Here is a 57,671-nt window from a genome sequence, read left to right as displayed (position 1 = left end):
TATGAAAGCATCAAAAATCGCTAATACAATGAAATGCTGAAACTCTCCATTTATTTCAATGTCTTAGCTAAGTTCGTTCAAACTAATACAACTTCATTAGGTGAAATATTCCAACTCAACAGTTAGGATAGTCTGTCACTTTCGCTTGTAGGGAAAAACAAGGACAAGGCGATGAGTTCTAAAATCAGTTTTTTAAGCATTGGTATTCTAATTATCATGGCAGTTGCATACGTCTCTCTCAAAAACTCGCAGTACGATCCAAATGTTGTGATACAGCCCGATACAGACGATAAGTCATATCGATTTGTCGAGCTTCCCAACAAGCTCAAGGTTCTGCTTATTTCAGATGCAGACGCGGATAAAGCGGCAGCTGCGCTCGATGTACATGTTGGCAGCCTACAAGATCCGGAGTATCGCCAAGGACTTGCGCACTTCCTTGAACACATGCTGTTCCTCGGCACTAAAGATTACCCTGAAGCCGGCGAATACCAGTCATTTATTAGCAAGCATGGCGGCAGCCATAACGCCTTCACTGCCAGCGAGCACACCAATTATTTCTTCGAAGTTGAGCACAGTGCGCTGGAACCGGCTCTGGATCGTTTCTCTGCCTTCTTCAAGACACCTTTGTTTACCGAAAAGTATGTTGATCGTGAAAAAAATGCGGTTCATTCAGAATATCAGGCCAAGCTAAAAGACGATGTTCGCCGTAACTACGAAGTCATCCGCGAAGTCATTAACCCGAATCATCCTGCCTCCAAGTTTTCTGTAGGCTCGTTGGATACCTTATCCGACAATGACCAAAGCCCGATTCAAGATGATCTCAAAGCCTTCTACCAAAAGTATTATTCAGCTAACTTGATGACTTTGGTGGTTCTAGGAAAAGAAGATCTGGACACATTAAATGAATGGGTCGTCCAAAAGTTTTCACCGATTCCAAATCATGGAACCAAGCTCGATACAATAGAAGAGCCTTTGTTCAATGCGGATAGCCTGCCTGCCCAAGTGTTTATTAATCCGATTAAAAACACCCGAACGCTGTCTCTTGTTTTCCCGATTGATTCTTTGGCTGCCTATTACCGAGAAAAGCCGGTTCAGTACCTATCTAATCTGATCGGTCATGAAGGCGAAGGAAGTTTGTTGTCTTCTTTGAAAGAAAAGGGCTTAGCGGACAGCCTGAGCGCGGGTTCCGGCTTTAATAATTTGGAATACGCAACCTTCAACGTCACCATCAAGCTCACCCAGGAAGGCTTGGCGTCTTATCAAGACATTGTGAAAGAAGTGTTCGCCTATATTCAGCTGTTAAAAAATGAAGGGCCTAAGCAGTGGTTGTTTGATGAACAATCAAGTTTGAACAACACCGCTTTCCGTTTCCAAGAGCAACACGCGGCGCGTCAAATTGTTTCGCACCTTGCCGGCAACCTTCAGAAGTACACGGCACGCGAAGTCATTCGAGGCCCGTATCTAATGTCTCGTTACGACAACAAGCTTATTACACATTACCTTGATCAATTAACACCTGACAATGTACTGGTCACGGTAGCAGAACAGAATTTGCCAACAGACAAAACCAGTAAGTGGTATCAAACGCCATATTCTGTGACTAAACTCGATGACGAATTAATCGCTGATTGGAAATCTGCAACTCCGAATGGGCATTTAAGCCTTCCTGAGAAAAACCAATTTATTCCAGATCACCTCACTCTGCTGAGCAATGATGAAGCTAACAACCAATCAAGTAATAAACCCACACAATTGATTGCCAAAGAAGGCTTTACACTGTGGCATAGAACCAATGTTGAGTTTAATAGCCCGAAAGCGGATATTTTCATCAACATTCGCAGCCCGCAAGCGAACAACACACCTGCAAATAGCGTTGCCGGTAATCTATTTACCAAGCTGATCAATGACAGCCTTAACGAATATTCGTACCCTGCCTATTTAGCAGGCTTGGATTACACCCTTTATCGTAATTCTCGTGGCGTTACCATCAAGGTATCAGGCTACAGCGAAAAATTAGAAACATTGCTAAACACCGTTATGAACAGTGTTCTTAATGCACCTCTGGAAGAAGCTCGCTTTGATATTTATAAAGATGAAATCATCCGTGCTTATAACAACGAAGCCAAAGACAAGCCTTATAGTCTGGCGTATAAAAATCTAGTCACGTTATTAATGAGTTCGTCCTGGACGGTTGAAGAGCGATTAGAAGCCGCCCAAGCGATCACACTAGAAGACATCAAGCAATATCGAAAAACCCTCTTCGAAGCAATCGAAGTGGTTATGCTGACCCATGGCAACCTAACGAACGACGAGTCCAAAGCGATTGCTTCCAATGTAGAAACGACGCTGTTTAACAACAGTAAGATTACTCAAGTACCTGCCAATACCGTGAGTAAGCTGACCGAAGGTGAAATCACCGGTTTCAATCTGCAAACCCAGCACAACGACTCCGTTCTGTTAACCTATTATCAGGGTAAAGAAATTTCAGACCAGGAACGCGCTTACGCGGGTTTAATTAGCCAAGTGATTTCTACGCCGTTTTACAGCGAGATTCGTACCGAAAAACAACGTGGCTACATAGTCTTTGCAACACCGATTCCACTGGCTCAAGTACCCGGTTTTACATTGATTACTCAGTCTCATGCCGTTGGCCCTAAAACCTTATCGAATGACTATCAGGCATTCTTACTGCAATTCAGGGATACCTTAACAACCATGCCTGAGGACGAGTTCACTCAGCATAAAGCCAGTCTGACCGCCAAACTGAATGAAAAACCACAACGTTTAGGCCAATTGTCCGACCGCTACTGGCAAGAAATTGATCAACAACAAACAAGCTTTGATACTCGTGAACGCTTAACTTCAGCAATTAATGCAATCACCAAAGAAGAGTTACTCGCCTTCTATGACCGTTTTTTCTTTGGCCCAGAAAGCAGAGAACTGTTAATTCAATATCAAGGCCAAAGTTTGGCCGATCAACAGCCTGAATTAATTGATGTTAAAAACCAGATTGAAGACCTAAGACGCTTTAAGCAAGAACGCCCAAGTTTCTAGGTTTTAACGGGCATTCCCAAGAAATAGAGGCCATTCAACGTTCAGTTGAATGGCCTCTATTTCTATTAATAACCTAAAGACACACTTCGTCTATTTATATGCAAATTAAGTCTAACTAAATCGGTTCTTATAATCGGTCATTTTTTGGTATAGTTCTCCTCAAATTTAAAATAGCCACATTTCCAGGACGTACGAGACTCAATCATGTCGGAATACAACCTTACTCACCTTAAAGAGCTGGAAGCTGAGAGTATTCACATTATTCGTGAAGTTGCAGCCGAGTTCGAAAACCCAGTAATGCTTTACTCGATCGGTAAAGATTCAGCAGTAATGCTGCATCTTGCGATGAAAGCCTTCTACCCTGCTAAACCACCATTTCCATTAATGCACGTTGATACGACGTGGAAATTCAAGGAAATGATTACTTTCCGTGATGAGCTGGTGAAAAAGCTCGGTCTAGACTTGATCGTTCACACCAACCAAGAAGGTGTAGAGCAAGGCATCGGTCCTTTCACTCATGGCAGTGCCAAGCATACCGACGTGATGAAAACCGCGGCATTGAAGCAGGCCTTGGATAAGCATGGGTTTGACGCAGCCTTCGGTGGCGCGCGTCGTGACGAAGAAAAGTCTCGTGCAAAAGAACGTGTGTATTCTTTCCGTGATAAAAACCACCGTTGGGACCCCAAGAGCCAACGTCCTGAGTTATGGAATGTCTACAACGGTAAAGTAGACAAAGGTGAAAGCATCCGAGTTTTCCCTCTGTCTAACTGGACTGAATTGGACATCTGGCAATACATCTACTTGGAAGAGATTCCTATTGTTCCTCTGTACTTCTCAGCCAAACGCCCAGTCGTTGAGCGCGATGGGGTGATGATCATGGTTGATGATGATCGTATGCCACTAGAGCCAGGTGAAGTACCTGAAATGAAGAGTGTGCGTTTCCGCACATTGGGCTGCTATCCACTTACTGGAGCAGTTGAATCTGAAGCCGCAACGCTACCTGACATCATTCAGGAAATGTTGCTGACCACCACTTCTGAACGTCAAGGCCGTGTGATTGATCACGACAGCGCAGCGTCGATGGAGAAGAAGAAACAAGAAGGTTATTTCTAAGGCTTAAGGTAGGAAACGAATATGTCACACCAATCTGATTTGATCGCAGAAGACATTCTGGCGTATCTCAAAGAACACGAAAACAAAGAGCTACTGCGCTTCCTAACCTGTGGTAGCGTAGATGACGGTAAAAGTACCCTGATCGGTCGTCTACTTCATGATTCCAAAATGATTTATGAAGATCAGTTGGCCTCCATTCAATCCGACAGTGCCAAAATGGGTACTACCGGTGAGAAGCTGGATCTTGCGTTATTGGTTGATGGTCTGGCCGCTGAGCGCGAGCAAGGTATCACCATTGACGTTGCTTACCGCTATTTCTCCACCAACAAGCGTAAATTCATCATTGCCGACACCCCAGGGCATGAGCAATACACGCGTAACATGGCCACTGGTGCATCAACCTGTGACCTAGCGATCATCTTGGTGGATGCTCGTGAAGGCGTGAAAACTCAAACCAAACGTCACAGTTACATTGCATCGCTACTTGGTATTCGTCACGTTGTGGTTGCAGTGAACAAGATGGACCTAATCAACTTCGACGAAGCGAAATATGAAGCCATCAAAGCGGACTACCTTGAGTTTGCAAAAGAATTAAACATCAAAGACATTCAGTTCGTACCTATGTCAGCACTGGATGGCGACAACGTTGTAAACCGCAGTGAAAAATCTCCGTGGTACGACGGTAAAACTTTGATGGAAATCCTTGAGACGGTTGAGATTGCAGACGACCAGAACTTCGATGATTTCCGTATGCCTGTACAGATGGTATGCCGCCCTAACCTGGATTTCCGTGGTTTCCAAGGCACCATCGCATCCGGCATCATCAATGTCGGCGATGAAATTACAGTGCTTCCTTCTGGTAAGAGCAGCAAGATCAAAGAAATCGTGACCTACGATGGTAATCTTGATCAAGCGTTCGCACCAATGGCAGTGACCTTAACTTTTGAAGATGAGATCGACTGTAGCCGTGGTGATGTCATTGTTAAATCTGACAACCTTCCGCAAAGTGCTGAGAAAATCGACGCACACATTGTATGGATGGCAGAAGACGCTCTGACACCTGGTAAGGAATACATCATCAAGCACAACACCAACAGCACCACGGGCCGTGTTTCTACGCTTCGTCACCGTGTTGATGTAAATACGCTTGAGCACAAGCACGCCGCGCAATTGGCATTGAATGAAATTGGTCTATGTGAACTCACATTGAGCAAGCCAATCAGCTTTGATGATTACCAAAAGAACAAAGGCACAGGCGCCTTCATCATCATTGATCGCCTAACCAACATCACGGTTGGTGCTGGTATGATCCATGTATCTGAGAAGGTAGAGAGCATTGATCTTGATGCACTGACACCAGTAACTCAAGAAGAGCGCGAAGCACGTTTCGGTCAAACAGGGTCAGTGATTCTATTGTCAGATGAACAAGCAAACCTAGCATCTGCGCTAGAACGCCTACTGTTCAATCAAGGTCGAGCGGTCGCTGTCATTGATGAAGATTCTTGCGGATCAGACGCTGCGCACAATGCCGCTGTTGCTGCTCAGTTTGCTAAAGCTGGCCTGATTGCTATCTGTGCTCTAGAAGCAGGTTTTGATAAGGAACTGATTGATTCGGCCTTTGAAGGAACCAGCATCGTAGATGTAACAGCTAAAGGTTCTCCTGAAGAAACATTGAAGGCTCTATTGAACTCTTTATAAACAGAATAAAGAATTCATTGTCTTTCTAAAAAAGCCTCATCCTCGGATGGGGCTTTTTTATATTCAAATAACAATGATGTTCATTCATTACTGAGAAGTTGATCCATTAGCTGAATGAACCGCTTTCTCAACACTGCTCGCTCTTTGGATAACAACCCGGAATACTTTTCTGGAAACAAAAACAGAAACGCCAACTCAGATTCATTGCTGAGACGATCAACTAAAGGTTTTAATTTCTTAGCATTCTCTTGGAACTGTTTGATTAATGAATAGCAAATCACAATGCTCTTGGCTTGAGGGCTCCACCAAGCGTCCGGACCTGAACATTGAGTTTCAAAATAGATGGTCACGGGCTCAGGAAGTTTTAAGATTTGATTGGTACGTTCAATGAGAAAACGCAATCGCTGTGATTCCATCAGCCAGTTATATATTGGCTCATAAGCCATATTGGTAGGACGAATGAACTCAACGTTCACCAGTTTTTTTGGTGTCGATGGAAGTTCTTTTTGGAATAACTGCCAATGTTCATCAAAACTGACATGGCTGTAGTTATTCGCTAACCACAATAACGCCTGACGATTTTTAGTGTACTCCTTATCGCATTCCCAAGCGCGCTCTATGGGTAACCAAGTTTCTTTTCTGATCGCCTCCAATTTATCAGGGGCCGCGCCATAAACAAGGCAAGTCACATCATAAAAACGCTGAATAGCCAGAGGATGAACATCCCAAAACGCAAGCGAGTGCTGATTAATTTCATCACGCCACTCAATCATCCATTCCCCGGAAATGGACAACATGCGATCAAATAAAAACTCATCAAAACCGTGACTGGTCATAATCATCAACATAATGGCTATTTGATCGGCAGCACGTTCATTGCCTCCCAGAACAGGAACGTCGTTCATTTCAATGACCGCATGAGAGAGCTCATGTAATAAGGTGAACTCTAAATTGCTCTCAACGAAGAAATCGGTTTTATAAGCCGAACTTGGACGAAACGAAGAGATTTCATTTTGCTTGGTGATTTGTTCAGTAATCTGATCGACGATTTGCTCTTTGTTGTCCATAGCCAAAGAGCTCTCAATGAAGAGAGAAAAAATACACGCCAATAACCAGTGAGTATTAAACACTTTGATACCCATTCCACTTCCTCAAAGTATTTATCAAATTTGCTATTGGTTAACTATAAACAAAAAAAGCACCCGTTTGGGTGCTTTCTTAAACAAGTAGAAGATAAAAATTAATCAACTCGAACCCATACGAAACGACGCATGCCTTTTCGAATCACTAACATTGGCAGGTTACGCCCGGAAGGTAACTCAGCAATAATTTGATCGAAGTCTGCTTTACTGCCAATCCACTGATGATTAAGCATAGCGATGATGTCCCCCGGACGAACGCCTTTTCTGGCGACAATACTGTCTGGAGCCACTTGTTCAACGATCACACCTTTATTGATATCTGCACTACGGCGTTGCTCGTCCGTCATATCAACCACAGAAATGCCCAGAGGGTTATTCAACTTCGGCGCTTGGTTCTGGTTATTGGCATACACTTGCTCCGAGCTTGGAAGCTCACCTACAGTGACCGTGATAGTTTGTTCTTTTCCTTGACGATTAATCACCAAGGTTGCCTTTTCGCCAGGCGTAACCTGACCAACCACATGAGGCAAGTCAGACGACAAAATAATTGGCTTATCATTAAACTCTGTGATTACGTCACCTGCCATGATCCCAGCCTCGGCAGCTGGTTCACCATCGTACGCTTGAACTACTAACGCACCTGCAGGCTTATCCAAACCAAAGGCTTCCGCGAGCTCTTTATTCACTTCTTGAATGCGAACGCCTAAGTAACCTCGACTGACATACCCCTTTTGCTTAAGTTGGTCAGCAACCTTCATTGCAACATTGATAGGAATAGCGAATGACACACCCATAAAACCGCCGGAACGCGTATAGATTTGGCTATTGATACCAATCACTTCGCCGTCCATATCAAACAGAGGCCCACCAGAGTTACCAGGGTTAATGGCTACATCCGTTTGAATAAAAGGCACATAGTTTTCATTTGGAAGGCTTCTGCCCTTGGCACTAACAATGCCTTTGGTGACGGTATGATCAAAGCCGAATGGAGAGCCAATGGCTAACACCCACTCACCCACTTCCAGCTCATCTGAATCACCCAGCTTGACCGCAGGTAGTCCAGACTCTTTCACTTTCAGCAAGGCAATATCAGAACTTTTATCTGCGCCAATAAGTTGAGCTTCAAGCTCACTGCGATCACTTAAGCGCACGATAATTTCATCAGCACCTTCAATAACGTGATTGTTTGTAAGGATGTAACCATCATCAGAAATAATGAACCCCGAACCTAATGACTGAGCATCACGTTGACGGGGCTCTCCACCACGAGGACCAAACTGGAAGAAGTGGCGAAAGATCTCAGGCATTTGCTCATAACCAGGAGGCAATCCCCCCATGGACTTTGAATGAGTGACAGTACTGATATTAACAACGGCGGGCGATTGATCCTGAACCAACTCGGTAAAGTCCGGCAGGCTCCTTGCGGATACTTGGATTGAAACACTCATTAAGAGTACAAAAAGAATCGAAAATGATTTCTTAAATGCTTGCATTCTAATCCTCTCAGATGCGTTTTTAGTTATTTTTTGTTGACCTGGATTTTAATCAAAAGTTTCAGCTATCGAAGCTTGGATTCACCCTTAAGAGCTGAGGACCGCCCCCAAGTCGTTCAGAATTTCCAAGATAGCGAACTAAGAAAAAACCTAGACCGAGACCTAACAACCCACTCAAAATACTAGGGAGTTCCCCCCATAGCAGCTTAGCTGTACCAGAAAACAGGAGTAATAACACTATAGGTAATAAATAGCCGATGAGTGAGGCTTTCAAAATAGAATCTTCAGGAATACCAATCAAGGCCGTATCACCAACCTTTGCGGCAATACCATTGCGCTGAACATCAAGCCTGAATCTTTGACCTGAAGTCGCTTTATTAATCAGGCCATGACCACAGCCTTTTTGAGCTTTACAAGAATCGCAAGCACTCGAACGGATGGTTTCCACCCAAACTCTGTCGTCTTCGACCGCCACAATTAAGCCGGATTCTTCAACCAAACTGATTACCTCTAACGATATTCCAATCAGTTGAGCATACTAACAGAACTTGCTACCCGTTTTGCAGTTTCCACAGGGATTTCGCCGACTAACGTAATCCCCCATTTCTCGCCCTTTTCCGTCTCAATGACTCGCGATACAGCAACGGTTGCACCACCGCCTCGTCCTTCCATCTCAACAAACTGGGCACTTGGCTGTTCGCGGAAAATAGAGAAAGATGACAAGCCGTCACTGTAGGTATAGGCTTCGACGAAATTCTTATCCTCACCTGAAGTAACCCCTGTTAAATGAAAGCCAGACGGTAACCAATCAGGTTTCCAATTGACAGAAGTTGTAGCGGACTTATTCCAATGCCGACGATCAAACTTAGTCACCTTACCTTTTAGTGTCGGCGCTAATTCTTCTTTCAAATTGCTTGGGTTAATCTTGATCTGGGTAAACTGAGCCAACTCTAAAGAACGTCCCTCAGAATTTAAAATTTCAGTTTTAAGCAGTAACCCTGTTTCAGCATCAATACCATATCGACGAATAAAACGATCCTGTTCAATGCTTTGCGCTTCAATAAGAATCGCTTCTCGTCCGGCAATCCAAGAATGAGATAAAATCGTAAATTTGAGCCACTTTTGAATTTCTTTCCAGTCTACATTTTCACCAGGAACCAGTGGGCTTAAAGGCGGGATCTGATCCCAACGAGAACCTACGTCTTCAGGAAGAATGCAAGTAACGCTTTCACCATCTCTTAGGATCTCTCTGGGAGCACCATCCAGGCTCTTAAGGCGTTCGTATTGAACACCATCCTGAATGCCGTGAACGATGTGATAGCTATTCACACTATCACCTCGTCTATGAATAAATGTACCAATAAAAGAGTTTTCCTTTCGGGCTTCGTCTAGCATTGATAGCAACTCGATCGGCGTCATCGCTCGAACCGAGGCGGAAATAGCCATCAAAATGAGAGGACAAAGAAAGGCAAAACACAAAACTCTAATTACATTAGATTTTGTTACCTGAGAAGCAACAACACCTTTATCCATACGATCTAAAAACCCTAAGTCACTCTTTTAAGTACGAATTAAAAAGACACGCTTATCAAGAATTGGCGAATGATTTATTTGTCTTTTTCTTCAACTTCGAAGCTAACCACTCTTGCATATGGCATCACATCACCAACACGGTCTTCTGTTGAATTTTCAGCATGATGTTGCATGTAAGAACGTAGTTTGTCTTGCAGCGCTTTATACTGTTCAGGTGACATATCAGATGCGGCTAGACGAGTTACACCTGTCTCCGTTTCTTTCGGCTTTTCAGAGGTTTCAACTTTTGGTTGCTCAGACTGAGCAAACTGGCCTTCTTGACCTGAGAACTGCTCATTTTGCATACCAATTCCAACCACCGCCATCGCTACTGCAGCTGCGACACCAAAACCACCTAACCAATTTTTTACACCTGAACGGCTGGTCTGAACCACAACCTGCTCATCAGCGATGCCTTCTCTAATGCCATCCAGTAAATTAACAGAAGCGAATCTCATATCCTCTTTGTGTAGGCCATTTTTTACAGCACAAAGACGGCGCCAAGTTTCAAGATCCTCATCAGTCATGTGCTTCGTTAAACGACGCACATCCAACTCGGTTGCTTCATCATCTAGTAGAGCTGACAAACTTTCCGCAATTTTATCGCTCATAAATTCCTCTCTAACAATTAACTTTCAATGAAATTCTGTACTGTTTTAACTGTTACTCGTTACAAAAGTACGTAATCCAAATACTCTTACCACACAAGATCTATTAATAGTTGACAGCTGTTTCCAGTATAGGTTCAAGCTGCTTATCAATTGCCTCTCGTGCTCTAAAAATTCGGGAACGAACTGTACCAACAGGGCAATCCATGACTTGAGCAATATCTTCGTAACTCAAACCATCAAATTCTCTCAGCATTAAAGCGGTTCTTAAATCATCAGGCAGATCTTTTAACGCCTTCTGCAACGTCGTCTCTACCTGCTCCTTATGCAAACTCGCTTCAGGGCTATCAATATGCTTAAGCTCGCTAAGACCACCGTCAGAATGCACTTCGTCAACATCGATGTCGGTACCAGGCGGGCGTCGACCACGGCTGATAAGGTGATTCTTCGCGGTATTCACTGCAATACGGTACAACCAAGTGTAAAAAGCACTGTCACCTCGAAAATTCGCCAATGCCTTATACGCTTTAATAAAGGTCTCTTGCGCTACGTCCATAGATTCATGAACGTCCGACACGTAACGACTGATCAAACTCAATACTTTACTTTGATATTTAATGACCAACAGATCAAAAGCACGTTTATCTCCTTTCTGGACGCGCTCTACCAACAACTGATCTGATTCCACTGATGCTGTCATTCTTTCTCCATAGAGGTTACAAAGTTATGGAAACTAGCATTCCAAGATCTACGACAGTGTAAAATAGCATTTTGTTCCCGCTTTGTATGACATTTCTGTTATTCTTCCTCAGATATTTTTGGCGTCACTTCATTTCACTCCGAAATGAATACAAATAAAGCACTTATCTCATGTCAAATACGAATACACCTTCTCATCAATTCGATGTAGTTATTGTGGGTTCTGGTGCAGCAGGCTTAACCACAGCGCTCCAGCTTCCTAGTCACTTTAATATTGCGGTCATTTGCAAACAATCTTTAAGTAGCGGTTCAACCCCTTGGGCACAAGGCGGCGTTGCAGCAGTATTGGATGAAAAAGACAGTGTAGAAAGCCATTGCCAGGACACTATGACCGCGGGTTCCCATTTGAACAATCAGGAGATGGTGAACTTTATCGTAGAGAACAGTACAGAAAGTATTCATTGGTTAATTGATCAAGGGGTTCCCTTCACTAAAGACAGTGTCCTTGATGGCGCACCGCCTGAGACTGAAAGTCATGATCCTTCACGCGGTTTTCATTTAACCAAGGAAGGTGGGCACAGTTTCCGTCGTATTATCCATGCAGCCGATGCTACTGGTGCAGCCATCACCAAAACCCTGATTGATCGAACCCTAGAACGAGATAACATTGAGATTTTCGAGAACCGCATTGCGGTGGATTTAATCATATCGAGAGACAATCAAGGCCAATCAAACTGCGTTGGTCTTTATGTACTGAATCTACAAACGGAACGTGTTGAAGCCTTTCAGGCAGGGAATACCGTACTTGCTACAGGCGGAGCTAGTAAAGCTTACCTTTACACCAGCAATCCTGATGGGGCCAGTGGTGACGGTATTGCTATGGCTTGGCGTGCAGGTTGTCGCGTCGCCAATATGGAATTTAACCAATTCCACCCAACCTGTTTATATCATCCTCATGCAAAATCGTTTTTAGTCAGTGAAGCGTTAAGAGGTGAAGGTGCGCACCTAACCCTGCCTAACGGCAAACGCTTTATGCACAAATTTGATGAACGAGGCGAATTAGCACCACGTGATATTGTCGCTCGTGCAATTGACCATGAAATGAAGCGCCTTGGATGTGATCATGTCTATTTAGATATCAGCCATAAACCAGCTGATTTTGTAAAAAGCCACTTCCCAACCATCTATGAACGCTGCCTGAAATTTAATATCGACATCACTAAAGAACCCATTCCTGTTGTACCTGCAGCACACTACACTTGTGGCGGTGTAGTTATTGATCAATATGGTCGCACCGATGTTCGCAACCTTTATGCGATTGGTGAAGTCGCACACTCCGGCTTGCATGGTGCAAATCGACTGGCAAGCAACTCTTTGCTGGAATGCATTGTTTTAGGCAGATCCGCAGCGATCGATATCCAGAATCGTCATTCCCAACTTCCGAGCACACACAACGTCACAATTCCGCCATGGGATGAATCTCAAGTAACGGACTCAGACGAAGACGTTATTCTTTCCCACAACTGGGATGAACTCAGACGTTTCATGTGGGATTACGTAGGCATTGTACGTACGACGAAGCGGTTAGAGCGTGCCAAACACAGGGTTGATTTACTGTTACGTGAAATTCACGAATACTACAGTAATTACAAAGTGACTCGCGATTTAGTGGAATTAAGAAACTTAGTGATCGTCGCAGATCTTATCATTCGATCCGCCCTACTCAGAAAAGAGAGTCGCGGGCTACATTTCACGCTTGATTACCCGGATCTTTTACCTAAAGCGAAAGACACCCTTCTGACCCCACCACCTAAACAACCTAGCTGGCGATGAACAGAGAACGGGCGTCATAACAAGAAAATATAGAGAAATATAAGCTGAGACTAACGTCCAAAAGAAAGACGAATCATACGAATCAAAGTATGAAATTCTTCACGCCGGCACTGATCAGGGAAGATCATCAACTGCCTGCTCAGTTTGAAGCGACGCCAAAGCGAAGGAGTGTAATCAACTCCTTCTTCTTTCAATTCCAATAGTATATAGCTCGGTAGTAAGACCGAAGAAGGCAACACTCGATACGCCTTATCGTTAAGAGACAACGCAGGTAATTCTTCTAGTTTTGAATACTCAGGACTCACTGGCATTTCGAGCAGTTCAGTACGCCTGATATAAGAGACAACCTGAACCACATAAAATACAGTGACGACACCCAACGCCATCATAGTCGACCACGAAAAGGTAAACAGCGAATTAATCAGATGTAAAAAAATCAAGTAAATAGCGGTATAGAGTACCACTAAGTACTTCGAGGGTTTTAATTCAATTCTAAGCAGGCTGAACGCGTTCAAGGATATAATCCACTATCGCTTTGATTTCTTGGTCTTGCGGCTCTGTCTTTCTCATAAACCACTGGAACATGTCTTGATCTTCACAGTCTAGCAACTTCAAGTAGCGCTGCTGATTAACAGGATCCAAGGATGGAAACACGTCTTTCGCAAAAGGCATTAACAACACATCTAACTCTAACATACCACGACGACTGTGCCAGTATATTCTGTTCAAATCTTGATCATTAAATTCCACTTAACACCTTGCCTTATCTCTTACACTCGATTTAGAGCGCATACATGAGTGCGCTCAATGCTGCGAGCATTATACACGGGAAGTGACTGGATCAGAATGTCTTCTCATCCCTCATTGATTTCCGACAATAATCCCATCGTATGAAACCAGCGAGTGAATCATAATACTAATGACGAAAAACCAAGTGTTTTGATATGATTTAGCTTTTCCAGTTCACACATTTCAGAGTGCCTTATGTCCACCATTGCTGAGACAATCACCAGTACATTTTCTAACACCCAAATTCAACCGGACTTCGACGGTGCGCCCAAGTTTGAATCATTAACGAACGATTCCATGTCATCAGGAACGAATGGAAGCTGCAGCACCTTTTGCACATCCAAAGGCATACTAACCATTACAGGCGAACAACGTCTCAAGTTTTTACAAGGACAAACCACCTGTGATACGAGCAAGATCTCAAAAGAAAAAGCAAGCTATGGCGCTTTTTGTAATCTCAAAGGCAGAAGCATTGCTAACTTTTTAGCCTATGACGATGGCACAAGTTGCCACCTAATTATGCACCAAGGTCTCATTACCCCACTGATCGATCATCTGACAAAATTTGCGGTCTTTTTCAGAGTCACATTAACCAACAATGATCAGCTTCTTATTTCCGGGCAACTCAACATTCCATCATTAGAGCTGTCTCCTCTGCTTGTAGAAAGTAAAGACAATCAAACACACATCCAGATTTCACCAACACGCACTCTTACAGTAAGTTCCCTGGATCATTTTACTGCAACGTTGATTACATCGCCTTTATGCAGTGAAGCCGTATGGAACGAGAAAGATCTTGAAGAAGGTATCGCCTGGATAACGCCTTCCACCAGCGAAGCATTTTTACCCCAGCTACTGGGGCTTGAAGAAATCGATGGTTTGAGCTTTTCAAAAGGCTGCTACACCGGGCAAGAAATCATTGCTCGCATGAAATACCGAGGTCAACTAAAGCGCCATCTACAATTAGCACAACTTACGCCTAAAGAAGGGTTAGAGGTTAATCTACCGCCTGGTGCTAAACTTAACTCTCAGGAGAAAAGCAACATTGGCCAAGTCATAAACCTAGAAAACAGATCACAGGGTTTCTTAGCACTACTATCTTTAGAAGATGACTTCACTGCAATCAATGAGTGCTTAATTGAACAAAAGCCCTTTGAAATCAATATAATGGATATAAAAAGAGCTTAATTAAGTCATTGCGACTATTCCACTGTTATCAGTACTTTACAGAACACCAATAGCTCGCTTTAATGTAACTTATTCATATCTAAAGATGCCTCAAGGACGTCCATAATGTCTTCTGTATTTGAAACTGTTTTTGCAGACATAAAACAGCGTATTAAAAATGATACGCTTACCCTGCCCACCTTACCTGAAGTAGCTTTTCAGATTCGGGAAACAGCAGAAAACGAAGACAGCACAATGAATGATATTGTCCGCGTTCTGCAAAAAGATCCCGCCGTATGTGCAGAATTAGTGCGTTGTGCAAACAGTGCGCTGATGAGAACAGTCAACCAGTGTCGAGATGTGAGTGGCGCCGTTAACAGAATGGGCGTCAATACCACGGTCAACATTGCAACCACTCAAGCCATGAAACAGATGTTCCAGGCAACCTCTGATACCATCGATAGTCGAATGAGAGATTCATGGAACAAGGCCGTAGAAGTTGCCGCTATGTGTTTTGTTCTCGCTCAAACCCGAAGAAAACTGGGTTTAAAACCGGATCAGGCAGCACTTGCAGGCTTAATGCATAACATCGGCACTCTTCCTGTGCTGTTGTACGCAGAAGAAAACTCTGATCTCATCAACGACAGTTTCGCTTTGGATAAGACGATTGAAAAGTTACATCCTGTCTTAGGTAAATATCTACTCCAAAAATGGAACTTCACCTTAGACCTAATTGCCGTTCCTTATCAGTATTTGCAGTTTGACCGTGAAGGAAACTTTGCCGATTATGTGGATCTCGTTCAAGTGGCCTATTTACACACGTTAAGCGGTACCAGCCACCCACATGCCAACATGGACCTGAGCAAAGTGGGCGCGTTTGAACGACTTGATATTGATCCTAACACTTTCATTAAACAACAAGATCAAGAGTTAGACGAACAGGTTCAGCACGCGAAAGACATGCTAGGTTAGTTCTTAGTCCCTAGCAGTATTAATAAATAAACACCCAATAAAAAGGCCAAGCGATAAAGCTTGGCCTTTTTGGTTTTAACAGGAAAGAAACTTAGTCTTCACTACTGCTTTTCAGCGGTCTCATGTGCGGGAAAAGAATCACATCTTTAATGGTTGGACTGTCAGTGAATAGCATCACCAAACGGTCAATACCAATCCCCTCACCCGCTGTTGGCGGCATACCGTATTCAAGCGCCTGAATGTAATCCGCATCATAATGCATCGCTTCATCATCGCCCGCATCTTTTTCTTCCACTTGCTTACGGAAACGCTCTGCCTGATCTTCTGCATCGTTAAGCTCAGAGAAACCGTTCGCTAACTCACGACCACCCACAAAGAACTCAAAACGATCAGTGATGAATGGGTTTTCATCGTTACGGCGAGCCAAAGGAGACACTTCCCATGGATACTCAGTGATGAACGTTGGCTGATCCAGTTTCTCTTCGGCTGTCGCTTCAAAGATTTCACACAACCACTTACCGGCACCCCATGCAGACTGCTTATCTTCTTCACGAATACCAACCTGACGGCCATATTCGATCAACTTCTCAAGATGATTTTCCGCATCATTAATGACAGCTGGATCAAAATCTGAATTGTATTTCAATACCGCTTCAGCCATCGACATACGAGTAAATGGCTGAGCAAAATCATACACAGTTTCAGAAACAATATTGCCCTCAGCATCTTTCTGAGTGCTCTTAATGTCTGTCGTACCAAGTACATCCAACGCGATAGTACGTAACATGTCTTCCGTGGTATCCATCAGATCATGATAGGTTGCGTACGCCTGATAGAATTCAATCATGGTGAACTCAGGGTTGTGGCGTGTTGATAAACCTTCATTTCGGAAGTTACGGTTAATTTCGAAGACACGTTCAAAACCACCGACAATCAAACGCTTCAAGTATAGCTCTGGCGCGATACGCAGATACATGTCGATATCCAACGCATTGTGATAGGTTTCAAATGGCTTCGCCGTCGCACCACCCGGGATGGTTTGCAGCATTGGCGTTTCGACTTCCATAAAATTACGATCACTCAAATACTTACGCATCGCCTCAATGATCTTTGAGCGTACCATGAACAAATCACGGGTATCACGATTGATGATCAAATCGACATAACGTTGACGGTATTTGGTTTCCTGATCCGCCAAGCCATGGAACTTATCTGGAAGCGGACGCAGCGACTTAGTCAGCATGATCAAGTCATCAGCCGTCGCGACGTTGACATACAACTCGCCTTTACCCGACTTGTGCAACGCACCTTTAACACCAACGATGTCACCTAAATCAAACTTTGACTTATAGTTGATTTCTTTTTGAACATCTTTAGGAACATAGAACTGAATAGCACCAGACGCATCAGAGATTTTTGTGAAAGGGCCACGTTGAAACATGATGCGACCAGCAACAGCCACTTGGTTGTCCTGTGCTTCTAGCTCTTCCTTAGAAAACTCACCAAATTTTGCCTGAAGATCTGCCGAAAGGTCCTTTCGTTCAAAATCATTTCTATGGCCATTGGCGTTACAGTTTTCACGCAAAGCTTGTAGCTTAGCACGACGCTCGACAATCAATTTATTTTCATCACGTGGCTGTTCAGACATGTTTTAACCTATATTCCTCATGGAATGTATTTACTTTAAATTCGTTTCGAAACTGCAATCCTAATTGGGGAAAATCCAATAATGATCGACAGCAAACTTAAATAAATGTTTGTAAAAATTACAACCCAGCTTTCAAGCTGGCTTCAATAAAGGGATCGAGATCACCATCTAACACGGCCTGGGTGTTACGATTCTCAATTCCTGTTCTCAAATCTTTAATACGCGAGTCATCCAACACATAAGAGCGAATCTGGCTGCCCCAACCAATATCAGCTTTGGAATCTTCCATCGCCTGCGCTTCTGCATTTCGCTTCTGCATTTCCATTTCATACAGTTTTGCTTTCAGCTGCTTCATGGCCTGATCTTTGTTCTTATGCTGTGAACGATCATTTTGACATTGAGTCACAATGCCCGATGGCATGTGCGTAATACGCACCGCCGACTCGGTCCGGTTTACGTGCTGACCACCTGCACCTGAGGCACGGTATACATCAATACGCAAATCAGCGGGGTTGATTTCAATATCAATATTGTCATCCACTTCCGGTGACACAAACACAGAAGCAAAGGATGTGTGACGACGATTTCCCGAATCGAACGGTGATTTACGAACCAAGCGATGAACACCGGTTTCCGTTCTCAACCAACCGAACGCATATTCACCATCTACTTTAATGGTCGCGCCTTTGATGCCGGCGACTTCGCCATCAGTCACTTCCATCAATTCGGCTTTGAAGCCTTTCGACTCACACCAACGCAAGTACATGCGTAACATCATATTGGCCCAGTCTTGCGCTTCCGTACCACCAGACCCCGATTGAATTTCAATATAGGCGTTGTTTTCGTCCATCTCGCCAGAGAACATACGACGAAACTCAAGCTTTTCCAGAGTCGCTTTTAATCCTGTCAGCTCCTCTTCCACTTCCGTGACTGTATCTGGATCATTCTCTTCTACCGCCAGTTCTAACAAACCTTCTACGTCTTCAAGTCCCGAATCCATGCTTTCGATGGTTTCAACCACTGCTTCAAGCGCCGAACGTTCACGTCCTAAGGCCTGTGCTTGTTCAGGGTTTTCCCAAATCGCAGGGTCTTCGAGTTCGCGGTTAACTTCTTCTAAACGCTCTTTCTTTTCTGCGTAGTCAAAGATACCCCCTAAGAACGTCCGTACGCTCTCGAAGGTCTTTAATGGTTTGTACGATAGGATTAATTTCCACCTATTACCTCAGCTCAGCCGAAAAATGATTAATTCACAGAAATAACTGATTACAGTCATCAGATCCCAACAACGCTGGATAAATACGCTTTATCATCCAACCAAACGCTATTGTTGTGACCCTAAAATTTAAGAGGCGCAATTGTACATGAATTCAACGTCTTTTTCAGTCCTAAAAGCTCGATAAAAAAGAAAGATTTCAAGGTCAAAGTCATCACAAAATACCTATTGCTCCATGTAACAAACTGTTAACAATTTAGTCACATAACTGTTACTGCTAAAACATACATTGTGCTCATCGGAACATAAGTAGTGTCTGGAGAAAGACATGGCATATCAAGTGATCAGCAAATCAAATAATACATTCTGGTTGATGACCTCGAATGGAAACTGGATTTCATCGCACCACAGCAGGGATGAAGCAGTAGCAGCCTGTCAGGTTTGGTTTAAATGCTCACCTATCGTACGTCATATCCAGGATCGTCCCGTCAACAAAATGATCATCAAACAGAAATTGGCGGCCTTGTTACTTCAGTTTTTAACGGTAGCAGACAATTTAATAAAAAAAGCGCGTCATAAAAATAATAAGAGACAACCTCATGAGCTTCACAATTAAAAGTCATCACCACAAACAATTGGTTAAACTTCTGCAACAACATCAACGCGGAAAATTGATTCCTCAATGGATCCAAGAATCTAGAAACCATAACCAAGAAAGTGTTCCTGGACACGAGTTAACCAGCGTCTTCGAACAAAGAAGAACACTCAGCGAACTCATGCGTGACTCTGATCACAACTTGCTGATTCTATAGCTGCTCGGCATTCTGTCTCTCTGTAAGATATATCTCACAACTATAAAAAACAAAAAAAGAGATGAATGCCATGCTCACTAACCCAGCGAATCAAAGAAAACATACTCGCTTTCAGCCCCGTCAGGTAATTTACTGTCAGGATTTGGAAGGTAACGTTATTGGCCGAATCATGAACCTAAGTGAGACAGGCTTTATGTTGATGAGTGAACACCCTGCCGAAGTGAATGAATCACAAATTTTAAGAATGGATTTGCCACTAACGCCCCCCCACCAAATTACAGCAACCTGCGAAACCATTTGGTGTCAAAAATCCAGCTATAGCCAGGAATACGGTATTGGCATGCAGATCGCTCAAATAGACGATCTGGCAGTTATCGCATTACAGCGATATCTAGGTGATGATAATAAGGCCACAGCTGCCTGATACATCAGGCAGTGTGCTACATGAAGTTAACCGCTTATGGCCTCATCAACGGTATTGTAGGTTTGAAATAGTTTGTCCATGCGAGTAATACGGAAGAGCTCTTGAACCGCACCTTGAGCTCCTGCCACTCTCAAATAGCCATCGTCACTGGTTAATTTTTTACACGCTACAATTGCACCCAAACCACTACTGTCCATAAAGTCTAGTCCCGTCAAGTCCACGACGATTCTGTCTCGTCCTTTATTGATCAGGTCAGCCACATAATTTCTAAGGTTTGTCGCATTGACAGCGTCTAAACGCTTTTCTCCGATTTTAATAACAGCAACTTGTCCGTCTGCTAGCTGATGAGACACGCTCATTCCAGTTTCCTCAATTTATTTTTTTAAAATACGATAACATTAGCAATACAATACAACGTATTTCTGAACATCACTATAGCGTATATTATGCCAAGCTAGTGTTCCTAAAGAATTGCTGAAGGTTTGTTCAGCAATTCACAACACACCTATCTATACTATAGGTCAATATATCTTAAGATCGAGTCGAGACACGCGTGACATACTTCAATCACAATAATTCTAACAAACCGTCTCTCAAAACCGTTTCCGAACGTAAATACAACGAACTTAAGACACAATTTAATGACTTAATCAGCAATGCACGTTTAAACGAACAACTGTTCAAACGTTTTTCCGAATTTGAATCTCGTCTCATGGAAAGTAATGACTTAAAAAGTTTACTGAAAACCATGACCACAGATTTCTCTGAGTACTTCGATATTCCTTTTCTAAAGCTGGTTCTCGAACAAGATATTTTTTCCCATTGGCATTTGGCGCCCGTAGATCTAGCCCAGTTTGAACATGTATTAACCTATAACCTGAGTGAGCATCCCGAACTGCTCGTTAACCCCAACGGTCGACTTTATATGGGAGCGACGCCTAAGAAGATCAGCCGGGAACTTCATATTCCGATCAACACCTTATCTTTTGCGCAGTTGCCGTTAGTTCGTAACAACAAGCTGATAGGAATGGTCAACCTCGGCAGCCCGGATTCAGAACGCTTTCGCCCAGACATGGGGACAGACTTTCTCGAACGCCTAACCATGATCGCCTCACTATGCTTTGAAAATGCCTGCAACATGGAACAGGTACGACAACTTAGTTTGGTGGACGGACTCACCCAAGTCTGCAACCGTCGAGCTTTCGACGACATATTGATTCAAGAAACATCGAGTGCCATGCGCCATCAAAGACACCTAGCCTGTCTTTTCATCGATATTGATCATTTTAAAAGAATCAATGACCACTATGGCCATCAAGTGGGGGATGAGGCATTAAAACAACTAGCCGCTCAAGTGAAACCATTACTACGGCGCTCGGATCACATGGCCCGATATGGCGGGGAAGAATTTGCAATTTTACTTCCGGAAACCAACTTATCGGGCGCCCAGGTCATTGCCGAGCGTATTCGTGAAGTCATTGCCGACCAAGAGTTTCATCTATTAGATCAAACCTTACGGATGACACTATCCATTGGAGTCGCCTGCATGAACGGCGCATGTGATGGCGGAACCAGTATAGAAGTCCTTGCTCAACTACTGGTAAAAGATGCAGACGAGCAAGTCTATATCGCTAAGAAAAGCGGCCGCAATCGAGTCAGCTGCCGCATGATCTAAATGATTTGATTACTCTAATCCTGCCGCAATAAACTCGGCTAATCCGGACCACATCCCAAGATACGGCTTTAATATGACCTGAACCGATGGATGGGTCTGTTTAAATTCTTCGATGATCATTGGCACGTCATCTCTGACATGACGCCCTTCTGCCAAAAAGTGCGGGTAAACCACAATTTCGCCAATTTCATCCGCTGCAATCGCATTTAATACCGTTGAAAATCTCGGTTCGGTCAATTCCAGAAAACAGGGTTCGACTCGATCATACCCGGACGTCAGTTCAGCTAACTGCTGAGCAAAAGCAATGACCTCTTCGTTTGACTTAGTCACTCGACTGCCATGAGCCAATACCAATAAAACCCTCATAACCACTCCACCATACAAAATACACCCGCATCATACAGACTAACGCTTCTCTCTCAAAAAGATCTCTCAGAAGATGATCCCGTAGTTATACGTTGAGTGCACGACATAAGATCACCACTCATCTCAAGAAGTTTTAAAACCGAGGTTCGAGTGTTCACTTCTTGAAGAGTGATATAAACTTAATCACAACCATTACAGGCTTATACACATCAGTGAACAATCGAAACGTTTTACAGGTTAAGGATTAACATGAAACACGTAAACATGGTCGCTCTTTTAGCAGTTCTTCCACTTGCTATTGGTATCGCTTCTTCGCCACAAGCTTCGTCATACCCGGATGATTTCCTAAAGTGGAAAGAACAGACCATGAGCAGTTACCAAGCTTACAAAGACGAAAGGGATAAAGCCTTCACTGACTTTCTGAAAAAACAATGGAAAGAAGTTGATACTCAAGAAGGTGAAGTTCGCGACATCAAACCCAAACCGGTTGATATGCCCGTTGCAAAGCCAAAACCTGTTGTGGTTGATGATCTTCCTGTCGTGACGATACCTAAGAAGATAGAACCGGTATTACCTAAACCTGATCTTCCAATAGCCAGCATTCCGAAACCGACAACACCGATTATTGATGTAAAACCTGACTTTGATATGCCTCGGGGTGACAGGCCTCGGGGTGATAAGCCTCCAGTGGATATACCAACGTTTGAAAAACCGCCATTTTCAGAACCAGACTTTGATCAAATAACCAAAACTGATCCTATTTTTGATCAGCCACAGTTCAATCAACCACAGCTCGATCAACCACAGTTCGATCAGCCAACCCCTGATACAGATTTCAAACCGGATAGGCCTATAGTTGAAAAACCTATCATAGAGAAACCGGCCCCTATTAAGATTGAACCACCCAAGGAAATTAAACTTCCTGAAGTGAAACCGAAAGATCCGACGCCTGCTCCAATAGTGGACGATACGCCAAGAATCCCACCACTCGCTTTACCAGTAGAACCAAAGGCTCCGTCCTATACAGGCAAGAAATACCGTTTTGATTTCTTTGGGCGTAAAACCACTATTATTGCCGATAAAAAATTAGCAAAAGCCATAGATCGAAATTACGGAGCCAAAGCCATTTCCAAAGGTTGGTCGGATCTAAGCCTATCAGATTACGAGCCCGTCCTTGAACAACTCAACACTACTGCCAAGCAATATAACCTTGGCGACTGGGGTAAAGTTCAGCTGGCTTTCGCATTCTCCAAAGCCATGCACCCAAGCAATATCAATGCGCAAAGCTTTACCAGTTGGTTCTTACTCGTTAAGCAAGACTATCAGGCTCGATTGGCGTACAACAAACAAGGCGTGTATTTGCTGGTTCCTGCGCAACAGTCTTTATATGAAGTGACGTTCTTTACTTTCAGCGGTAAGCGTTTTTATGCCGTTTCTCCAGATGGCAAACCTCGTGATCTTGGCCGCGTATTCACCTACGATGGCGAATACCCTCGCGCTGTTACACCGGTAAATATGAAAGACCCCTTGGCGTTTTCTGACGAAAAACACTACCAGCGAAAAGACTTTAAATTCAAATACGACAGACAAGAGTATCGTCTTTCACTTAATGTAAATCCGACTCGAGTCAATTACCTCGCCAGTTATCCACAGATGGACATAGATCAATACTTTATTTCACCGGTTGATACCGTCACAGCCAACGATGCCCTCGATCTTTTCCGCCCGATGCTGGAAGGAAAGTCCGAGTTAGAAGCCGTGAATTTGTTATTGCGCTTTGTACAAACAGGCTTTGAATACCAAACTGATGACCAACAATTTGGCTTTGAAAACTATTTGTTCGCCGAAGAAACGCTCACTATGCCTGCGTCAGACTGTGAAGACCGTTCGGTTCTTTTTGCCTGGTTAGTAAGAGAACTGCTTGGCTTGGAAGTCGTCGGATTAGATTATCCAGGACACATCGCTGCCGCAGTTGCCTTCAGCAAACCCGTTTCAGGGGACAGCATCGCCTTTAATGGCAAAAAATTTACTGTCACCGACCCTACCTACATCAACGCAACCGCGGGCATGACCATGCCAGAAGTCGCAGGTCACCAACCTAAGGTTGTAGCGATACAGTAAGTCACCATACAATAACCACCATTCAATACATTTTTGACGAAGCGGCATTTACTGTGTCGCTTCGATTTATATAAGCATTAGGATTATGACTAAAGACTCTTTTATCGAAGCTCTTCGCGCAGAAACGAACTCTTTCCAACAAACCATGGATTTCATCGAAGCCAACTTCGAGTTCACTCCGGTCGCATTTACGGTAGGCGAACAACAAAATGAATTAGGGACGAACCAGGGTTCCGCAAAAATCTTCAGCTTAGGTAAAGCACTCACATTAACCGAAGCCGAAGTACTTCAATGCTTTGGCGATTTTTACCGTAAAGATGTTTTAGAGCACCCTGGCGCGCAAGACCATCAAAACATTCGCAACTTTATTAAGCACGGTTGGGCGGGTGTAAGCATTGATGCGAGCGCACTTACTGCTAAAAACTAACATCAGAACCATGTACTTAATATGGAATACCGTAAGCCGAATCACTTTTAAATGTCGGCTTAGCTGCAGGAATTTGGACACATGAGCAACAACGCTTTTGCCTTAAAAAGCCAGATGATCCCTCTAACAGTGATTGAGCTTGCCTCTTCAGACGATCAAGTCTTCGATCAACAACTCACAGAGAAAGTAAATGCCAGCCCCGCATTGTTTGACCGAATGCCTGCGATTCTAGGATTGGAAGACGTTGATTCTCTGGATGTTTCAAGTATTCAAAAGTTCTTATTTATTATTCGAAAGCATAATATTTTACCAGTTGCACTGAAGGGTCCCGAGGAATTTAAGAGTATTGCCCAACAGCTTGATTTAGCCTGGATTCCTCCCGGACGCAATAAGCTCAAGCAACGAGCTCAAAAAGCAAAAGAAACGATAGAGAATACCGCCGACAACACTAACAGAGCTCAAGAAACCATTGAATCATCATCAAACGATGCCGAACCTGCATCAAATCCAACGCCTCAGCAACTTGAACTTACTGAATCGGAAGTGAGTGCTGAAACAAGCCATTCGTCGGAAGAAAGTCATAGTACTGAAGCTCAACAGGCTGCCCAAGCAACGCCAACTAAAACGAAAATCGTTTCAACCCCCGTTAGATCAGGCCAACAAATCTACGCAAAAGACAGTGATTTGATTGTGCTTGCTCAAGTGGGTCAAGGTGCTGAAGTAATCGCCGATGGCAACATCCATATCTACGGAACCTTGAGAGGCCGCGCCATTGCTGGTGCAAACGGTAACAAAGACGCCAGGATATTCTGTCAATCCTTACACGCCGAGCTCATTTCAATCGCCGGTGTTTACCAAGTTAGCGATGATCTTCCTAACGACAGAATCGGCCAAAGTAGCCAAATTGAGCTCAAAGAAAACCACTTGCATATAGATACGCTTTAACCAATAATCGCCCAAAGACTCATACCCTGGGCGCATGCCCTATCAGGGAAAGAAAAATAAAGAACAGGACTGACATGGCTAAGATTATCGTTGTCACCTCAGGCAAAGGAGGCGTTGGTAAAACCACTTCCAGCGCTGCTATCAGCACCGGCCTCGCGTTACGAGGACACAAAACCGTCGTTATTGATTTTGATGTAGGTCTTCGAAATCTTGATTTGATCATGAACTGTGAACGTCGTGTAGTATTCGACTTCGTTCAAGTCATCAATAAAGAAGCTACGCTAAAGCAAGCACTAATCAAAGATAAGCGTTGCGACAACCTATTCATTCTTGCTGCTTCACAAACTCGCGACAAAGATGCGCTAAGCAAAGAAGGCGTAGGTGAAGTGCTTGAAGAACTTGCCAAAGAATTTGATTACATCATCTGTGATTCTCCTGCAGGCATTGAACACGGTGCAATGATGGCACTCTATTTTGCTGATGAAGCCATTATCGTTACCAACCCTGAAGTGTCTTCTGTTCGCGATTCAGACCGCATCATTGGTATTCTACAAAGTCGCTCACGTAAGGCTGAAGCTGGCGAAACGGTTAAAGAGCACTTGTTGGTAACACGTTACAACCCTGTACGTGTTGCTAAAGGCGAAATGCTTTCCGTTGAAGACGTGGAAGAAATCCTTGCCGTACCTTTATTGGGCGTGATTCCAGAATCAGAATCTGTTATCAAGAACTCAAACCAGGGAACACCTGTGATTCTTGATGATAACAGTGACGCAGGCCAAGCATATCAAGACATGGTCTCTCGACTTCTCGGTGAACAAGTGGAATATCGCTTCCTCGAAGCCGAAAAGAAAGGCTTCCTTAAGAGAATGTTTGGTGGCTAAACAATGAGTATTTTTAGCTATTTCAAAAAGGAACCTAAGGCGACGGCATCTATTGCAAAAGAGCGTCTGCAAATCATAGTTGCTCATGAAAGAACCGCAAGAAATCAACCTGATTACTTGCCAGAAATGCAGCAGGAAATTCTCTCAGTGATTCGTAAATATGTATCGATTGCGGATGACGATGTTCAAGTTCAGCTTGAAAACTCGGATGATTGCTCAGTGCTTGAATTAAACATTACGCTTCCAGAGAAGTAAGAGCGTATTCCTCTGAGCTCATAAAAAAGCGCGATTAAGATCGCGCTTTTTTATGCCTGCTATAAATGTACCTACAATAAATTACCACTTGGCGTAATGGTCTTCCGCATAACCAGGCACATGATTAAAGACCACCGGACTACCATCATCCGAAATGATCGTCCCCGAGTAATGACCAAACATCTGCTTGAAGTTCGAAGCCAACAGCCCCACATTTAACTTCTCAGAGCGACAACCTTGTGGCAGGAAATCTAACGCTACACGCCCACACTCCGAAGAAACTTTCCAAGGCTTTTGCATATCCTGCCGATCAAACTCAAAGCGTACGCCGCCTAATTTGTGCAATTGCCCATCGACCCATAACCCGTTCTCAGTGGTACCGGTTTCATTGACCCCGGAAGCAAGATTTAACCCGATGGTTCGATCCAGTTCATCCCGACCAGAAAAACACGCCCAATTCCAAGCAGTTTCACGACGCATATAACCACAAGACCAATCAACGCTTCCCAAAGCCTTCATTTCATCTAAGTTATAGCGTTTACCATTAACATCAAAATGCCCAGACGCAGCGAGACCTGCTGTTTTTTGAGTAAACACCCAACCGGTATATCCAGCCTGAGAACAGACTCGCAACGGCTCGTAGCCTTCGTTTTGCTGTAATCTAAAATTTGCGGAGAACTTGTTACTTTGAACCGAAACATGGGTATCCGCATCTCGTTGCGAGATACTTGCTTGAGTCCCCATCCAAGAAAATTTAGACTCTGCAAAATCCGGTGTAGTAGATATATTTGTTCCTATTCCCAAAGGACTGATCACACTTTTTTCAACAACCAGTCCTTCGTCTTTTGTCCAAACATAAAAAAAACAGTTACTCACTAACTTTAAGTTCACAATGGCAATCCCCGCCATAAACTCTTCGGTGAGTACACCAATAAAATGGAACTGATTGAATTTTCGTTTCTTGCTGGAAAGCGACTGCAGTTTGTCCATGGTATTGGTTAAGGGGAAGTCCAAATAGTTAACATCATCCACCGGCTCTTTAATCCATCCAAAATAAGGCTTTCCAACTGCATTAACTAATTTGTCCATTTTCATCCCTTCAACGACTGACTTTTTTATTGATTATGTATTTTCTAGACCGCAACTACACTACTTAATCCCCAGATAGATTGCTATGTCCTAACTAACTATCTAGGATGGATAACAGTCCGAATTTGAACACGATTCCAAATATTAAGAATAACTCTAAGGATTGAAATGATCAGAATGCGCACAATTCCTTACCTATTTTCACTGACCACCGTTTCCTTTACGACCTTTTCACTATCAGCTATCGCACAAGCTGAAGTTAATCCGATAAATAGCCGCTTCTCCTCTCCTATTGAAAGCCTGTTTAATCTGCCCGGTATGTCAGAAACACATCTGCTCGATTCAGGACAAACAAAGGCCAGAGTTAAAGTCGAAGTAGTCAGCAATGCCGTCACTATGGATAATGCCCCGGAAGTCGTTCGCTTTGATGGTGAAACCTGGCGCTTAACACCAAGTTGGAGCATGGGGTTCGACAATGGCTGGCAAGCATCCGCAGAGCTTCCTATCGTTCGTCACTCCAGCGGCTTTCTAGATAACTCCATTGATAAGTTTCATGAAGTTTTTAATTTTCGTGAAGGCAGTCGAGATGACTTTCCGAGAAACGAACTGGTTTATGGCTATCAAAATGGAAGTGATCTCGATTACATAATACAAGGCAGTGAAAATGGCATTGGCGATCTGAGGTTACAGCTCAGCAAATCTTTCACAGACTCTCCTTTTATTGTCCATTTACACCTTAAAGCGCCCACCGGGGATGAAGATAAACTAATGGGCAGCGGAAGCTGGGATGCCGGAGCCAGTGTCAGTTACTTAAAAACACAGATATTTGAGATTGATACACTGTCGTTTGCAGCTGAACTTGGTCAACACTACCTTGGTGATGCAGAACAAATAAGAAATCAGAAAAAGCACGTCACAACGCTGCACACAGGCATTTTTTGGGAAGCGATTCCTGATGTCATCCTCAAAGGACAGCTCGAAAGCCACAGTAAATTATCAGAAAGTAATCTCGAGCCTGTAGAAAGTGAGGCATTGCAACTGACGTTAGGGTTAACCCTATATACGGCTTCATCACACCAGTGGGACATTGCTATTTCAGAGGACTTAAAGACTGATTCCACTGCCGACGTTACCTTTTTTGTTGAGTGGACCAGTTTGTACTAGCGATCTAATCACCTAAAAGTCCACACCTAAATGGCTGGAAATAAAGATTCCAGCCATCAAAAACCCATGACATGGATCAATAACCCCATCAAATATACCCATTTGTATATCATGGGCATTCTTCGAATTGATTCATATCAATATTCAAACTTCCTCCGCTCATAAACTACGCCTAACAATTTAAAACAAACAAAAAGTGCTCTGCGATCTTGGAGAAAGTTATGAAAATGAACAAGTTAGGTGCTGCAATTTTAACTGCAACGTTGGCAATGTCAGGAGCGACAGCCGTTCATGCGTATGATGCTGGCGACATTATCGTCCGTGCGGGTGCAGCAACAGTTGAACCTGAAAATGCACCAAATGGCGATATTTTGGTATCCGCTTCCGGTGCTGACACAGGGCTGAACGCCGTTGTAGATAACGACACTCAGCTTGGTTTGAACTTTGTTTACATGCTATCTCAGAATGTGGGTGTGGAAGTGTTGGCCGCCACTCCATTTGAACATGAGGTTTATGTAGAAGGCGCTGGCCTTAAAGTAGGTTCAACTAAGCACCTACCACCAACCGTTTCACTGCAATACTTCTTGCTTGGAGATACAGATTCGAAGTTCCAACCATATGCGGGTGTTGGCTTAAACTACACATGGTTCTTCGATGAAAACGCGAATTCTTCTGATGGATTTTCAGACTTGGATCTTGATGATTCTATGGGCTTTGCCGCACAAATTGGGGTCGATTACCTAGTTACAGATAACATCCTACTTAACGCGTCTGTCTATAAAATGGATATCGATACAGACGCTACTGTTAATCTAGACGGTGTAGGTACATTGAAATCAGACGTTGAGATTGACCCGATGGTTTACATGGTAAGCGTTGGCTACAAGCTGTAAGTCTTCCTTTCCAATACCCAAAAATCAAAAAACCGGTTCATATGAACCGGTTTTTTCGTATCTTAATGTTTACCTTGAACTTCCTAGCGATGTTCTACTTCGGGCTGGTCAGCCGGCGTTTTTGGCAATACTTTATACAGTAATAAGTAACCAACCACCGATGACAGTATTGAACCAAACAGAATACCTAATCGATCATCCATTTGTTCTCCGGTTTGTTCAAAAGCTAACGAACCAATAAACAAACTCATGGTGAAACCAATACCACACAAGATCGACACCCCATACAGTTGTGCCCAACTCACACTCTTAGGCAGCTTAGCCAGTCCCATTTTGATCACTAACCAGGCGAAACCAAACACACCAATTTGCTTACCAACAAACAGCCCCATTGCAATACCAATCGGTAACGGATCCAAGAATCGTTCTAATGACATTCCTCTTAAGTCAACCCCCGCATTAGCAAAAGCAAAGATAGGCACAATAACGAAGGCAACCGATGAGTGAAGATCATGCTCTAATTGACGTGCCGGTGACTGCCCGTGCTCATCCTTAAGTTTTAACGGAATAAAGAAAGCCATCACCACACCCGCTAAGGTTGCGTGTACACCTGATTTTAATACCGATACCCAAAGCACCAAACCAATCAGAATGTAAGGGGCAATTTTCACCACACCACGACGGTTTAAAATGGCTAACCCTGCAATGGCCAACCCAGCGACCACAAGCGACTCAACCGACAAATCACTGGTGTAGAAAATTGCAATAATGATGATCGCACCGATATCATCAATGATCGCCAAAGAAACTAGAAATACCTTGAGCGCAACCGGAACGCGACTTCCCAACATTGCCAGAATACCTAGAGCGAAAGCAATATCAGTAGCCGCAGGAATCGCCCAACCAGCAATAGCTTGTTCGTTCCCCCAGTTCATTCCCACATAAATAAGCGCAGGCACCAGCATACCGCCAACCGCACCTGCTGCAGGAAGAATGATCTGCTTAGGATCAGAAAGCTCTCCTTCAACAAGTTCACGTTTTAACTCTAAACCGATCAGGAAAAAGAAAACGGCCATCAAGCCATCATTGATCCAAAGAAGCAAAGGCTTATTGATTTCAAAAGCCCCAACATGAACACCCATATAGGTAGAGAGAAAAAGCTCGTAATACTGATCCAGTGGGGAATTGGCAAACACCAAAGCCACGGCAGTCGCAATGATAAGTAGTATTCCTGAAGCCGACTCCAACTTGAGAAAATCCTTTAACATGCTTTGTATCATTGAGTTTATACCCTTTTGATCGACAGAAAGAGAGTTTTATATATCATCTAATAATACATCAGAAGATTTATATTCTATATTGCTATAGACAATAAAAAAGCCAAAACGTCCGTACTATACCAGATCGACCAGCTGTCCGCTTACTTGGCGTAGTCTTTGACTCATTAAACTTGAGATTTTCCAGAGAATTTTAAACGCAAGATGTGACTGACGCTCGCTCATCTCCATGAACTTTTGTTTTGTTAATAACAAACAAATACAGGAAGAATCCGCTACTACTTCAGCCGAACGTGGTTGACCATCAATCAAACTCATTTCACCAAAGGTTTGAGGGCTTTTTACTTTCGCAATGGACTTCTTCTGATTACTTGTTGTGGACTTAACAATTTCCACTCTTCCTTCGACCAGAATAGCCATAGTCTGGTTCAGTTCGCCTTCCGCAAACAAGACCGTATTTGGCCGAACCTTATATGCCTGAATAAACTTTCCTAATGTGACCAATTCGTCCCATGACAAATCATTCCCCCAAGAAGTTTTATCCAACATTTGAGCAAGTTCATCAGGGTTTACTTGAAGACGCTCAACATTCTTCTCTTTGGGGAGCATAGTTATTCCTCAAAAACACAATAATCACCGTAAAAGCGAGTACATCGCCTTTTATTAATAATAGATAACTGCCAACAAACCTCTACACAGTTAGACAGATGTTATCAAAACAGAGGATCAGCAAGGAACCTGTTTTACAGATTAAGCTAACATCATTTTTGGCCTAGACAAGAGCCTCTGAGGTATAATTGACCTTTTATTTAATTAAGCATTCACCATGTTATCAACATCTTTACAGTGCCCGATTTGCTCTCACCCCTTGTCAATGACCTCTAAACAGCTCCATTGTGACAACAACCATACCTTTGATCAGGCTAAACAAGGCTATTTCAACCTTTTAATGTCTAACCAAAAGCGCTCTAAGCAGCCGGGTGATAACAATGAAATGGTGCTGGCAAGACAAAAATTTCTAAACACCAATATCTACCAACCAATATCAGAACACCTGAATCAAGTTTGTAATCAGCTACTCGACACCAAGAAGAATTCCATCACCAAGATACTGGATCTAGGCTGTGGCGAAGGCTATTACACTGATCGCTTGTATTCATCGCTTAAACCACCCATAGACAACAATATTGAATTGATTGGCCTGGATATATCCAAAGACGCCATTCGACATGCTGCTAAACGTAATAAAGACATTACCTGGCTCGTCGCATCGGGTGCTGATATCCCAGTAACACCACGCTCTCAAGACCTCATTACCTGCTTGTTTACTCGACTTATGCCGGAAGGCATCGCACAGGCACTATCCCATGACGGGCGACTTATCACAGTCACAACCGGTAAGAATCACTTATTGGAAATGAGAGATATTTTATATCCAAGCGTGAAAGATCAAACACTTGATCCAGCTGCATCATTAGACAGTCACTTTAAACTCACCGATCAGCACGCATGCCAGCATCAGCACACACTCAGTAGCAGAGAACAAATTCAGGATCTCCTCGCGATGACGCCACATCAATGGCGTGCCCCCGCTGAAGGAAGAGACAAGCTGCTTAGTTTAAATGAACTCACCATCACCATAGACGTTAATGTGTCTTTGTTCAGATTGAATTAGTATGGAACTTACATGATCAAAGCAAAACCACTCTTCAAGAAATTCAACACATCTGATCCCTGCCCTTGCGGTAGCAATAAAGCTTACAACCTATGTTGCGCGCCTTATATCAATGGCACGAAACGAGTAACCACAGCCAAAGCGTTAATGAAAAGCCGCTACACTGCGTATTTCCTGAAAGAAGAAGACTATCTATCAAAGACCTGGCATCCGTCGACGCGACCTAAGCAACTCAATCTCGCAGAAGACAAAACACAATGGCAACAGCTTAAAGTACTGAACAGTAAGCGTGGAAAGGTAACAGATAAGAAAGGTTGGGTAGCGTTTGCAGCCTTCTATCTTGATGAACAAGGCAGCCAAGGCGTACTGAAGGAAGAATCTCTCTTTGTGCGAGAAGCAGGCCAGTGGTACTACCACTCAGGCACTTTTATTGAGTAAGCTCGAGGGCACTGTCTAACATTCAGGCGTATAGAATGTTGAACTTAGCCCAAAACTACAGACACAAAAAAGGAGCCACTTCAGGCTCCTTTTTCATAACCAATCACAGAGTGATTAGCGAACACCAGCACGACGAAGTGCAGACGGTGTATAGTCTTTCTTCGAGCTACGGTAGTCGAAGTTATAACCTTCAGTTTCGTTAACCATACCAAAGGTATAGTAACGACCATTGTTCAGGTCATACAAAGCTTCCATTGCATACCAAGGAATCTTGACATCGTAGAACTGAGCACTGTGGGCTTCAGCAATACGCCACAACTTACCACGCGCATCGTAATGGTCTACGTAAACCACTGAATAAGAGTCTTCATCAAAGTAGAAAGTACGCTTCGCATAGATGTTACGAATACCGTCTTTCAACGTTGCCTCAACCACCCAAACACGGTGTAACTCGTAACGCGTTAGGTCTTGGTTAATATGGCCCGGCTTGATAATGTCATTCAGGCTCACAGATTTATCCATCAACTTATAGGAGTTGTATGGAATGTAGATTTCTTTCTTGCCTTTCAGCTCCCAGCTGTATTGATCTGGTGAACCATTGAACATGTCATAGTTATCTGCAGTACGCTGACCATCGGACGCAGTACCTGGTCCATCATACGCAACCTGCGGTGCACGACGAACACGACGCTGACCTGCGTTATATACCCAAGCACGGCGAGGCTCTTTTACTTGGTTAATGGTTTCTTGAACCAACAGAACATTACCACCAAGACGAGCAGGTGATTTAATAATTTGCTTGAAGTAGAACAAGCTGTTCTCTGAAGGATCACCGATAAACTTCAATTCATCAGTAAGAACGATTGGGTTGAATGAGCCGTTCGAGTTAGGAACAACTTGAGCAACGGTACGTTGAATGTCACGAGAGCGATATCGAGTTACATGGTTCCAAACCAACTCAACACCTGTTTTCGGTAATGCAAAAGGAACCGTCTCATCGTACTTATCGATACCATTACCATTGTCTACCAACTCAGCAGTAGTAGCGTTTGCTTTTGCTTTCTCATACACGAAATCCGGGTACGCAGCAGAACGGCGCGTTTGGTAAACCGGCATCTTGAAGGTTTCAGGATAGCGTTGGAACAGCGCTTTCTGGCCTTCAGTTAATTGATCTGCGTATTTTTGGTAATTCTGAGCAGTAATAACTTTTGCAGGCTCATCACTCGCAAACGGGTCAATGTACCCTTGCTCATTGTTGTAACCACCAGGCCCTTCCGTCAAGCCACCTGTCCATGCTGGAATTGTTCCTGTTGCGTTGCCCGCTTTTTCAGCGCCAATCGGCGTTAATTCTTGACCAAGCTTCGACGCTTCCTGCGGACTAACCGCAGCTACTGCAACACTTGTTGAAACAGATAATACTGCTGCAAGTATTGTTTTATATGATAAAGACATCACTTACCTTCCAGACCAATAATAAGAATTTATTGCACTCCGATCGCAATCAGGCAATTCCATCTAATGCAAGCGGGCGCCATTATACAGAAATACACGACACCCGTTCAAAAACGCATGTAACGTTTTGTAACACAGATCATAAATTCCAATAAAAAAGGGTCTGTGATTTCTCACAAACCCTTTAATAATAGTGCAATATTCGAGCAGATTATTAATCTTCAAGATTATCTAGATAACGCTCAGCGTCCAACGCTGCCATACAACCCGTACCAGCAGAAGTAATTGCCTGACGATAGATGTGATCCATAACGTCTCCAGCAGCAAACACACCTGGAATACTGGTCTGTGTCGCATTACCTTCAGAACCGCTTTGTACTTTAATATAGCCACCTTCCATATTCAGCTGACCTTCAAACAAACCAGTGTTTGGTTGGTGACCAATAGCGATGAATACACCATCTACGGCCAACTCTTCGGTTTCACCGGTTTGATTGTTACGGATTCGCACACCGGTAACACCTGCGTCGTCACCCAACACTTCATCCAGTTCTGAATACCACTTAATATTGATATTTCCGTTCTCCGCACGCTCACGAATCTTGTCCTGAAGAATCTTTTCAGAACGGAAAGAGTCACGACGGTGAATCACTGTCACTTCTGAAGCAATGTTTGAAAGATACAAGGCTTCTTCAACGGCGGTATTACCACCACCAACAACCACAACAGGCTTATTACGATAGAAGAAACCATCACAGGTAGCACATGCAGACACACCACGACCAGAGAACGCTTCTTCGCTTTCAAGGCCAAGATACTTAGCACTTGCACCGGTACAAATGATCAACGCATCACAAGTGTAAACGCCGTTATCACCTTCCAGACGGAACGGTTTCTCTTTCAAATTCGCAGTATGAATCTGATCAAAAATGATTTCAGTCTCAAAACGCTCAGCGTGTTGCTGCATGCGAGTCATCAAGTCAGGACCTTGAACACCGTCATGATCCCCCGGCCAGTTATCCACATCCGTCGTTTGAGTTAACTGACCGCCCATTTGCATCCCAGTTACCAGTACAGGATTCAAATTAGCGCGCGCAGCATATACCGCCGCCGTGTATCCCGCAGGACCAGAACCTAAGATTAGTAACTTGCAGTGCTTAACTTCGCTCATTTTTAAGGCCTATTTGTAGCATGGTAAAAATTGCCAGCTAGTGTAATCAATGTCTTTGATAAATTGTATTAAAAAGAATTAATAACTCTGATTAAAATAATTAATACCAATAAATCACGGATAACCATCTAGATTAAGGACATGGGTTACTGTTCGCGGAGTGAATTGCTTCCAGATCAGACAACACTTCATCCGACAATGTCAGCTCAATACTGCCGATGTTCTCCTTTAACTGATCCATAGTCGTCGCACCAATAATGTTAGAGGTAACAAACGGGCGACTGGTCACAAAGGATAGCGCCATCTGCACTGGTGACAGACCATGCTTCTTGGCGACATTAATATAACCTTGCGTTGCTTCTTCCGCTTGAAGACTGGTGTAACGAGTGAATCGTTCAAAGAGAGTTAACCTTGCTTTTTCTGGACGCTGACCATCCAAGTATTTCCCAGACAAAACACCAAACGCTAATGGCGAGTACGCAAGTAATCCCGCATTCTCTCGAATCGACACTTCCGCCATGCCGACTTCATAGGTTCGATTTAGCAAGTTATAAGGATTCTGAACGCTCATTACTCGAGGCAAATCAAATTGTTCTGCATGCTTCAAGAAAGACATCAACCCCCAAGGCGTTTCATTGGACAAGCCAATGTAGCGAATTTTTCCAGCCTTCACCGCCGATTCTAACGCCCGTAGGGTTTCCTCAATGGGAGTTGATTCCTCAACCTCTTGATGTTGATAACCGAGCTGGCCAAAAAAATTGGTGTTTCGATCAGGCCAGTGCAGTTGGTACAAATCGATGTAATCGGTCTGCAGACGTTTCAAGCTCTCATCGATAGCTTCTGAAATGTGCGCTTGGGTATGACGGGAGCCACCTCGAATATAGCTCAACCAATCAGCTGGCCCGGCAATTTTGGAAGCAATAACCAACTTATCTCTGTCACTGCGCTGACCAAGCCACTGCCCTATAATATGTTCGGTATCGCCCTGTGTTCCTGCCATTGGAGGCACCGGATACATTTCTGCGGTATCAATAAAATTTATGCCTTCAGCAACTGCATAGTCTAACTGTTGGAAGGCTTCTTCACGCGTATTCTGCTCACCAAAGGTCATAGTTCCTAAGCACAAGGCACTCACGTCCAAGTGGGTATTACCTAGTTTACGATATTCCATTCTGGCTCCTTCACTTTGTTAATAACCCCAGACAAGATAAAATAGGCTCAAACGCTAACATCCACAAGTGAAGCAATGTCATGTAATTGCTTCGCATTTGCCCCTTATCTCAAGCCAAAAGTATTCACTATATGTCAAAAATTACCGTTGTTTATGGATCGGTCAGAGGCAATGCCAAAGCCGTTGCTGAAGCATCCACACAATTACTCAGCACACTTGGATATGAAGCCGAGTTAATTGAAAATCCTACTGCCGAATTGCTTCAAGCGCCTGATATGGATGCCCTCTTAATTTGTACATCCACAACAGGTCAGGGAGACATTCCTCAAAACCTGGTTGGTTTGTATGTAGATATCCAAGATAAGTTCCCAATGATGACAGGAAAGAAAGCAGGTATTATCGCCATGGGCGATAGCTCTTACCCTAACTTCTGCGGCGCAGGAGAAAAGTTCGAAGAACTGATGCATGAACTTCAAAGCGCAACTGTCACACGCCTAACTATCGATGCTACAGAAACGCGAGAGCCAATGCGTGATGTGAAACCTTGGCTCACAGAGTGGGCTGAATCTCTTTAGAAAGGTCCCCCTATTCAAGACCTATCAGCCCCAACAGAAAAGGCTCCCAAATCAGGAGCCTTTTCTGTAAGTTCTAAACTAAGAAAACGTTTGAAGATAAGGATGCATTAATCCAACACGATCTTCTGCTTATTAATCAGATAACCCGCTTTCAAGTTCGCTCTCTTCGCCACCTCTGAATTAGGGAACTCACGCTGAATACGAATAAAATACTCTAGCGCTTTTTCCTGATCACCTTTTGCGTTATACGGGCTCATATACATCAAACCGATCTGGAATAATGAGCTAGCTCGTATTTGATCAGTAGAACCTTTGTTTTCGTACATTAAGGTGTACAGTAAAATTGCTTCCTGAATACGATCCGTAGTTATGGCTCTCGCTGTAAAGTCTTTCATTTCCTCATCGTGAGGAATATTCTTCGGTGGCAATTTCGGCTGTTTCTTCCAGTTCATCAAATGCTGATCAGCGGTAAGAATAACCACATTATCTTTACGCTTCTCGAGCTTCGCTAAACGAGTTTCGATTCGCTGGTTAAGAGGATCAATATTGAACTCATCTCTCGCCTTAACGAGATACTCCGCCGCTTTATTATCATCACGCCCACGGTTGTAGTGATTCATATACACCAAACCGATTTGATAAAGCGCAATGGCACGAATAGGGTCGGAGTTTTCAGGATTGTTATACCCTTCAAGATACGTTAATACCGCTTCATCCGTCTTATCCTTAGAAATCGCTTCCACAGAATACGTCAGCAAATCACTTTCTTCATGCAACGCCGCATGCGCACGTAACTCAATATTTTCTTTATTCATTGCAAACTTGTGACCGCCTAAACCAGCAACGGTCAACCCGGTACCTGGCCCAGGAAAACAAGCCTGCAGAGAGACTGCAATTAGACCTATACCCAACAAAGAAGCCGCTTTCTTAAACAAAGGGACTTTGCGCATCATGAGAGTTTCCTTTTCGATCTAGGGAACCTCGCCAAATTTACGAGCGATCATAGACGCCACACAGCCGGAGTGGAGTTGTTAAGAGGTTCCCAGGTATTTTTGTTATTATTGGAACGAACCAGTAGGCTAACCGATTACAACACGATCCATATGATTATCCCAGCGAGTATCGCCTACCTGCTGCTCTCGCTCAAGGGTTAAAACGCCATTCTTTGATGATAAACACACAATTGCGCCCTGTCCGGTACTCACGAGAAAACGGTTCTTCTCATCCAAACTGGCACCGCCTGGGTCGCCGATCCGATACTGACTCAACCAATCCCCGGTTTCCAGAGAAAACAGATGAATCGCATTCGCTCTCGGGCACGTGACTAAAACTTGTTGAAAAGACCAATTAATTTGAACACTGGCAATGTATTGATTCATCGAACGCCATACAGACTCTGGCGCTTTCAGTGCATTCAATCCAGCTTGCTTTGAATAACGATAGACTAAAGGAAACTGTTCATACTTCGGCCCTTGATATTGAGCAGCAATCACCACATCCCCGGAAGGAGAAACATCTAAGTGACGTAAACTCAACTGAGGATCTAATGGCGTATCACGATCAATAACCTTACCTGTAACCGTATCCACCAACAGTATTTCAGACTGCATGCTATCAAGGTTTAATTTCTTACGGGGAAAGTCAGGGTGCGTTTCGATCCCCCCCAAACCAATAACCGCTGTACGACCATCAGCCAAGAAGCGAAACTCATGTGGCCCAATGCCTTGGAGATCGATTTCAGCTTCGATCTTTTCAAGTGCAGAACCTGAACGCGCGACCAATAACGATCGACCGCTTTTGAAATCGTTTTCGGTAAACCACACCCAATTACGAGCATCTACGCCTGCGTGACCGTAAAAATGTCGACCTGCAGGCGCTTGTACTTCTATCACTTGATGATTCACGAGATCGAGCACGATGGCCTGATCACCAGGACGACGAGCAACAAAAATGAGCTGATTATTGGATAAAGAGTCATCCGAACCATTTAGTTTACGGGATACAGCACTATGATACCGTCGACTGACGCGCACTCGTTGTAACCACTCTTGCTCGTCTAACCCATAAGCGCCTATATAATGCTGTCCTTGATGATCATCAAAAGCTGATATCAAAAGATTCGTGTGTTTTGGCCCTTTCTGAAAGGAACGTTCAGGCATCGTATAAGATGCATTTACCAAAGCAGGCGTGCAAGCCATCGCGGCCAGCAGTTTTATAAAGGCACGGCGATCATTCATACTATTAATCACCGTCGTTGGCATTAAAGCCCAATACAAACCCTGTCAACGGGGTTACTTGATTTCTAAGTAACTCGTAAAACCCACGAACTTCTGCGTCAAAAGCCTTTAGCTGTTCACGTCCGGCATCGTTCTTAAGCATCTCTTTCAGAGGTTGCTCAAACGACGATAGGCGCTGAATTAACTGATCAAAACCAAGGATCACTTGTTTATCCAACGCTTTATTCTGTGAAGCGACAACCGCCTGGTATCCCGCTTGATAAACACGTTTCAGCGTCGTGAGACCACGTGTAATATTTTCAAATGAGTGCAAGCTTCTCCAGGATTCAGCCGCCGTGGGCTTGGCTTTTTTAGCGTGAGGATTCAGCGGGCCTTCCAGTTTGCGTAACTGAATAAATTCCAACTCCGAAATCAAAGCATTCCACACAATAGACGCAGCAGAGGCAGATTCCTTTGTACGATCCAGCATGTCCACACCTTGATAGTAAGGCGTAATCACTTTGTCCGTTTGCCAACCCGCGTTAAGTGACTCAATGGTCTTGTGACTTGCCTTCACCGCTTCGATCAATACTCGGCAGCGATTCGTAGCCGTTTCGTCCTGATAATGCGCTAAGGTACCACCTGAACCACTGAACAATAGATACTCACTGCCTGTAAGTCCTCGCACTGAAACACCAGCATGAACTACATCTTGAGCTGTCACCTCAGGCAAAGCCAGCAACGCCTGAACTTTCTTGTGCGTTATCCCTTTGCGAATAGGCCAAATCTGAATATCGAAACGCGCACTGGTTGTGGAAACAGGGCCAAAATGAATCCAGCTTACATCCATCCACGCCAAAATCGCTTCACGCCATGCCTGCTGTGCAGTCTCATAGGTAGCCTGTTTCGGCTCCGCACAAAATGCCTGGCTTTGTGCTTCCAGACGACCAAATGCAACCTCTAAGCTTTGATACCCTGGTTGAATCACCCCTTTAGTCACCGACTCTACCGACGACCTCCAATCCTGAGCATAAGCACTACCACTCAAAGAAAAGAATAAAACACAGCTTGAAGCGAGTAACTTTTTAATATTGAGCATTTGGCACCTTTAACATTTACTAACTGGCGAATATTTACTGCCTAACCAACCATTACCGTCCAACGGACACGCTTTGAAAAACGCGCATTCTCTTAAGCAAGCCTTACAGAGAATTTAGGAACTCAACCAGGTGAGCGCGCTCCTGTTTAGACATTTTCAGTACAGATTGCTTACTTTGCTCTGCTTCACCGCCATGCCACAACACTGCTTCCATAACATTTCGAGCACGACCGTCATGTAAAAATTCAGTATGACCGTTTACCTTTTCAGTCATACCAATACCCCACAGTGGTGGTGTTCTCCACTCATTACCTTGCGCCAAAAATTCAGTATGACCACCATCACTCAAGTCTTCCCCCATATCGTGTAATAACATATCGGTGTAAGGGAAAATCACCTGATTTCTAAGATGCTTGTCTATATTCGTTGCGGCAGACGTTTTATACGCTGGGGTATGACAGCTCTGACAACCTGCATCAAAGAATAAAGCCTTACCTTTTAATACGTTGGGAGAATCTGCATCTCGGCGAACAGGAACTGCAAGATTTTGACTGTAAAACGTCACTGCATCCAAAATCTGATCACTGACTTCTGGTTCACCATTGCGACTCCCCGTGGTTGCTTTAAGACAGTCTTCTTGCGCTGACGTACAATTCTCATTAGGGAATAACGAAGTGGATAGCCCCATATCACCATTAAAGGCACCAGCACCTTGCTGCTCTAGAGATGGCTGACCGGCTTTCCAGCCAAAACGTCCCAATACCAAGTCACCCGTTCGAGCATCCACCACCCAGTTAGCCTTCCCCGAAATGCCGTCTTTATTTGTATCCTCTAGGTCTTGCAGAGACATAATGTCTTTAGCATCAATAGCTTCTAATAGACCTAATCCGATCATTGGTGGCGCTACACGAGGTGACATCTTAGTGTCTGGATGTAAATCGCCATAAGCCAATTTTTCTAGCTTAAAGGCTGGCTTACGAAGCGAAACTTCTTCACCATCAGCGAAGCTGATCTTAACCTCTTTCCAAGTTACTGCGATGCGTCCTTCCGGTTTTACACCAAAAACTGACTGGTCCTGAAATTGCCCGCCGTAGTTCGGTTCAGCAATAGACGCCATCTTTCCAGCGTCAAGCAAAGTCTGATGCTCTTGATTCTGAGGGAGTATACTCAAACGAATCAACATCGAATCAGCCCGATCAGAAGCATCGGTTGGTGCATGACCGCGACCATCCTTGATATGGCAACTCTGACATGCGTTCACGTTAAACAGAGACCCCAAACCATCACGCGCATCGGTTGATGCAGGCGCTACTACCCACGGATTTTTGAAAAAACTATTACCTACTTTGAAGTCAGCGCGCAGAGAGCCTCTTAATTGAGTAGATGGCTTAGAAAACGCATCATGGGTCATAGTCGTAGTTGAGTTATCCCCACCTTGCTGAATCTCTCGGTTATCAAAGCCCGGACCGACCTTCAGAATTTCCGAATACCCCATAGAGGAAGCCAACACCAATGCCGTTCCCACTATCAGCTTCTTACCGCTCTTCATACCAACCACCTTAATACCAGCTAATGCGTACTTAAAAATCAGGCTTTCAGCCTTACTTTTTGTAGTGTTTTTAAATTGCGCGAATAGTACACCCAACAATACCTCAAATCAAAATCATTATTATTTTCAATTAAATAAAAAAGGAGAAGCTGATATACATCAACCTCTCCCTTTATAGCGCACTATTTAACTGGATGTTTTAGCTAAACCATCCAGTTTTATAAGTAGCTTACAGCTCAGTGATACCAATTTTCTTAGCAGCACCTTCGGTTGCTTCTGTTACTTGAAGCAAGCTGTCGATAGACTTCTGAACGATTTGATTACCTGCTTTGTTACTTGGAGAAATCAATTGATCAAATGCCTGAGGATTAGCTTTATCTTCCGCCGATGTAACAAGACCTTCTACCGCTAGACGTGCCGTTTCGATCTTTGCTTCCAACTGGCTAGCTGCGGCTTCATCTGCTGCTGCGATCAACGCATTTACAGACGGCCCTTCAACAACATCACCGTTCACACGAACGTAACGACCAAGATACACATTCTGGATACCTTTGATGTTGTAGTAATGTGAGTAATGGGTGTTATCACTGAAGCAATCATGCTCGTCTTCAGGATCATTCGCTACCAAAGCAACGCGCATACGCTCACCAGCCAACTCACCACCAGCCAATTCACCAATACCCATTAACATTTTCTTAATGCCTTCTTGGCCTTCAGCAACTAGAGTAGCGCGATAGTTCCCATCTTTTGCAGAATCCCACTCAGCCACCATAGTTTCCAAATCACTAACCAGCATTTCCATAGAAGTCGTTAGGTATTGGCCACGACGAACACAAATAGCGGCATCTGCCGCTGCGTTGCCACTGGTGCAGCCTTCGCCATTGACATAGTCGGTGTAAGAACGATTACCTGCACCGGCATTCGTACCGTTCAAGTCTTGACCCCATAACAAGAATTCAACGGCATGATAACCGCGAGAAACATTGGCTTCACCACCACGAAGTTCATGGAGACTGGCAATCAAAGACGCATTGATTTCAGCTGTATCTACCTTGCCATCATTATCGATGTCCAGATTTGGATTAGTAACAACTGAGTAAACCGCCGACTGATCTATTTCTTCACCTTCTTCAAGATTTGCAGAGTTACGGTTGTAGTTAGAGGCAACATAATCAATCAAACCTTCATCCAAAGGCCATGCGTTCAAGTCACCTTCCCAGTCATCAACTACTGCATTACCAAAACGGTAAACTTCACTTTGCTGATAAGGAACTCGAGCAGCCTTCCAAGCAGCCTTCGCGTTTTGAAGGGTTTCTTCTGACGGATTAGCAATCAACGCATCGGTTGCCACTTTAAGCGCCTTTGCAGTCTCAAGAGAGTCACTGTAAACAGCGAATGCGATGTCAGAGTAATTCTGTAATACGGTATCTTCGGATACATTCGTTGTTGGCGTATTAGAACAGCCTGTTAATCCAGCCAGCGCAATGCTTGCACCCAGCAAAAGCGATTTATTCATTTTCTAACCTCAGGTAGTAACTTCTATGAAATATTTTTTTAATCAGTAGCCTAATAGGAAAGAATTCCCTACTATTAATACTTACTATTAGCTAATAATACTCATTCCTATTTAAATTATCATCTTGTATTTTTACAGGTAAAGCTTTTGTTGCCAGATGAACTACCCAAGCGCATTTCATTAAGCCGTTAACAATAAAGTTGAGATCAATTGATTATCGCCTTTCAACACTTTTGGCAGAAACCGACAAACAGCTCTTCCCACACTTAAACCAAGTTCTTATACTTTTTCATTAATTACTTGATTTTATTTGGCTATTTCTATACTAATCCTTCTTATTGAACACTTTATCGGAAGATCTATCAGAAACTGTTCTACAGTTATTATTCGTGTTAAAAAACAGAGAAGACGGATAGGAAGCCCTACGATCGAACTCAAAAACCTGTTTGGCTACTAACTAAGCCAATAATTTTTGAATGATGACCACTGAAGGTCCACCAAAACAAGAAGCCATGCTGTGTATCAACCACATTCAGTCACAGTAATGGACAGCGCTAACACTTGGATGAAGTATGCATTTTAGTTTTGTTGCAAACATTGCGTTATCTGCAGCCTGCCTAGTCTGGCTAGCCGTTAGTGCATACTATCTGTTTTACAGCAGTAAGAAGCACTCCAAAATTACACGAAAGATCAGTGTCGCTCTTGCTTTTCATAGTACCTTGATTGCAACCCTAGTCCTCACCAGCTTATTGTCCCTTCCTCAGTTCAGTACCTTTTTCCAAATTCAAAGTGAAGTTCCCCAGATGATTTCAGGGATCATGGCGCTATCTCTGGGTTTACTCTCCATCAGCTGGTTCCTTCCAAAAGTACTACCCAGCTATTCCAAACGCGAGAAAGAGTTGGAAACTTCGCTATCTGATACCACCAGCCACCTAAAGTCACTGTATTCCTTGTCTCAGGAAGGCGTGATGCTGGTCTATGCCGATTCTTTTGAAATTCAACAAGCAAATAATGAAGCCAAGCGTGTACTGAATCTGGTCAACCAAGGAAGTGATCAATTACTGTTACCTAGGGCTATGAAGGAGTACCTTGCGAACTGGCTCAAACATGGCCGTTCTTCAAGCATTCTTAGTCTTCCCAGTAATCATGGCATCGTAACCTTGAACCTGGATATCTCTTCCTTTGCCATGGAAAAGTCTCTGGTTCTGCTGGTTCAATTTAAAGACATTGAAACCGTTCCTGACTCTTACAAGTCGTCGTTTGAGCATGAACATTCATTTGAAGTACAACTTATCGAACGCTTTGACGATCTATTAAATATTCAGGCAGGCACTGCCACAGAGCTAATCACACAACTGGCAAATCGTCTTGCCAATTTCTCGTTATTTGATTACGTCGCTCTGCTCGAAACGGACCACAAAGCACAAACCACCTCATACCGTATGGTGTCTGAGCTTGGACAACAAACCCAACACTTTCTTTCGAAAAACCATTTCGAAGATCGCATGTTAGATCCTAACAATGGGATTCAACTCTACAGCCGCGTTTCAGAATTAAAACTCCCTAAAGAAATTACCGAAGTCATTGATGCCAATAGTTCTCTGACCGTGATTAATTTGGACGACCAACTGAATGAACAATTCACTCTGATTCTCTTTACTCGCAAAGCAAGCAAACTAAATAGCGCTGTGATGGCGTTAGTCGAGCAACTTCGAACGCAAGTGTGTTATCGCATCAATCAGCTCAGTCAGAGCAATATTCAAAAGCAAAATGCGCTGCTGCAGAAACAACTAACCACCATTATTGAGTCCAGTGCTAACGCAATTATTCTGACCAATACAGACTTTATGATTGAATACATCAATCCAAAGCTGTGTGAAACCAGTGGCTATGATGAACAGCAGTTAATTGGCCGTCCGTTCAGCCAACTCTGTCCGATTGAAGACAACCCGCTAATTCATCGCAGCATTCGCGACCACGTCAGCAGCAATCAACCTTGGTATGGCGAAGTCGTTCAGAGAGATCGTCAAGGTCACCTTCGCTGGAGTAACCTGCAACTCTCCTTTATGCACGACGAACAAGGTGACGTTTCCCATTACATCATGCATTTGGAAGACCGAACCGAACTCTATCTGGCGCAAGATGAAATTAATCAGCTAACGCACTTCGATCCTCTGACCAACTTACCGAATCGCAACCTACTGACGCTGCGAATTAAGTCTTCAATTGAAGAAAACACCTCCAAGAACATCATTGCCTTGATGTATTTAGATTTGGACGGGTTCAAGCACATCAATGATTCTCTAGGACACCACAGCGGTGACCGCTTGTTAAAACAAATCGCAGAACGCCTCAGCGATCACTTAACACCCGAAGATACTCTTGCCCGCCTAGGCGGAGATGAATTCGCCATTTTGATCCCGAATGTGTTAGCCAAAGGCTCCATTGTGAACTTAGTCAGCAGCATTCTGGATACCATTTCACTGCCAACTATTATCGGCGATAACTCGGTGGTATTAACCGGCAGCATCGGTATCACTCTGTTCCCACAGGACGCCCAAACCGTTGAGGAACTGCAAAAGAACGCCGATCTGGCCATGTATCAAGCGAAGAAAGAACAAGGCAACTCCTATCATATATATACGCCGGATCTGAATACTCAGGCGGTGAAGCGATTGGATCTGGAACATCGACTCAGACAAGCCATACAAAATGAAGAGCTGGACGTTCACTTCCAGCCGCAAGTCGACATTGAAACCGGAGAAGTGGTTGGGGCAGAAGCCTTAGTGAGATGGACAGATCCGGAACGTGGCCCCATTTCTCCTGTGCAATTTATCCCACTTGCCGAAGAAACTGGCTTAATTGCGGAACTTGGAAATTGGGTAATTCATCAATCATGCGCTTATTGCCGTGAATTTATGGCGCACGTTAAAGGGCCATTTAAGATTGCCATTAACTTGAGCGCCTACCAATTCAAACGACCAGACCAGCTTCTGCAAGAACTCGAAGCCGCACTTTATAATCATACGCTTCCACCAGAATGCCTAGAGTTAGAGTTGACTGAAAGCATGCTGATGGAAAATGTCCAGTCCACAAAAGAAACCTTGAAAGCACTGCATGACAAAGGCATTTCACTGGCCATTGACGATTTTGGTACCGGCTATTCGTCACTCGCGTATCTTAAAGAATTCCCTATCGATAAACTGAAAGTCGACCGCTCATTTATCAAAGACGTTAATCGCAGCAAAGACGACGCCGCCATTACTACGGCCGTGATAGCAATGGCTCACAAGTTAGGGCTGACAGTACTGGCCGAAGGCGTTGAAAACAGCAGTCAGTTGCAGTTCCTGATCAACCATAACTGTAACTACATGCAGGGCTTCTATTTCAGCAAACCGCTCCCCGCTGACGATTTTCTGGATCTATTGAAAGAAGACGAACGCGCACCGGATCTTTTAAAAGGCCTCCAATAACATCGTGAACACCCCTATTTCCTCTTCATCACAGACATTCTCTGTAGAAGCTATCGGTACCGTACTCTCACCCTACAAACAGAAATTCGGAATCCCAAGACAACCCGGTTTGGTAAAGTACGCCACGGGCATTATTGAGCTTCATGAAAAATACAGTCGACCAGAAGCCTTCGACGGCATCGAACAATACTCACACCTTTGGCTAGAGTTCTATTTTCATCAAACCGCCGATGCCGACTGGAAACCCAGCGTTCGCCCTCCAAGATTGGGTGGAAATAAAAAGATTGGCTGCTTCGCAACACGCTCAAACTTCCGACCCAATAACCTCGGTTTGTCTGTAGTGCGCTTTGATCGAATAGAAATACAACACGGGAAAGTCAGATTACATATTTCAGGACACGACCTACTCGATCAAACACCCATTTTGGACATAAAGCCTTACATTCCATACAGCGACAGCCTGCCTGATGCTCAAGCGGGTGTATTTGAGAAAGAGCCCGAACAAACCCTTAACGTTCATTTCTCAAACCAAGCTAACCAAGATTTAGCCATCCACCAACAGCAATACCCAAATCTCACAAGCTTTATCCAAGAGGTTCTTATACAAGACCCTCGACCGGCGTATATGAGAACCAAGGCCAATCGAAATGACTTTTCAATTCAGCTTTATGATCTCGACATCAAATGGCGTGTCGAAGATAACAGCATTGAGGTCATTGAGGTCATAAAGCTGTGACAAATTTATCAACAACCAGTACAACAGCAACCACCCTCTTCAAACTCTGCTTTTGGGGGCTTCTCGTTACCACCATAGTTGTGTGCTTAATACCGACCTCTTCCAATCAAGGGATTCCTCACCTTGATAAGATCATTCACTTTACCAACTATTTTGTTCTCGGGTTGTTGGTATCCAAAAGTTACCCAAACAAACCCTTCTTTCCTGCCCTGTGGATAACTCTTTTTTGTTTTAGTTTCGCCATCGAAGTCTTACAAGAGCTCACAGGTTATCGTAGTTTTTCACTCTTGGATTTACTCGCCAACGGAGCAGGCTTACTACTCAGTGGCTATGTTCTTGGTAGCCATGTTATGAGCAACCATATTAAGAGCAACCATGTTCCAAACGAACGGTCAGCCAAACAAAAGACACAATAAATACCGATCAAACTGTATGATCTCGCTCACTGATATATACTTAGCGCTTATTGCTCTAACAAGGTTCCTGAGCAACGCGTTTTATCACCTAACAAACTGAGTACCTGAATGACCGTTCCTGAAATAGCCAACTTTAAAGAATACGATTTAGATCGATCCCTAACCCGAGCATTGAGCATTAACGGGTTCCGTTCTCCAACGCCAATTCAGGAAGCCGTGATCGGCGATATTTTGGCTGGCAAAGACGTCATCGGCTGTGCACGTACAGGTTCAGGAAAATCTTTGGCATTCATGCTACCAGTCACTCAGCTACTGCTTAAACCAGCAGAACGAGATGTCCGTGGGCCTCGTTGTATCATCATGAGCCCAACGCGAGAACTGGCTCACCAGCTACACAAGAAGCTGAAAGAGCTACTGACGTTTACCAATCTGCGTTGTGAATTAATGAGCAACGCATCAGACCTTAAAGAACAAGAAAAGTACCTTAAAAAGCCGGTCGACTTTTTGATTGCTACCCCGGGTCGTCTAATCGATCACACTCAAAACGGCACCGTAAACTACAGCCGATTGGAAGTGCTGATTCTCGATGAAGCCGACCGTATGCTGGACATGGGCTTCCGTGACGATTTGAATTACATCATTGAACAATGCCCGGAAGATCGACAAACACTGCTGTTTTCGGCAACACTCGATCATCCGGATACCTTGGACGTTGCACGATCGGTGATGTCAGCACCAATAGAGCACATTATCGATACCGTCGATCAACCACTCGACAACATTCAAGAGCATTTCTATCGTCTTAAGGGCATCATTCAGAAATTTGATTTATTAACTCATCTGATCAAAGAGCAGCCTAAATTAAAGAACATCGTCTTCATCACGTCTCGCGCCGCAGTTGAACAACTGTCGGCACGATTGACCGAACAAGGCTTGGAAGTGGTTTCACTGCACGGAAAAATGGCCAAAACTGCTCGCGATGAAGCCATGTTGAAATTTAAGAGTCTTGCTCAAGGCACCCTCGTCACCACAGATCTGGGTGCGCGTGGTTTGGACGTTCTCGACGTCACACGTGTTATCAACTTCGACATGCCGACGAAACCAGAAGACTACGTACACCGGATTGGACGCACCGGCCGACTTGAACGTAAAGGCACAGCTATTTCGTTTGTATCATCAGGAAAAGACACTGAAGCCCTGAATGCCATTCGAGACTATTTGGATCGTTACATTCCGCTTGATAACGATCCGCTAGCACCCGTACAAAAAGGTAAGCCAAATAATCGCAATCATTCAAAGAAACCGCCTTCCAAACCGAAACGCGGTAACTTCAAAGGCAATGCCGATGGCATGGCGCCGTTAAAACGCAAAAAATAATGTTGTTACCCTCACGTTAAACATTGGCAGAGTGCCTCAGATCCCGAACATAAAAAAGCCCAGAATTACAGACTCGTAATTCCGGGCTTTTTTATGATTCATCACACGCTAACGAATCAACTTACCAACCACTCGACCTGCCGGTCCTTCCATGGCCTCCATTGGCTGGTCAAACATAGCCAACGAATCTTGATCGCATTTGGTAATGTCCACTTCGATGCCATCATCGCCTTTGGTAAGAGTCAAAAAGTGCTCATCAGTAGTTTCAGAAGTGAATACAGCATCAGCGCGTAACATAGGTTGTGGCTGACCTTTCACCATCATTTGATAGACATTATGGCAACCACCAAACAACGTTCGTTCATCATTCAGTAACTGCATTTCATCACTACAGCCTGATAACAGAGCGAACACCGAAACCGCACCACACAGACTGACAGCACGCCCACTCAAACGACCTTGAGTAAAACCAAACTTCATACTACTTCATCTCCCTGCAGTTGCCCCACTTACATGCAATGACAACCGATTCATTGTTACAGCTGCCCTGATACACTTCATCCGGCCAGTTCGAAACCAATACCTTCACGGCACCTCTTGGGCACTCTTTTTCTGCCCACAATTTCTCCACTAAATACAAAGAGCGACCAGTACGGGGAGTATCTTTGACTACCGCGCGCTGTAATTGCATTTTTTGCTCTTGTAAGGAGCGGTTGCTCTTTAAATCATTTAACTGAGCTGCCATTTGAGGGTTAATCTGCACAAGGTCAAATCCCCCCTGCTTATAGCGATCCAACGTGGATAAACAGACATTACGTTTTTCTTTTGGGTCTACTTGTAGGATGGCATTTGATTGTTGCTCAGCGTTCTGAACCGCTGCATACACCATTTGCTGAGACATGGCCGTTGCCCCATCCCAATTACCCTGATTAAACATGGCCATATGATAAGTAAAATGCTCATCAGCAGACTTGATTAACTCACCATTTCGCAAATGCCAATCACGTACCGCATAGTTCGCTGCCGCTTCTAAAATACCGTCCAACTGAGCACAATCGGCCGCTACCAATCGAAGCTTAACTTCCTCTGTGATGGCCCACTGAACCGCTTGTTGTTGGCGTTCGGCTTCTGAAATCACTTTCTGTGGCGCAGCACATGCAGCTAAAAACATGGCCGCTACCAAGATAACCAGTTGTCTCATCATTAACCCTCAAGTTCTGATTTATTCAGATGTAATAAATTGTTATCAGTATAACAAGTTTTAATAGTTTACAGTCTAATGCAAGGCGAATAATCTGTAGAAACTTCTAACTACTTCAAACAGTTATATACGCTATAGTGTATGAAAGTTTAGACCGAGTATTCTATGTCAGAGTCCTGATTTCTGTTACCCCGATGATCAGCGCTTTGGATTTCTCCAACTCGATCTGTCATGGACTTGTTTAGAAGTTCTCTGGTTTTTATTGACAGTAGTCATGAACTTTAACTATGCGGTGATTAGAATAGCCACCGAATCCAACTCAAGATAAAGGAACGTCTCTCTTCATGAGTTCAAATATATTAGTGATCAACTGCGGTAGCTCCTCCCTTAAATTTTCAGTTGTCGACAGCGCTTCAGGCCAACAACCTATTACCGGGTTGGCTGAACGACTGGGAGATACAGGAGCCGTGGTATCCATTAAGTCGTCAGGGAATGACAAAATCATCATCGACATTCCCAACGGCGAGCACGACAAAGCGTTATCAACCATTCTCGATCATTTGCAGCAACAAGATCTGTTAGAGACGATCCAAGCAGTCGGACATCGGGTCGTGCATGGTGGCGAACAATTCACCGATTCCACCGTCATTGATGATCAGGTTTTATTGGCCATCGAAGCTTGTAATCACTTAGCGCCATTACATAACCCGGCTAACCTGATCGGTATCAGAACCTGTCAAAAGTTGTTGTCCAACGTGCCGCATGTAGCAGTGTTCGACACCGCATTTCACCAAACGATGCCAGAGCAAGCCTATCTCTATCCGATTCCGTATGAACTCTATAAAGAACAAGGCATTCGCCGTTACGGTTTTCATGGCACCAGTCACAGATACGTTTCTATGGCTCTGGCCGATACCCTCGGAAAGCCGCTTGAATCATTGAACCTGATCAGTGCCCACCTGGGTAATGGCTGCAGCGCAGCCTCCATTCAAGGCGGTAAGAGCATCGACACCACCATGGGTCTAACGCCATTGGAAGGTTTGGTGATGGGGACACGCAGCGGTGATGTCGACCCAAGCCTGCATCACTTCTTATGCTCACAGATGAAGATGTCGATTGACGAGGTGAATACCTTACTCAACAAGAAGAGCGGTCTGCTTGGCTTATCCTCATTAAGCAACGACATGCGTACTCTCGAGCAAGCAAGCCAGGATGGGAACCAGCAAGCCGAGTTAGCCATTCAAGTGTTCTGCTATCGTTTGGCAAAACACATTGCCGCGTTAGCTGTTCCATTAGGCCACATCGACGGGCTGATCTTTACCGGCGGCATTGGCGAAAATTCCGTGGCCATTCGTCAACGGGTCTTGGCACTGCTTGCTGTTTTAGGATTCAAAATAGACGATGAGCAAAACAAAAGCGCAGGTAAATCACAGCACGGTTTGATTACCCAGCCTGAAAGCACACCAGCTTACGTCGTCAACACCAATGAAGAGTGGATGATTGCAAAAGATACTCAAGCAGCTATTCAGTGAAGCAGTAATCCAGTAAAACCAGTTTGAACCGTATTTTCTCATTATTTAATTATTAAGCAGGAGACATCTGCTGTGGCAATAAAACTTTTTCTCTCCCCGGTCAGTTCCAGCACGGGTCTAACGTCTATCAGCGTTGGTCTACTCCGTGCTTTGGACGAGCAAGGTCTAAAAGTCGCCTTTGTTAAGCCCATTGCTCAAATACATAAATACGATGAAGGGCCTGAGCGCTCAACCCGTATCGTTCAGAACACTACGACTCTAGAGCCACCAACACCGATTTCCTTGAAATACGCCCAAAAGTTGATTGGTGACGGTAAGCTAAACCGCCTAATGGAAGAAGTCGTAGGCATGGTTGAACAAGCCGCTGATGGTTTCGATGCGGTTATTATTGAAGGCCTGGTTCCTGAAAACGAACCTTTCATTGCCAAACTCAACGTGGAGATGGCTCAGTCATTAAATGCTTCGGTATTACTGACCGCTTCGCCAACCATGTTTGGTAGCTACAAAGAATTTGAAGATCGCATCAGTATCACCAGCAGCCTATTTGGTTCTGGCAAAAAGAACACTGTCATTGGCGTTATTGTTAACAAGCTAAACAGTCCATCAGCCAAAGCAGGCCTTCTTGATGCCAAGATCACCGTTCAGACCGATAGCGAATTTGATGAAATTGAAACCATCAAATCTCTGAGCATTTTCCATGGTCCTCATCGTCTGTTAGGAACCATCCCTTGGTCTCCGGATTTGATTTCGCCAAGAACTACGGACGTCTGCAATCACCTGAAAGCGGAGTTTGTGTATAAAGGACAAGCCGATGAGCGTCGCGTAGATCACATGGCGTTATGCGCTCGAACCGCCGCCAACATGACTGGTTCCTTGAAACCCGGTTCATTGATCATCACACCGGGGGATCGCCACGACATCATTATGGCTGTCTCACTCGCTGCCCTAAAAGGTGTGCCATTAGCTGGTCTTGTTGTAACTGGTGACTACACGCCACCAGAAAGCATCATCGACCTTTGCCGACCAGCATTGGAAAGCGGTTTACCTGTGATGAAATCTTCGCTGGACAGTTTCTCCACTGTAAGTCGTTTGAATCAAATGAACAACGAAGTACCGACCGATGACACCGACCGGATCAACATGGTAATGAGTTCGGTTGCGAGCAACATTGCCGGTGAAGAGCTGAGAGATCTACTGAAACTGCCAGAAGTCAGCCGTATGTCGCCACCCGCCTTCCGCTATCAATTGGTTAAACGTGCGCAAGCAGCCAATAAGCGAGTTGTCCTTCCTGAAGGTGAAGAACCGCGTACTATTCAAGCGGCAGCCATTTGTCAGGAACGCGGTATTGCAAACTGTGTGTTGATCGGTAAAGAAGAAAAGATTCTAGAAACTGCCAAAAACCAAGGCGTTGAACTACCTTCCAACATTGAAATCATTGACCCAGACAAAGTTCGCCATAACTACATCTCACCATTTGTTGAATTAAGAAAGCACAAAGGCGTGACCGCTCCAATGGCAGAAGCCATGCTGGAAGATACCGTAGTGCTTGGAACCATGATGTTGGCAATGGATGAAGTGGACGGTCTGGTGTCAGGCGCAATTCACACCACTGCCAATACCATTCGTCCTGCACTTCAGCTGATCAAAACCAGCCCGGATGCGAAGCAAGTATCTTCCATCTTCTTCATGTGCTTACCAGAACAGGTTTTGGTCTACGGTGACTGTGCGGTGAACCCTGATCCAGACGCTGAGCTACTGGCCGATATCGCGATTCAGAGTGCCGATTCTGCAAAAACTTTCGGTATTGATCCAAAGGTTGCGATGATCAGTTACAGCACAGGCAAATCAGGCTCAGGGGCTGATGTTGAGAAAGTGATTAAAGCTACGTCGATTGCTCAGGAAAGAAGACCGGATCTGATTCTTGATGGACCACTTCAGTACGATGCCGCAGCCATTGAAAACGTGGCGAAGAGCAAAGCGCCAGATAGCCCAGTGGCGGGTCAAGCAACTGTCTTTGTATTCCCAGACTTGAATACAGGTAACACCACCTACAAAGCCGTTCAACGAAGCGCCAATGTGATCAGTATTGGCCCTATGCTTCAAGGTTTAAGAAAGCCGGTGAACGATTTATCTCGTGGCGCCTTGGTAGAGGACATTGTTTACACCATCGCACTTACTGCAATTCAGGCAAAACAAGCAGCGGAAAAAATGCTGTAAGTATTAGCCTAAACAAGTAAGCCCTAAATAACCTAGTATTGAAGATCTTCACTACTGGGTTATTTTCTTTTTAGCGCCTCTAACTCAGCCGCTACCAATTTCTTTCGGAAACATTTCCCATCAATCTACCAAACCATTCTCTTAACATTTGTTATGGTGAGTCACTAACGCCTTAAGTAAGATCAACTCGCTTTACTTAAGGATTTTCGGGAAACACCCTCAAAAATAAGTCATTTATTCGCATTTACAGTCCGAAAAGCCTTAGAAAAGGCCACCTTCTCTCTTGGTTTTAAAATAAAGTCATCATAAAATTAGCTAACACGTGTTAGCTGAAAAACAGGTTTATCATGCTTAGCTTCTTACCACCTACCCTCAGAGGAATCCTTGCTAGTATTCTTTTGATTACTAATACCCTCTTCTGGACGCCTCTGCTGTTTACTGCGGCAATATTCAAATTATTATTGCCTTTTAAAGCGGCACGCAAGGTAACGGACTTCTTTGTCATTCGTATTGCCCAAAGTTGGATTTCCTGCAACAGCGCCTGGATGCATTTAGTTCAAAAGCTTGATTATCAGGTAACGGGCTTAGATCAGCTCAAACATGAAGGTTGGTATCTGGTGACCTCGAACCACCAGTCTTGGTCCGACATCACCATCTTGCAGCATATCTTCAATCACAAGATCCCATTCTTTAAGTTCTTCTTAAAACAAGAGTTAATCTGGGTTCCCATCATGGGTCTAAACTGGTGGGCGTTGGAATTCCCATTCATGAAACGTTATTCCAAAGAGTTTCTGGAAAAGAACCCTCATCTCAAGGGTAAAGACATGGAAACCACGCGCAAAGCGTGTGAAAAATACAAGCATAATCCAGTGGCCATTTTTAACTTCTTGGAAGGCACGCGCTTTACCAAAGCAAAACACAAACGCCAGAATTCACCATACAAACATCTACTGAAACCCAAAGCCGGTGGCGCAGCCTTTACGCTGGAAGCCATGGATGGGTTGATCAATAAACTGGTCAACATCACCATCGTCTATGAAGAAGGTACACCGATGGATTACTGGTCTTTCATGTGTGGCAAGGTTAATAAAGCCCGTATCGTGGTGGAAGAAGTGATTATTCCACCCGAGCTTCTAGAAGGTGATTACACGAATGACCCTGAGTTCAGAGCTGACTTCCAAGATTGGATTAGCGCACTTTGGCAGGAAAAAGATCAACTGATCACTCAACTGAAATCAGAACAAAACAGTACCACAACACAATCCATTGCAGACCCCGCTTAAACGCTCGGCTCAGCAACTAAAAAGGCGATCATAAATTGATCGCCTTTTTAGTTTTTTGAAAATAGACAACTTAGTGCTTTCTATCCTCTATTCCGAAGGACCATATAAAAAATAGTAAAGACCTAATAACGTCAAAGCTGAAATGAAAGTTAATTGGTAACTAACCGCTAAATACCAATCTTTTTTCGAGCATACTTTAGAATCAAATCATCATCCGTAAGGTCAGGGTGTCTAGCTCTTCCTCTTACTAAAACCATTGCATAAACGATCACTCGCGAATCCAGTCTCTGATACCACCATGGTGGTAGAATACCGTCCTCAATGGCTTGCCCTTCAATGTAATCAACCGTGACCTTTCTAAAAACAAAGCCCAGAATTCCCCCAAGTAAAATCAGTATTACTCCTGAAATCAGGAGAAACTCCTTTGAAAGCAGCTGTTCCATGAACTTACCAAGCTCACTTTGTTAAGAAGTCACAATGTTAGAATGTAATCCAACGCAAAAAACAGCATTGAAAGTAAGAACGTTATCAAGAAACAAAACGCAATCCTTCGATCTTTTATTCGAGCATGCTCCAAAATTGCATAGTCATCAATAATCGACCGCTTAGAAGGGCGTCGCATTACGATTAATACGGCATAGGCACCAATTCTTGAGCCAATACCTTTGTCCCATAATGGAGAAGACTTGCCATCTTGTGCCATTTTCTCTTCGATAAAATTGACTGAAATTTTCCTAAAGACCATTCCTATAAATAGTGAAAAAAGCAGAGTGAATACTCCAAGATAGACAAATAGATTCATCTCATTCCGAAGACCCATACATAAAATTGAATACAGCTACAACAACCAGAAAAATAATTAAACTCAAAAGAAAGCATACAGCCAAATACCAGTCTTTTTTGCGTGTATATTTAATAATCGAGTAATCATCCACAAGAGCACGGTTTACAGCTTTCCCCCGGGCAATCACTACCGCATAAGAGCCTATACGGGCGCCAATTCCTTTATCCCACAAAGGAGGCTCTTTTCCTTCCTTGGCCATTTGTTCTTCAATGTAATCTACCGTGACCTTTCTAAAAACAAAGCCCAGAGTTCCCCAAACTACAAACAGTATCCCCCCTGAAATGAGAAGAAATTCTTCAGAAAATATAAACTCCATCAATCATCTACTCATCTAAAACCAGTTTGTATTTGAGCTAGTATCATAAGCAAAACCAGCTAATTTTTTTCCATAAGTGTCAAC

General features: G+C 43.9%; 55 protein-coding genes (1 of these 55 cut by a window edge). 26 read left to right on the top strand and 29 right to left on the bottom strand.

Translation table 11 applies throughout. The features are described from left to right. Nucleotides 1–171 precede the first annotated feature (171 nt). The 3 genes from ACFOEK_RS00920 to cysN all read left to right on the top strand — a co-directional run bounded on the left by ACFOEK_RS00920 (nt 172) and on the right by cysN (nt 5,865). Complete coding sequence (locus ACFOEK_RS00920; RefSeq protein ID WP_386714781.1) at nt 172–3,054, top strand: insulinase family protein; 2,883 nt, start codon at nt 172–174, stop codon at nt 3,052–3,054. A 204-nt stretch (nt 3,055–3,258) separates the two neighbouring features. Next, on the top strand, nt 3,259–4,167 hold the full coding sequence (gene cysD, locus ACFOEK_RS00915; RefSeq protein WP_386714779.1) for a sulfate adenylyltransferase subunit CysD: 909 nt from the start codon (nt 3,259–3,261) through the stop codon (nt 4,165–4,167). Nucleotides 4,168–4,188: 21 nt separating this feature from the next. Beyond that, nucleotides 4,189–5,865, top strand: a complete 1,677-nt coding sequence (cysN, locus tag ACFOEK_RS00910) for a sulfate adenylyltransferase subunit CysN (protein WP_386714776.1) — start codon at nt 4,189–4,191, stop codon at nt 5,863–5,865. A gap of 80 nt (nt 5,866–5,945) precedes the next feature. Here the strand turns inward: cysN and ACFOEK_RS00905 are convergent, their stop codons facing one another. The 6 genes from ACFOEK_RS00905 to rpoE all read right to left on the bottom strand — a co-directional run bounded on the left by ACFOEK_RS00905 (nt 5,946) and on the right by rpoE (nt 11,380). Further along, on the bottom strand, nt 5,946–7,007 hold the full coding sequence (locus tag ACFOEK_RS00905; protein WP_386714773.1) for a DUF4344 domain-containing metallopeptidase: 1,062 nt from the start codon (nt 7,005–7,007) through the stop codon (nt 5,946–5,948). Between the two features lie 98 nt (nt 7,008–7,105). Then, on the bottom strand, nt 7,106–8,455 hold the full coding sequence (locus ACFOEK_RS00900) for a DegQ family serine endoprotease (protein WP_386714770.1): 1,350 nt from the start codon (nt 8,453–8,455) through the stop codon (nt 7,106–7,108). A gap of 106 nt (nt 8,456–8,561) precedes the next feature. After that, complete coding sequence (locus ACFOEK_RS00895) at nt 8,562–8,999, bottom strand: SoxR reducing system RseC family protein (protein ID WP_386714767.1); 438 nt, start codon at nt 8,997–8,999, stop codon at nt 8,562–8,564. Nucleotides 9,000–9,025: 26 nt separating this feature from the next. After that, nucleotides 9,026–10,033 (bottom strand): MucB/RseB C-terminal domain-containing protein, encoded by a 1,008-nt coding sequence (locus ACFOEK_RS00890; protein WP_386714764.1) that lies wholly within the window; start codon nt 10,031–10,033, stop codon nt 9,026–9,028. A 74-nt stretch (nt 10,034–10,107) separates the two neighbouring features. Further along, nucleotides 10,108–10,683: a sigma-E factor negative regulatory protein gene (locus ACFOEK_RS00885; RefSeq protein WP_386714761.1), complete on the bottom strand. Its 576-nt coding sequence runs from the start codon at nt 10,681–10,683 to the stop codon at nt 10,108–10,110. A gap of 103 nt (nt 10,684–10,786) precedes the next feature. Beyond that, nucleotides 10,787–11,380 carry an RNA polymerase sigma factor RpoE gene (gene rpoE / locus ACFOEK_RS00880; RefSeq protein WP_386714758.1) on the bottom strand — a complete coding sequence of 198 codons (594 nt, stop codon included), beginning with the start codon at nt 11,378–11,380 and terminating at the stop codon, nt 10,787–10,789. 170 nt (nt 11,381–11,550) lie between these two features. Between rpoE and nadB the strand changes: the two genes are divergently transcribed. Further along, nucleotides 11,551–13,212 carry an L-aspartate oxidase gene (gene nadB / locus ACFOEK_RS00875; protein ID WP_386714755.1) on the top strand — a complete coding sequence of 554 codons (1,662 nt, stop codon included), beginning with the start codon at nt 11,551–11,553 and terminating at the stop codon, nt 13,210–13,212. Between the two features lie 50 nt (nt 13,213–13,262). Here nadB and ACFOEK_RS00870 read toward each other — a convergent pair whose 3' ends face one another. Together ACFOEK_RS00870 and ACFOEK_RS00865 are read right to left on the bottom strand one after the other, a co-directional pair. Continuing rightward, nucleotides 13,263–13,727, bottom strand: coding sequence for a protein YgfX (locus ACFOEK_RS00870; RefSeq protein ID WP_386714752.1), 465 nt, complete (start codon nt 13,725–13,727; stop codon nt 13,263–13,265). Further along, a complete protein-coding gene (locus ACFOEK_RS00865; protein WP_449280213.1) occupies nt 13,705–13,962 on the bottom strand; it encodes an FAD assembly factor SdhE in 258 nt (85 codons plus the stop codon). Before ACFOEK_RS00865 ends, ACFOEK_RS00870 begins: the two co-directional genes overlap by 23 nt. A 234-nt stretch (nt 13,963–14,196) precedes the next feature. Here ACFOEK_RS00865 and ygfZ point away from each other — a divergent pair, with 234 nt between their 5' ends. Further along, on the top strand, nt 14,197–15,189 hold the full coding sequence (gene ygfZ / locus ACFOEK_RS00860) for a CAF17-like 4Fe-4S cluster assembly/insertion protein YgfZ (protein ID WP_386714749.1): 993 nt from the start codon (nt 14,197–14,199) through the stop codon (nt 15,187–15,189). Between the two features lie 105 nt (nt 15,190–15,294). Continuing rightward, nucleotides 15,295–16,140 (top strand): HDOD domain-containing protein, encoded by an 846-nt coding sequence (locus ACFOEK_RS00855; protein WP_386714746.1) that lies wholly within the window; start codon nt 15,295–15,297, stop codon nt 16,138–16,140. A gap of 91 nt (nt 16,141–16,231) precedes the next feature. On the opposite strand, the gene lysS is transcribed toward ACFOEK_RS00855, so the two are convergent. Beyond that, nucleotides 16,232–17,788, bottom strand: a complete 1,557-nt coding sequence (gene lysS / locus ACFOEK_RS00850; protein ID WP_386714743.1) for a lysine--tRNA ligase — start codon at nt 17,786–17,788, stop codon at nt 16,232–16,234. A 118-nt stretch (nt 17,789–17,906) separates the two neighbouring features. Next, a protein-coding gene (gene prfB / locus ACFOEK_RS00845; RefSeq protein ID WP_386714740.1) for a peptide chain release factor 2 occupies nt 17,907–19,002 on the bottom strand; the annotation gives its coding sequence in 2 pieces (ribosomal slippage) (nt 17,907–18,929 and nt 18,931–19,002; 1,095 coding nt in all). Nucleotides 19,003–19,329: 327 nt separating this feature from the next. Here prfB and ACFOEK_RS00840 point away from each other — a divergent pair. Together ACFOEK_RS00840 and ACFOEK_RS00835 are read left to right on the top strand one after the other, a co-directional pair. After that, on the top strand, nt 19,330–19,617 hold the full coding sequence (locus ACFOEK_RS00840; protein ID WP_386714737.1) for a hypothetical protein: 288 nt from the start codon (nt 19,330–19,332) through the stop codon (nt 19,615–19,617). Nucleotides 19,618–19,883: 266 nt separating this feature from the next. Continuing rightward, nucleotides 19,884–20,237, top strand: coding sequence for a PilZ domain-containing protein (locus tag ACFOEK_RS00835; protein ID WP_386714734.1), 354 nt, complete (start codon nt 19,884–19,886; stop codon nt 20,235–20,237). Between the two features lie 26 nt (nt 20,238–20,263). Here ACFOEK_RS00835 and ACFOEK_RS00830 read toward each other — a convergent pair whose 3' ends face one another. Continuing rightward, nucleotides 20,264–20,596, bottom strand: a complete 333-nt coding sequence (locus tag ACFOEK_RS00830; protein ID WP_386714731.1) for an STAS domain-containing protein — start codon at nt 20,594–20,596, stop codon at nt 20,264–20,266. A gap of 194 nt (nt 20,597–20,790) precedes the next feature. Here ACFOEK_RS00830 and ACFOEK_RS00825 point away from each other — a divergent pair, with 194 nt between their 5' ends. Continuing rightward, nucleotides 20,791–21,912 carry a DUF484 family protein gene (locus ACFOEK_RS00825; RefSeq protein WP_386714728.1) on the top strand — a complete coding sequence of 374 codons (1,122 nt, stop codon included), beginning with the start codon at nt 20,791–20,793 and terminating at the stop codon, nt 21,910–21,912. 9 nt (nt 21,913–21,921) lie between these two features. Here ACFOEK_RS00825 and ACFOEK_RS00820 read toward each other — a convergent pair whose 3' ends face one another. Further along, complete coding sequence (locus ACFOEK_RS00820; protein WP_386714725.1) at nt 21,922–22,278, bottom strand: sirohydrochlorin chelatase; 357 nt, start codon at nt 22,276–22,278, stop codon at nt 21,922–21,924. Between the two features lie 249 nt (nt 22,279–22,527). Between ACFOEK_RS00820 and ACFOEK_RS00815 the strand changes: the two genes are divergently transcribed. The 5 genes from ACFOEK_RS00815 to minE all read left to right on the top strand — a co-directional run bounded on the left by ACFOEK_RS00815 (nt 22,528) and on the right by minE (nt 26,907). Further along, complete coding sequence (locus ACFOEK_RS00815; protein WP_386714721.1) at nt 22,528–24,399, top strand: hypothetical protein; 1,872 nt, start codon at nt 22,528–22,530, stop codon at nt 24,397–24,399. 85 nt (nt 24,400–24,484) lie between these two features. Further along, nucleotides 24,485–24,826, top strand: coding sequence for a HopJ type III effector protein (locus ACFOEK_RS00810; RefSeq protein ID WP_386714718.1), 342 nt, complete (start codon nt 24,485–24,487; stop codon nt 24,824–24,826). Between the two features lie 81 nt (nt 24,827–24,907). Beyond that, nucleotides 24,908–25,771, top strand: a complete 864-nt coding sequence (minC, locus tag ACFOEK_RS00805; RefSeq protein ID WP_386714715.1) for a septum site-determining protein MinC — start codon at nt 24,908–24,910, stop codon at nt 25,769–25,771. 74 nt (nt 25,772–25,845) lie between these two features. Beyond that, complete coding sequence (gene minD / locus ACFOEK_RS00800; protein ID WP_386714712.1) at nt 25,846–26,652, top strand: septum site-determining protein MinD; 807 nt, start codon at nt 25,846–25,848, stop codon at nt 26,650–26,652. Nucleotides 26,653–26,655: 3 nt separating this feature from the next. After that, nucleotides 26,656–26,907: a cell division topological specificity factor MinE gene (gene minE / locus ACFOEK_RS00795; RefSeq protein ID WP_386714709.1), complete on the top strand. Its 252-nt coding sequence runs from the start codon at nt 26,656–26,658 to the stop codon at nt 26,905–26,907. 81 nt (nt 26,908–26,988) lie between these two features. Here the strand turns inward: minE and ACFOEK_RS00790 are convergent, their stop codons facing one another. After that, nucleotides 26,989–27,996, bottom strand: coding sequence for a DUF2804 domain-containing protein (locus ACFOEK_RS00790; RefSeq protein ID WP_386714706.1), 1,008 nt, complete (start codon nt 27,994–27,996; stop codon nt 26,989–26,991). 168 nt (nt 27,997–28,164) lie between these two features. Here ACFOEK_RS00790 and ACFOEK_RS00785 point away from each other — a divergent pair, with 168 nt between their 5' ends. Then, complete coding sequence (locus tag ACFOEK_RS00785; protein ID WP_386714703.1) at nt 28,165–29,160, top strand: DUF3187 family protein; 996 nt, start codon at nt 28,165–28,167, stop codon at nt 29,158–29,160. 221 nt (nt 29,161–29,381) lie between these two features. Continuing rightward, on the top strand, nt 29,382–30,053 hold the full coding sequence (locus ACFOEK_RS00780; protein ID WP_386714700.1) for an OmpW/AlkL family protein: 672 nt from the start codon (nt 29,382–29,384) through the stop codon (nt 30,051–30,053). 83 nt (nt 30,054–30,136) lie between these two features. On the opposite strand, the gene nhaA is transcribed toward ACFOEK_RS00780, so the two are convergent. Then, complete coding sequence (nhaA, locus tag ACFOEK_RS00775) at nt 30,137–31,333, bottom strand: Na+/H+ antiporter NhaA (protein ID WP_386714697.1); 1,197 nt, start codon at nt 31,331–31,333, stop codon at nt 30,137–30,139. A 114-nt stretch (nt 31,334–31,447) separates the two neighbouring features. Then, nucleotides 31,448–31,939, bottom strand: coding sequence for a Crp/Fnr family transcriptional regulator (locus ACFOEK_RS00770; protein ID WP_386714694.1), 492 nt, complete (start codon nt 31,937–31,939; stop codon nt 31,448–31,450). A gap of 217 nt (nt 31,940–32,156) precedes the next feature. On the opposite strand from ACFOEK_RS00770, the gene ACFOEK_RS00765 reads away from it, so the two are divergent. Further along, entirely contained in the window at nt 32,157–33,005 is an 849-nt protein-coding gene (locus tag ACFOEK_RS00765) for a putative RNA methyltransferase (protein WP_386714691.1), read from the top strand. 12 nt (nt 33,006–33,017) lie between these two features. Then, entirely contained in the window at nt 33,018–33,443 is a 426-nt protein-coding gene (locus tag ACFOEK_RS00760; RefSeq protein WP_386714688.1) for a YchJ family protein, read from the top strand. A gap of 114 nt (nt 33,444–33,557) precedes the next feature. Here ACFOEK_RS00760 and ACFOEK_RS00755 read toward each other — a convergent pair whose 3' ends face one another. The 3 genes from ACFOEK_RS00755 to ACFOEK_RS00745 form a co-directional block, all read right to left on the bottom strand. Continuing rightward, nucleotides 33,558–34,895 carry a DUF1329 domain-containing protein gene (locus tag ACFOEK_RS00755; RefSeq protein ID WP_386714685.1) on the bottom strand — a complete coding sequence of 446 codons (1,338 nt, stop codon included), beginning with the start codon at nt 34,893–34,895 and terminating at the stop codon, nt 33,558–33,560. Between the two features lie 214 nt (nt 34,896–35,109). After that, nucleotides 35,110–36,066 carry a thioredoxin-disulfide reductase gene (gene trxB / locus ACFOEK_RS00750; protein WP_386714682.1) on the bottom strand — a complete coding sequence of 319 codons (957 nt, stop codon included), beginning with the start codon at nt 36,064–36,066 and terminating at the stop codon, nt 35,110–35,112. Nucleotides 36,067–36,199: 133 nt separating this feature from the next. After that, entirely contained in the window at nt 36,200–37,237 is a 1,038-nt protein-coding gene (locus tag ACFOEK_RS00745; RefSeq protein ID WP_386714679.1) for an NADP(H)-dependent aldo-keto reductase, read from the bottom strand. 131 nt (nt 37,238–37,368) lie between these two features. On the opposite strand from ACFOEK_RS00745, the gene ACFOEK_RS00740 reads away from it, so the two are divergent. Further along, a complete protein-coding gene (locus ACFOEK_RS00740) occupies nt 37,369–37,812 on the top strand; it encodes a flavodoxin domain-containing protein (RefSeq protein WP_386714676.1) in 444 nt (147 codons plus the stop codon). A 107-nt stretch (nt 37,813–37,919) separates the two neighbouring features. On the opposite strand, the gene ACFOEK_RS00735 is transcribed toward ACFOEK_RS00740, so the two are convergent. The 5 genes from ACFOEK_RS00735 to ACFOEK_RS00715 all read right to left on the bottom strand — a co-directional run bounded on the left by ACFOEK_RS00735 (nt 37,920) and on the right by ACFOEK_RS00715 (nt 44,192). Continuing rightward, complete coding sequence (locus ACFOEK_RS00735; protein ID WP_386714673.1) at nt 37,920–38,765, bottom strand: tetratricopeptide repeat protein; 846 nt, start codon at nt 38,763–38,765, stop codon at nt 37,920–37,922. Nucleotides 38,766–38,891: 126 nt separating this feature from the next. Continuing rightward, a complete protein-coding gene (locus ACFOEK_RS00730; protein ID WP_386714670.1) occupies nt 38,892–40,049 on the bottom strand; it encodes a DUF1513 domain-containing protein in 1,158 nt (385 codons plus the stop codon). Nucleotides 40,050–40,053: 4 nt separating this feature from the next. After that, the gene (locus ACFOEK_RS00725; RefSeq protein ID WP_386714667.1) at nt 40,054–41,127 is read right to left on the bottom strand and encodes an imelysin family protein; all 1,074 of its coding nucleotides are present in this window, start codon (nt 41,125–41,127) and stop codon (nt 40,054–40,056) included. A 103-nt stretch (nt 41,128–41,230) separates the two neighbouring features. After that, a complete protein-coding gene (locus ACFOEK_RS00720; RefSeq protein ID WP_386714664.1) occupies nt 41,231–42,676 on the bottom strand; it encodes a di-heme oxidoreductase family protein in 1,446 nt (481 codons plus the stop codon). Between the two features lie 229 nt (nt 42,677–42,905). Continuing rightward, the gene (locus ACFOEK_RS00715; RefSeq protein WP_386714661.1) at nt 42,906–44,192 is read right to left on the bottom strand and encodes an imelysin family protein; all 1,287 of its coding nucleotides are present in this window, start codon (nt 44,190–44,192) and stop codon (nt 42,906–42,908) included. Between the two features lie 572 nt (nt 44,193–44,764). Between ACFOEK_RS00715 and ACFOEK_RS00710 the strand changes: the two genes are divergently transcribed. The 4 genes from ACFOEK_RS00710 (at nt 44,765) to ACFOEK_RS00695 (ending at nt 50,194) form a co-directional block, all read left to right on the top strand. Beyond that, on the top strand, nt 44,765–47,665 hold the full coding sequence (locus tag ACFOEK_RS00710) for a putative bifunctional diguanylate cyclase/phosphodiesterase (RefSeq protein WP_386714658.1): 2,901 nt from the start codon (nt 44,765–44,767) through the stop codon (nt 47,663–47,665). Between the two features lie 4 nt (nt 47,666–47,669). Next, nucleotides 47,670–48,401, top strand: a complete 732-nt coding sequence (gene tsaA / locus ACFOEK_RS00705) for a tRNA (N6-threonylcarbamoyladenosine(37)-N6)-methyltransferase TrmO (RefSeq protein ID WP_386714655.1) — start codon at nt 47,670–47,672, stop codon at nt 48,399–48,401. Beyond that, nucleotides 48,398–48,817 (top strand): VanZ family protein, encoded by a 420-nt coding sequence (locus ACFOEK_RS00700; RefSeq protein WP_386714652.1) that lies wholly within the window; start codon nt 48,398–48,400, stop codon nt 48,815–48,817. The genes tsaA and ACFOEK_RS00700 overlap by 4 nt, the downstream gene beginning before the upstream one ends. Before the next feature lie 108 nt (nt 48,818–48,925). Then, nucleotides 48,926–50,194: a DEAD/DEAH box helicase gene (locus ACFOEK_RS00695; protein WP_386714649.1), complete on the top strand. Its 1,269-nt coding sequence runs from the start codon at nt 48,926–48,928 to the stop codon at nt 50,192–50,194. A gap of 108 nt (nt 50,195–50,302) precedes the next feature. On the opposite strand, the gene ACFOEK_RS00690 is transcribed toward ACFOEK_RS00695, so the two are convergent. Together ACFOEK_RS00690 and ACFOEK_RS00685 are read right to left on the bottom strand one after the other, a co-directional pair. Then, nucleotides 50,303–50,674 carry a hypothetical protein gene (locus ACFOEK_RS00690; protein WP_386714646.1) on the bottom strand — a complete coding sequence of 124 codons (372 nt, stop codon included), beginning with the start codon at nt 50,672–50,674 and terminating at the stop codon, nt 50,303–50,305. Nucleotide 50,675: 1 nt separating this feature from the next. Beyond that, on the bottom strand, nt 50,676–51,395 hold the full coding sequence (locus ACFOEK_RS00685) for a hypothetical protein (protein WP_386714643.1): 720 nt from the start codon (nt 51,393–51,395) through the stop codon (nt 50,676–50,678). 344 nt (nt 51,396–51,739) lie between these two features. On the opposite strand from ACFOEK_RS00685, the gene ACFOEK_RS00680 reads away from it, so the two are divergent. The 3 genes from ACFOEK_RS00680 (at nt 51,740) to ACFOEK_RS00670 (ending at nt 56,427) form a co-directional block, all read left to right on the top strand. Continuing rightward, nucleotides 51,740–52,927, top strand: coding sequence for an acetate kinase (locus tag ACFOEK_RS00680; protein WP_386714640.1), 1,188 nt, complete (start codon nt 51,740–51,742; stop codon nt 52,925–52,927). A gap of 72 nt (nt 52,928–52,999) precedes the next feature. Further along, the gene (gene pta, locus ACFOEK_RS00675) at nt 53,000–55,144 is read left to right on the top strand and encodes a phosphate acetyltransferase (RefSeq protein WP_386714637.1); all 2,145 of its coding nucleotides are present in this window, start codon (nt 53,000–53,002) and stop codon (nt 55,142–55,144) included. A 347-nt stretch (nt 55,145–55,491) separates the two neighbouring features. Then, nucleotides 55,492–56,427 (top strand): acyltransferase, encoded by a 936-nt coding sequence (locus tag ACFOEK_RS00670; protein WP_386714634.1) that lies wholly within the window; start codon nt 55,492–55,494, stop codon nt 56,425–56,427. 167 nt (nt 56,428–56,594) lie between these two features. Here ACFOEK_RS00670 and ACFOEK_RS00665 read toward each other — a convergent pair whose 3' ends face one another. The 4 genes from ACFOEK_RS00665 to ACFOEK_RS00650 all read right to left on the bottom strand — a co-directional run. Continuing rightward, complete coding sequence (locus tag ACFOEK_RS00665; RefSeq protein WP_386714631.1) at nt 56,595–56,870, bottom strand: hypothetical protein; 276 nt, start codon at nt 56,868–56,870, stop codon at nt 56,595–56,597. Between the two features lie 29 nt (nt 56,871–56,899). Beyond that, complete coding sequence (locus ACFOEK_RS00660) at nt 56,900–57,130, bottom strand: hypothetical protein (RefSeq protein WP_386714628.1); 231 nt, start codon at nt 57,128–57,130, stop codon at nt 56,900–56,902. A gap of 100 nt (nt 57,131–57,230) precedes the next feature. Next, nucleotides 57,231–57,587: a hypothetical protein gene (locus ACFOEK_RS00655; RefSeq protein ID WP_386714625.1), complete on the bottom strand. Its 357-nt coding sequence runs from the start codon at nt 57,585–57,587 to the stop codon at nt 57,231–57,233. 15 nt (nt 57,588–57,602) lie between these two features. Further along, nucleotides 57,603–57,671, bottom strand: partial view of a hypothetical protein gene (locus ACFOEK_RS00650; protein ID WP_386714622.1) — the 3' end only. 1,008 nt of this gene lie beyond the right edge of the window; only the last 69 of its 1,077 coding nucleotides appear in the window; its start codon lies beyond the right edge, outside the window; the stop codon is at nt 57,603–57,605.

This window comes from Litoribrevibacter euphylliae (assembly GCF_042646085.1).
Lineage (GTDB): Bacteria > Pseudomonadota > Gammaproteobacteria > Pseudomonadales > Litoribrevibacteraceae > Litoribrevibacter > Litoribrevibacter euphylliae.
This window is presented reverse-complemented; position numbering and strand designations above follow the sequence as displayed.

Bases quoted from the DNA above. Each gene is read 5' to 3' on its own strand.
- ACFOEK_RS00920 (WP_386714781.1), top strand. From the start codon at position 172: ATGAGTTCTAAAATCAGTTTTTTAAGCATTGGTATTCTAATTATCATG.
- cysD (WP_386714779.1), top strand. From the start codon at position 3,259: ATGTCGGAATACAACCTTACTCACCTTAAAGAGCTGGAAGCTGAGAGT.
- cysN (WP_386714776.1), top strand. From the start codon at position 4,189: ATGTCACACCAATCTGATTTGATCGCAGAAGACATTCTGGCGTATCTC.
- ACFOEK_RS00905 (WP_386714773.1), bottom strand. From the start codon at position 7,007: ATGGGTATCAAAGTGTTTAATACTCACTGGTTATTGGCGTGTATTTTT.
- ACFOEK_RS00900 (WP_386714770.1), bottom strand. From the start codon at position 8,455: ATGAGTGTTTCAATCCAAGTATCCGCAAGGAGCCTGCCGGACTTTACC.
- ACFOEK_RS00890 (WP_386714764.1), bottom strand. From the start codon at position 10,033: ATGGATAAAGGTGTTGTTGCTTCTCAGGTAACAAAATCTAATGTAATT.
- ACFOEK_RS00885 (WP_386714761.1), bottom strand. From the start codon at position 10,683: ATGAGCGATAAAATTGCGGAAAGTTTGTCAGCTCTACTAGATGATGAA.
- rpoE (WP_386714758.1), bottom strand. From the start codon at position 11,380: ATGACAGCATCAGTGGAATCAGATCAGTTGTTGGTAGAGCGCGTCCAG.
- nadB (WP_386714755.1), top strand. From the start codon at position 11,551: ATGTCAAATACGAATACACCTTCTCATCAATTCGATGTAGTTATTGTG.
- ygfZ (WP_386714749.1), top strand. From the start codon at position 14,197: ATGTCCACCATTGCTGAGACAATCACCAGTACATTTTCTAACACCCAA.
- ACFOEK_RS00855 (WP_386714746.1), top strand. From the start codon at position 15,295: ATGTCTTCTGTATTTGAAACTGTTTTTGCAGACATAAAACAGCGTATT.
- lysS (WP_386714743.1), bottom strand. From the start codon at position 17,788: ATGTCTGAACAGCCACGTGATGAAAATAAATTGATTGTCGAGCGTCGT.
- ACFOEK_RS00840 (WP_386714737.1), top strand. From the start codon at position 19,330: ATGGCATATCAAGTGATCAGCAAATCAAATAATACATTCTGGTTGATG.
- ACFOEK_RS00835 (WP_386714734.1), top strand. From the start codon at position 19,884: ATGCTCACTAACCCAGCGAATCAAAGAAAACATACTCGCTTTCAGCCC.
- ACFOEK_RS00830 (WP_386714731.1), bottom strand. From the start codon at position 20,596: ATGAGCGTGTCTCATCAGCTAGCAGACGGACAAGTTGCTGTTATTAAA.
- ACFOEK_RS00820 (WP_386714725.1), bottom strand. From the start codon at position 22,278: ATGAGGGTTTTATTGGTATTGGCTCATGGCAGTCGAGTGACTAAGTCA.
- ACFOEK_RS00815 (WP_386714721.1), top strand. From the start codon at position 22,528: ATGAAACACGTAAACATGGTCGCTCTTTTAGCAGTTCTTCCACTTGCT.
- ACFOEK_RS00810 (WP_386714718.1), top strand. From the start codon at position 24,485: ATGACTAAAGACTCTTTTATCGAAGCTCTTCGCGCAGAAACGAACTCT.
- minC (WP_386714715.1), top strand. From the start codon at position 24,908: ATGAGCAACAACGCTTTTGCCTTAAAAAGCCAGATGATCCCTCTAACA.
- minD (WP_386714712.1), top strand. From the start codon at position 25,846: ATGGCTAAGATTATCGTTGTCACCTCAGGCAAAGGAGGCGTTGGTAAA.
- minE (WP_386714709.1), top strand. From the start codon at position 26,656: ATGAGTATTTTTAGCTATTTCAAAAAGGAACCTAAGGCGACGGCATCT.
- ACFOEK_RS00790 (WP_386714706.1), bottom strand. From the start codon at position 27,996: ATGGACAAATTAGTTAATGCAGTTGGAAAGCCTTATTTTGGATGGATT.
- ACFOEK_RS00785 (WP_386714703.1), top strand. From the start codon at position 28,165: ATGATCAGAATGCGCACAATTCCTTACCTATTTTCACTGACCACCGTT.
- ACFOEK_RS00780 (WP_386714700.1), top strand. From the start codon at position 29,382: ATGAAAATGAACAAGTTAGGTGCTGCAATTTTAACTGCAACGTTGGCA.
- nhaA (WP_386714697.1), bottom strand. From the start codon at position 31,333: ATGATACAAAGCATGTTAAAGGATTTTCTCAAGTTGGAGTCGGCTTCA.
- ACFOEK_RS00770 (WP_386714694.1), bottom strand. From the start codon at position 31,939: ATGCTCCCCAAAGAGAAGAATGTTGAGCGTCTTCAAGTAAACCCTGAT.
- ACFOEK_RS00765 (WP_386714691.1), top strand. From the start codon at position 32,157: ATGTTATCAACATCTTTACAGTGCCCGATTTGCTCTCACCCCTTGTCA.
- ACFOEK_RS00760 (WP_386714688.1), top strand. From the start codon at position 33,018: ATGATCAAAGCAAAACCACTCTTCAAGAAATTCAACACATCTGATCCC.
- ACFOEK_RS00755 (WP_386714685.1), bottom strand. From the start codon at position 34,895: ATGTCTTTATCATATAAAACAATACTTGCAGCAGTATTATCTGTTTCA.
- trxB (WP_386714682.1), bottom strand. From the start codon at position 36,066: ATGAGCGAAGTTAAGCACTGCAAGTTACTAATCTTAGGTTCTGGTCCT.
- ACFOEK_RS00745 (WP_386714679.1), bottom strand. From the start codon at position 37,237: ATGGAATATCGTAAACTAGGTAATACCCACTTGGACGTGAGTGCCTTG.
- ACFOEK_RS00740 (WP_386714676.1), top strand. From the start codon at position 37,369: ATGTCAAAAATTACCGTTGTTTATGGATCGGTCAGAGGCAATGCCAAA.
- ACFOEK_RS00735 (WP_386714673.1), bottom strand. From the start codon at position 38,765: ATGATGCGCAAAGTCCCTTTGTTTAAGAAAGCGGCTTCTTTGTTGGGT.
- ACFOEK_RS00730 (WP_386714670.1), bottom strand. From the start codon at position 40,049: ATGAATGATCGCCGTGCCTTTATAAAACTGCTGGCCGCGATGGCTTGC.
- ACFOEK_RS00725 (WP_386714667.1), bottom strand. From the start codon at position 41,127: ATGCTCAATATTAAAAAGTTACTCGCTTCAAGCTGTGTTTTATTCTTT.
- ACFOEK_RS00720 (WP_386714664.1), bottom strand. From the start codon at position 42,676: ATGAAGAGCGGTAAGAAGCTGATAGTGGGAACGGCATTGGTGTTGGCT.
- ACFOEK_RS00715 (WP_386714661.1), bottom strand. From the start codon at position 44,192: ATGAATAAATCGCTTTTGCTGGGTGCAAGCATTGCGCTGGCTGGATTA.
- ACFOEK_RS00710 (WP_386714658.1), top strand. From the start codon at position 44,765: ATGCATTTTAGTTTTGTTGCAAACATTGCGTTATCTGCAGCCTGCCTA.
- ACFOEK_RS00695 (WP_386714649.1), top strand. From the start codon at position 48,926: ATGACCGTTCCTGAAATAGCCAACTTTAAAGAATACGATTTAGATCGA.
- ACFOEK_RS00690 (WP_386714646.1), bottom strand. From the start codon at position 50,674: ATGAAGTTTGGTTTTACTCAAGGTCGTTTGAGTGGGCGTGCTGTCAGT.
- ACFOEK_RS00685 (WP_386714643.1), bottom strand. From the start codon at position 51,395: ATGAGACAACTGGTTATCTTGGTAGCGGCCATGTTTTTAGCTGCATGT.
- ACFOEK_RS00680 (WP_386714640.1), top strand. From the start codon at position 51,740: ATGAGTTCAAATATATTAGTGATCAACTGCGGTAGCTCCTCCCTTAAA.
- ACFOEK_RS00670 (WP_386714634.1), top strand. From the start codon at position 55,492: ATGCTTAGCTTCTTACCACCTACCCTCAGAGGAATCCTTGCTAGTATT.
- ACFOEK_RS00665 (WP_386714631.1), bottom strand. From the start codon at position 56,870: ATGGAACAGCTGCTTTCAAAGGAGTTTCTCCTGATTTCAGGAGTAATA.
- ACFOEK_RS00660 (WP_386714628.1), bottom strand. From the start codon at position 57,130: ATGGCACAAGATGGCAAGTCTTCTCCATTATGGGACAAAGGTATTGGC.
- ACFOEK_RS00655 (WP_386714625.1), bottom strand. From the start codon at position 57,587: ATGGAGTTTATATTTTCTGAAGAATTTCTTCTCATTTCAGGGGGGATA.